Consider the following 56875-nt stretch of genomic DNA (forward strand, 5'->3'; position numbering starts at 1 on the left):
GGCGCGCAAACTCCTGGTCCGCCTCAACGCCAAAGCGCGCGATGCGCGAGCCGAATACGCTAATGCAACTTGACACGCCAGATAGTCGCTCACCCCAACCCTCTCCCCACGGGAGAGGGAGCGCGCAGCGGCTACCGCACCTCTTCACTCGAACTCGATCGCAAAATAAAAGGGCCGGATCGTCGATCCGACCCTTTGTCGTTCAATGGATGAAGACGGCTGTTACGCCGCCTTCATCAAGCCTTCCTTGCTCAGCGCCTCTTGCACCATCGGCCGCGCCGCGACGCGGGCCTTGTAGGCGGTCAGCGCGGTCAAGCCCGACAGGTCCAGCTTCATCGCTTCGGCCCAGCGCAGCACGGTGAACAGATAGCCGTCGGCGACGGTGAACTGGCTGCCCATCAGATAATCTTTGCCTTCGAGCTGGCCGTCGAGATATTTGAACTTGCCCATCAGCCGCTCCTTGAAGAACGCCTTGACCTCGTCGGGGATCGCCGGCTGGAACAGCGGGCTGAACCCTTTGTGCAGCTCGGTGGTGATGAAATTCAACCATTCCAACAGCTTGTAGCGTTCATGGCTGCCCGGCGCGGGCGCCAGATGCTTCGCCGCGGCCCGATCGGCGATCACCTGCACGATCACCGGGCCCTCGGTGATCACCTCGCCGCTGTCCAGCATCAGCGCCGGCACCTGGCCCTTGGGGTTGACCGCCAGGAAATCTTCGCCGCTCTCCAGCTTCTTGGCCCGCACGTCGACCTTGACCAGATCGTAGGGCAATCCAGCTTCCAGCAGCGCGATATGCGGCGACAACGAGCAGGCGCCCGGCGAATAATACAGCTTCATAGCGAAATTTCCTTTGTGACGAGGTCGGCATGGGCCAGACGGCGCGATTAAATGCGCCTGCATGGGATAGTCAAGTTGATGCAACTGCATTTATTGCGGTACAGTGCGGGGATGCTATGGACCATGCGATGAAACGTAAGCCATCGACCGAGGCGACCGCCGCCTGGATCCGCCTGATGCGGATCCAGAGCCGGGTGCTGGACGCCGTCGAGCAGGAGTTGAAGAAGGCCGGCTTCCCGCCGCTGGCCTGGTACGACGCGCTGGTCGAATTGTCGCGCGCGCCGTCCGGCGAATTGCGCCCGGTCGAATTGGAAAAGCAGATGTTGATCCCGCAATATTCCACCTCGCGGCTGATCGACCGGCTGGTCGACGAGGGGCTCGCGGCGCGGCGCGAATGCAAGATCGACAAACGCGGCCAGTTCGTCGAAATCACCGAGGCCGGGCGCGAGCTGCAGAAGCGGATGGGCAGCGCCTATTCCAACGCGATCGAAAAGCACGTCGGCTCGAAACTGTCGGATGCCGACGCCGCCCGGCTGTGCGCGCTGCTTGACCGGCTCGGCTGCTCCTGCGATGCGGTACAGGCTGCCGGCAAAGACGCCGCAGCCGCACGATGATAGACTTGCAACCCTCCGCTACGGGCGATCGCGCCCGGCTCTGCCCCCGACCCCGCGCACAATCCATCGCTGCGCCTTGCTTCCGGAATTTCCATGGCGCGTGACCAGATCGATATGACGCCGTTGCAATCGCGCGACGAGCTTGTGGCGTGGCTGGAGGCCGGCATCAAGCCGCCGTCCGACTTCCGCATCGGCACCGAGCACGAAAAGACCCCGTTCACGCTGCAGGGCCACCATCCCGTGCCTTACGAAGGGGCACGCGGCATCGGTGCCTTGCTGCAAGGCATGCAGCTGCTGCTCGGCTGGGAGCCGATCATGGAGCGCGGTAACATCATAGGGCTCTACGACGTCACCGGCGGCGGCGCGATTTCGCTGGAGCCGGGCGGCCAGTTCGAACTGAGCGGCGCGCCGGTGGAAACCATCCACCAGACCCATTCCGAATTGATGGCGCATCTGGCGCAGGTCCGCGAAGTGGCGACGCCGCTCGGCATCGGCTTCTTGGGCCTCGGCATGACGCCGTCGTGGGCGCGCGGCGAGATTCCGGTGATGCCGAAGGGCCGCTACGGCATCATGACCAACTACATGCCGAAGGTCGGCCAATACGGCCTCGACATGATGTATCGCACCTGCACGGTGCAGACCAATCTCGACTTCTCGTCGGAAGCCGACATGGTGAAGAAGCTGCGGGTCTCGGTGGCGCTGCAGCCGGTGGCGACCGCGCTGTTCGCCAATTCGCCGTTCACCGAAGGCAAGCCGAACGGCTATCTGTCGTTCCGCTCCGAGATCTGGCGCGACACCGACAACGCCCGCTCCGGCATGATTCCCTGGGCGTTCGAGGACGGCATGGGCTTCGAGCGCTGGGTCGACTACGCACTCGACGTGCCGATGTACTTCATCAAGCGCGGCGACACCTACATCGACGTCGCCGGCTCCTCGTTCCGTGACTTTTTCGATGGCCGCAACGCGTTGTTTCCCAACGAGCGGCCGACGCTGTCGGACTGGGCCAACCACCTGTCGACGATCTTCCCCGAGGTGCGGCTGAAGCGCTATCTGGAGATGCGCGGCGCCGACGGCGTGCCATGGGGCCGGCTGCCGGCGCTGCCGGCGTTCTGGGTCGGCCTGTTGTACGACGACGAGAGCCTCGACGCCGCCTGGGAGATCGCCAAGGCGTGGACCGCGGCCGAGCGGCAGGCGCTGCGCGACGACGTCCCCAAGCTCGGCTTCAAGGCCAAGATCCGCGACCGCTACATGTTCGAGATCGCCAAGGAGTGCATGGCGCTGGCACATGCCGGATTGCGTCGCCGCGCCCGGATCGACCACGACGGCCGCGACGAAACCCGGTATTTGGAGCCGCTCGACCGCATTCTCGACAGCGGCAAGACCCCGGCTGAAGAGATGCTCGACAAGTTCCACGGCCCCTGGAACGGCTCGGTGGAACCCACCTACGACGCCTACGCGTTCTGATCGTCCGTTCATCAACGGTACAGAAAAGCCCCGCTAGCAACGCTGCGGCCGCTGCCGCCGTTCATCGCCGGTACAGGTCGCGCGCGGTCAAATCTCGCGGTCGGCGCGGGGCGATCCCCCGCGCGATTCTCGGGGCATTCTAAATTGCAACGGCAAGGACCGCTGGCGTCCGGCGCGCGGTTCGATCAGACCTCGCTGAGGAGGCGATGCGACAATGCACGCGGACTTCGGCATCGGTATCTCGCAACGCGCGGCGCTCGGCCTGATCGGTGCCGCGCTGCTGCTGGCGTTGGCGTCGATGCCGCAGCCGGCGCTGGCGCAGGCCAATTTCGACCGCCCCGGCGGCGACTATTCGCGCTCGGCGATCGCCAGCGGCGACCCTGCGGATTGCGCCATCGTCTGCGAACGCGACCGCCGCTGCCGCTCCTGGAGCTTCGCCTATCCCACCGCGCCCGAGGCCGGCGCGTTGTGCTGGCTGAAGAACAGCGTGCCGCCGCGGGTCGAAAGCGGCTGCTGCGTCTCCGGGGTGCGCGGCGCGGGCGTCTTGGAGCCGCGCAATTCGGCGATGGAATCGGCGATCGACCGCTACGGCGGCGACTACAAGAATTTCGACCTGAAGCGCGGCGAAGACGACGAGGCCTGCAAAAAGGCCTGCGCCGACGACAACAATTGCCGGGCCTGGACCTATGCGCGGCCGGGCTATGTCGGCCGCGACGCGCGCTGCTTTCTGAAGAAAGATATCAAACCGCCGCGGCGCAAGCCCGGCTTCATCTCCGGCGTGGTGCGCTAGCGCGTCTGGCGTCGGCCGCGCGGTGACACGCGCAATTACTTGCGCAGCTGCACCACGTTGCCGGCAGCGCCGCCGCTGCCCAGCGCGCGGCTGATCTTGCGCAGCAATTCGGCGTCGCGGAACGGCTTCTGCACGATGGCCTCCTCGCCGATGTTCTGCAGTGCTGCGAGATCGGCATAGCCGGTGATGAAGATCGTCGGCATGCCGGGCCGCCGCAGCTGCGCCTCGCGCGCCACCTCGGCGCCGGTCATGCCGGGCATCGCGAAATCGATCACCATCAGATCGAACGGCGCCGGGTCGCGCTCCAGAATATCCAGCGCGGCGCCGCCGCTGCCGGCCTCGACCACCACGCAGCCGACCTCGCGCAGCATCGCGGCGGTGACCTCGCGCACCGCGCTGTCGTCGTCGACCAGCAGCAGCCGGCGCATCGCGCCGCGCAGCGGCGGCGGCTCCTGCGCCTCGACGTGGCGGCCGCCGACGTTGCGGGCGGCGCGCGGCAGAAACACTTTGACGGTGGAGCCTTCGCCGAGCTTGGTGTCGATCCGCACCCCGCCGCCGGACTGCTTGGCAAAGCCGAACACCTGGGCGAGGCCGAGCCCGGAGCCCTTGCCGACCGGCTTGGTGGTGAAGAACGGCTCGAATGCCTTGGCCAGCACCTCCGGCGTCATCCCGGTGCCGGTGTCGGCCACCGCGATCATCACATATTCGCCGGCGCCGGGCATTTCCGGCCGATTCGGCGCGCCGAGCCGGACGTTGGCGGTTTCCACCGTCAGCGAACCGCCGACCTCCATGGCGTCGCGGGCGTTGATCGCCAGATTGAGGATCACCAGTTCGATCTGGGTCGGGTCGACCAGCGCCGGCCACAGATCCGGCTGCAGCACGGTTTCCAGCCGCACCGCGCCGCCCATCGAGCTCTGCAAGAGCTCGCGCATCTTCGCCACGGTTTCGTTGAGATCGACCGCGCGGGTCTCCAGCCGCTGCCGCCGCGAGAATGCCAAGAGCTGCGCGGTCAGCGTCGCGCCGCGCTCGGCCGCGGTGCGGATGTTGGCGAGCCTGGTGTGCGCCTTGCCGTCGACGCCGGCGCGCTCCAGCGTCTTTTCCAGGAAGCCGAGATTGCCGAGCACCACGGTGAGCAGGTTGTTGAAGTCGTGCGCCACGCCGGAGGTGAGCTGGCCGACCGCCTCCAGCCGCTGCATCTGCCGCAGCGTCGCCTCGACGCGCTCGCGCTCCTCGATCTGGGCGACCAGCTGCCGGTTCGCCGCGGCGAGCTCGGCGGTGCGCTCCTCGACGCGGGCTTCCAGCGTCTCGGTGATCCGCCGCAGCTCGGCGTCGCCGGCGACGCGTTGGGTGACGTCGGAGCCCTGCACGAAGATGCCGGCGACCTCGCCGGCGCTGTCGCGCACCGGCTGATAGACGAAATCGACGAAGCGGTCCTCGACGCCGCCGCCCACCTCGCGCTGCAGGCTGACCTTCAGCGCGTTGCCGACGAACGGCCGGCCGGAGCGGTAGCAGTCGTCCATGACTTCGAGGAAGCCCTGACCCTCGAGCTCGGGCAGCGCCTCCAGCGGCGCCCGGCCGAGCACCTCGCGATGACCGATCAATTGCAGAAAGGCATGATTGGCGAGGGTGAAGACGTGCTGCGGACCTTCCAGCATCGCCATGAACCCCGGCGCCTGTTCGAACAGGCTGAGCAGCCGGTCCTGCTCGGCGGCGACGCGTTGGTCGGCCTGCACCCGCTTGGTGGTTTCCACCACCACGGCGATCACGCCGGCGGGCCGGCCGTTCTCGTCGAGCACCGGCGAATAGTCGAGATTCATCCACACCGGCTCGGGAACGCCGTTGCGATACAGCGTCAATTTCTGATCGCGATAGGCGAGGCTGCGGCCGCCGAGCACGATGCGCATGACGTTGTCGTTGAAATCGGCAACCTCGGGCCAGCCCTCGCGGACCTTGCTGCCGAGCAGCGCCGGATGCCGGGCGCCGGCGAATTCCGAATAGGCGTCGTTGTAGATCATGAAGCCGTCGGGGCCCCACAGCATCACGATCGGCACCGCGGAATGCACCACCACACCGACCACGGTCTTCAGCGACTGCGGCCAGGACGCGATCGGTCCGAGCGAGGTGGATTGCCAATCGAAGTCCGCAATCAGCGCGCCGGTCTCGCCCCCGCCGCGCAGAAATGCAGTATCCGAAGACGCCATACTGTGTGATGCCTCGATCGGCCGCTCAGAGAACAGGTTCGCGCTGCCCGGAAGGACAAATGACGCATCGGCCAAGGCAGCGCCCACCGCCGGAAGAGCCAATGCGGGGCACAAACGCCCGCAGATCGGCTTCGTTCCCACCGAGCAGACGATTTTTGCTTTCTTCCGTCAGCGCCATCCCCAGCCGCGTTCGCGATACAGATTCGCGCGATGCCGATACAGAAAAGGCGCGCCGGTTGCCCGGCGCGCCCTCTCCTCGAACTCGCTGGTTCCCGGCGCCGAGAGCGCCTGAGCCAGGTCAAACCTCGACCTTAGCGGGCGGCCTCAGCGAGGTGACAGCGCTTGGAATGAGACACTGGATCACCTCCTTTCGTTGGTTGCAGATGACCCAACATAGGCACGATCAGCCGCGCTGTGAAGCCCACCGCCGCGCCCGGAACGAGTCCGGCTTCCGACGGTTGATCCACAGCCACAAGGGAGAAGAACATGATCACGGAAGCAGATGAAACCGTCAGCCTGATCGGCAGCGACAAGGTGCAGGGAACCGCGGTGTACGGTCCCGACGGCGAGAAGATCGGCGCGATCGAACGGGTGATGATCGAGAAGCGCTCCGGCAAGGTGTCCTACGCGGTGCTGTCGTTCGGCGGCTTCCTCGGCATCGGCGACGACTACTACCCGCTGCCCTGGCCGTCGTTGAAGTACAATACCGAACTCGGCGGCTACCAGACCATGGTGACCGACGACCAGATCAAGGGCGCGCCGAAATACGCCCGCACCTCGGATTGGGATTGGCGCGACGAGCAAGGCACCCGCAAGATCGACGATTACTACGGCGTGGCGATGGCCTGACGTCACCCCGCCGACGAACCGTAACGCCTGTCATTGCGAGCCGAGGGCGGCGCGCAGCGCCGCCCGACAAGCGAAGCAATCCAGGGCTGCACGCGGAGCCCCTGGATTGCTTTGTCGCAAGAGCTCCTGGCAATGGCGAGTTACGCGCTTCTTGCCAACGCGCCGTCGATCATCGCCACCGCGTTGGGCAGGCCGTAGACCGCGACGAAGGAGCCGAACCGCGGCCCCTTCTCCTGGCCGAGCAGCACCTGGTACAGCATGTTGAACCAGTCCAGCGACACGCCGGGCTTGCCGTCCTTCGCCGCCTTCTTGTGGTCGAGGAACGGCTCGCGGCGGCCGATCTCATAGACCACGTCCTGGATCGCCTCGGCGGTGGCCTCGGCCGGCAATTGCGACAGCGCGTCGCGCAGATCCTGCAAGGCGGCGCGTTCGGCCTCGGTCGGCTCGCGGAAGGTCTTGGTCGGCGCCACGAAGTCGCGATAGTAGTTGATGGCGTAGCCGACCATTGCATCCAATTTCGGATGCGTCTGCGGGGTGACGCCCGGCCGATAGCGGCCGATGAAGCCCCACAAGGTCGCGGCGTTCTCCGCGTTCGACGACGACACCAGCGTCAGCAACAACTGGAACGTCACCGGCATGTCGGACTTCGGCGGATGACCGGCGTGGATGTGCCACACCGGATTGCTGAGCTGCTGCTTGGCGTCCTGCCGGGCGTAGCCGTCGAGGAACTGCTGGTAGTCGTCGACGTTGCGCGGGATGACGTCGAAATACAGCCGCTTCGCCGCCTTCGGTTCGCGATACATGAACAGCGACAGCGATTCCGGCGAGGCGTAGCGCAGCCATTCGTCGATGGTCAGCCCGTTGCCCTTCGACTTGGAGATCTTCTGGCCCTTGTCGTCCAAGAACAGCTCGTAGTTGAAGCCTTCCGGCGGCTTGCCGCCGATCGCCTGGCAGATCTTGCCGGACAGCTTGACCGAGTCGATCAGATCCTTGCCGGCCATTTCATAATCAATGCCGAGCGCGGTCCAGCGCATCGCCCAATCCGGCTTCCACTGCAGCTTGCAGTGCCCGCCGGTGACCGGCAGCGTCACCCGCTCCTGGGTTTCCGGATCATCGTAGCTGATGGTGCCGGCCTTGGCGTCGTGCGCGACGATCGGCACCTGCAGCACCACGCCGCTGCGCGGGCAGATCGGCAGGAACGGCGAGTAGCTCGCCGCGCGCTCCTCGCGCAACGACGGCAGCATGATCGCCATCACCTTGTCGAGCCGTTCCAGCACCTTGAGCAGCGTCGCGTCGAACCGGCCGGACTTGTAGTAGTCGGTGGCCGAGGCGAATTCGTAGTCGAAGCCGAAGGTGTCGAGAAACACCCGCAGCCGGGCGTTGTTATGCGCGCCGAACGACTCGTGGGTGCCGAACGGGTCCGGAACGCGGGTCAGCGACTTGCCGAGATGCTGCGTCAACATCTCCTTGTTCGGCACGTTGTCGGGCACCTTGCGCAGGCCGTCCATGTCGTCGGAGAACGCGATCAGCCGGGTCTTGATCTTGTCCTCGGTCAGCACGCGGAAGGCGTGGCGCACCATGGTGGTGCGCGCGACTTCACCGAAGGTGCCGATATGCGGCAGGCCGGACGGGCCGTAGCCGGTTTCGAACAGCACTTCGTCTTTCGGCGCCTTGGTCAGCCGCGCGACGAGCGCTTTGGCCTGCTCGAACGGCCAGGCGTTGGATTGTTCGGCGAGCGTGCGCAGGTCGCTCGGGCTAACAGGCAGATCGATCGTGGACATCAAGAACTCCGGGCGCCGATGCGCGCGTGGTGATTAGAACGGGCTGACGGAAAAATAGCGCAGCCAGAGGTCGGTGTAGCGGCCTTTTTCCCAGACCCGGAACAGCGCCCAGTTCAGGGCCTGGCGCAACAGGTCGTTGCCCTTGCGGACCGCGATGCCGACGCCCTCGCCGAAATAGCGGCTCTCGACGAACGGGCCGCCAGAGAATGCGCAGCAATCCGCCGAATCGGTGCCGTTGATCCAGAACGCCAAAGAGATCGCGTCGCCGAAGATGTAGTCGACCTCGCCGCGGCGCAACGCGGCGCGCAGCGCGTCGTCGTTCGGATAGGGCACCAGCTCGGCGTCGGTGAACATCACCTTGAGATAGGCTTCGTGCGCGGAGCCTGCGATCGCGCCGACCTTCTTGCCCTCGAGCGATTCCGGCCGCAGCTCGGGCTTTGCGGCATCCTTGCGCGTCACGAAGCGCGCTGGCGCCCGGTAATACGGATCGGTGAAATCGACCCGGGCGCGCATCTGCGGCGTCACCGCCAGCGAGGCGATGATGGCGTCGCCGCGGTTGCTGGCGACCGCGTCGAGCAGGGTCTCGAAGCGGCGCATCTGCACCGTGCAGGTGACCTTGATCTCCTCGCACAAGGCGCGCGCCAGATCGACGTTGAAGCCGGCCGGATTGCCGTCGGCGCCGGTGAAGTTGAAAGGCGGGTAATCGGTCTCGGTGAGAAAGCGGATCACGGTGAGCCGCGACAGGTCCGGCCGCTCCGGCCGCCGCCGAGGATCCCAGAACCCCGGCACCGCCTTCGGCGCCGGCTCGGTGACGCCCTTGGCGGGCGCCTGCGCGCAAGCGGGCGCGAGCGGCAGCGCCAACATCGATCCCAGCAGCGCCGCCGCAACCAGGGTTGCACGACCGCCGCAGAGCAATCTGTCGTTGATGAACAAAACAATCCGTGGTTGCATTGAGGACGTCCGCGCCGGTCGGGTCTTATAGACCATCCGGCGGCAGACGCGAGTGCAGTTTGCGTAGCAGGACCGGGCATGGCGTTCACCGACCATGGACGCCGTCGTGCGGAGTGGCGATCGACGCGAAAGCGTCGGGTGCCACCGCCGCGTCGAGCGATTCTCGGCAGCGCGGCGCGCTGGCACGACCTGCAGGCTGCGCCCACCGAAACCCCGGACTGGTTGTCGGACGATCCCGGCATCGAGCTCGCCTGCCTGCACGACGCAATCGACCCGCGGCTGCTGCGCGCGGCGGCGCGGCGCGCCACCGAGCTCGGCATCGGCGCCGACCAGGTGCTGATCCAATGGGGCGTGATCGACGAAGCGGCCTATCTGCGGCGGCTATCGGCGCACACCGGACTCGGGATCGAGAGCTTCGCGGCGATCGACCGCGGCGCGGCGCCGCTCGCCGATCACCAGATCCTTCACGCCGCGGTCTCAGGGATCGTGCCGCTGCGTCGCGACGGCCGGCTGATCTGGGCGCTGGCGCCGCGGCAAAAGGCGGCGCGGGCGCTGTGCCAGCTGGCCGCCGATCAGCCCGAGATCAGGCAGCACGCGCGGCTGGCGTCGGCCGACTCGTTGCAGCGCTTTCTGATGCAACAGGGCGGCGGGGCGCTGGCCGACGCCGCGGCGCAGGGATTGCGGCATCGGCATCCAGAACTCTCGGCAGCACCGCGCGCCGCGGCGGCCGCGCTCTGGCTGCAGCGCGCACGGCGCGGCGGCGGCGTGCTGGCGCTGTCGGTGCTGCCGCCGCTGCTCGCCAGCGACGCCTGGGGGCTGATCCTGGCGCTGTGGTTTCTGGGCTTCGTCGCGCTGCGGCTGATCGGCAGCCTGTGGCCGCGGCGCTGGTTTGCTCGCCGCACGCGGCGGCCCGACGACGAGCTGCCGGTCTACAGCGTGGTGGCGGCGCTGTACCGCGAGGCCGCCTTGGTGGCGCCGCTGCTGCGCGCGATCCACGCGCTGGATTACCCGCGCGAAAAGCTCGACGTCATCCTGGTGATCGAACCCGACGATCGAGAGACGCGCGCGGCGATCGCCCGGCTCGGCCCGTTGCCGCATCTGCGGACATTGATTGCGCCGGCGCGGCCGCCGCAGACCAAGCCGAAGGCGCTGAATTACGCGCTGCCGTTCGTCCGCGGCAGCTTCGTCGCGGTGTTCGACGCCGAGGATCGGCCGGCCCCGGACCAGTTGCGCGCGGCGCTCGACGCCTTCTCGCGCGGCGGCGCCAGGGTCGGCTGCACCCAGGCGCGGCTGTGCATCGACAATCTCTCCAACAGCTGGCTGTCACGGATGTTCGCCGCGGAATATGCCGGCCATTTCGACGTCTTCCTGCCCGGCATGGCCGATCTCGGGCTGCCGCTGCCGCTCGGCGGCTCGTCGAACCATTTCCGCACCGCGGTGCTGCGCGAGGTCGGCGGCTGGGATCCCTACAACGTCACCGAGGACGCCGATCTCGGCTTCCGGCTGGCGCGGTTCGGCTATCGCTCGACCACCTTCGACTCGACCACCTATGAGGAAGCGCCGATTGCGTTCAAGGCCTGGCTGCGGCAGCGCTCGCGCTGGATGAAGGGCTGGATCCAGACCTGGTGCGTGCATATGCGCCGGCCATGGCGGCTATGGCGCGAAGCCGGCCCCGGCGGCTTCTTCGCGCTCAACATGCTGGTCGGCGGCAGCGTCTTGACCGCGCTGGCGCATCCGATGCTGCTCTACGGGGTGGCCAGCGATCTGATCTCGGCGCTGCAGGGCTCGCCGTCCTGGCTGGCGAGCGACGCGGCGACGCTGCACGGCCTCACCATCGCGGCCGGCTACGGCTCGACGGTGGCGATCGGCCTGTTGGGCCTGGCGCGGCGCGGCCGGCTCGACCGCGGCTGGATCCTAGCGCTGACGCCGCTGTATTGGCTCTGCCTGTCGATCGCCGCCTGGCGCGCGCTCGGCCAGTTCGTGTGGAATCCGTATCACTGGGAAAAGACCGATCACGGCCTCGCCGAGCGCCCCGGCTCGGCGCCGGTGCCGCGCTGGGTCGAGCGCTGGCGGCAGATGGAGGGGCACGACCCTACTCGGCGCACGCGGCCCTCTGACTTTGTGCAATAGCTTCACAGCGGTGGTTGAGTTTGTGCAACTATTGCACTATTCTTGGGGTGAAGTCCGATGGTCGGCCTGAAAGCTACGCTCAGTAACTGCAGGATCTACATCTACCCTGGCGACCACAACCCACCGCATTTCCATCTTCGGGGGCCGAATTCCCGAGCGCTGGTGGATCTGGTCACCCTGGAGGTGATCGCGGGCCAAGCGTCCAGATCCGACCTGGCGGAGGTCAGAGCATGGGCTGCCCGGGCCGAGAACCTGGCGCTCTTGGTGTCAGAGTGGAGACGGCTGAATGAGCGCGACTGACATGGTGGATAGCGGCACCGTCCTGCCTCGCATCGCGATCGCCGAACCGCGGGGCCTGCGGTTTCTGAGAGTGGTCTGGTCGGAGGGCAGCCGAGCCGGCCGGGAAGACGTCATCGATCTCAGCCCGGCGCTGTTCGGCTACAAGGTTTACAAGCCGCTGCGCGACGATGCGACGTTGTTCGCCACCGCACGCCTGATCGAAGATGGCGACGTCGTCGCGTGGGACGGGGACGAATTGGAAATGTCCGCCGATCTGCTGTTGGCGCTCGCCGACGAAACCATGACGGCGGCGGAGTTTCGAGCCTTCCTCGATCGGCACCAACTGACGCAGGAGGCTGCGGGCGTGTTGCTCGGCCGAAGCCGCCGACAGATTGCCAACTACACGGCCGCCGGACCGATCCCTCGCATCGTCGCGCTGGCCTGCTATGGATTCGAGGCGCGAAAGCGCGCGCCGCAAGGCTCTCCGACCACGTCAGGGAAAGGGCGCGCGACAATACCCAGCATCTGAGCCGAGGCGATCAGGAGGCTGCACAGAGCGCTTGCCCCTTCGCCCGTCAAAGATACCGCTTCAGATCCGCCGCCGCCTCGTCCGGCTTGCGCTTCAGGTTGAACGGGGCGACGAATTTGCCGTCGCGGTCCATCAGATAGATCAGCGCGGTGTGATCCATGGTGTAGTCGCCGTCTTTCAGCGGCACCTTGCGGGCATAGACCCGGAAGCCGGAGATCACCTTGGCGACCGCGGCGGCGTCGCCGGTCAGCCCCTTGAGGTGCGGATCGAAGCTGGCGAGATACTCCTTCATCGCCGCCTGGGTGTCGCGCTCGGGATCGACCGAGACGAAATAGGCGTTGACGCGGTCGGCGTCCTTGCCCATCGCGCGCAGCACTTCGGAGATTTCGAACAGCGAGGTCGGGCAGACGTCCGGACAATGCGTGAAGCCGAAGAAGATCAGCGTCGGCTTGCCCTTCAGGCTCTGCTCGGTGACGGTCTGGCCGGTCTGGTCGGTGAGCTGGAACGGACCGCCGACGGTCGAGGGCGCGGTGACGGTGCGCAAGCCGCCGGCCAGCCACAGCACCACCACCAATCCGACCACGAGACTGCCGGCAAAGGCGCCGATGATGACGAGCGGGCGGGTTTTGGCGGACATGAGTTCATTCCTTACGCCGACGAGGCCGCCGGCATGCCGGCGCACTGCGTCGCGCCGCGGGGTTCGGCGCTTGCCGCACCAGATAAAGCCCGCGGCGCCGGCCGGCAAGCGCCGGCCGCCACGATGCCGTGATGAGAAGAAGCCGGCTCAGTGCGACGCGGAGGCGCGGGCGTCGAGATAGCAGGGGCGGTACATCCCCATCAGCTGCCGGCCGTGCAGGAAGATCATCCGCGGGGTCAGCCCGCCGCGCTGCGCGATCCAGCGCCGGACCTGGCTCGGATACATCGAATACAGCATCTGGGTGGCTTCCTGGTTGGTCACCGCCCGGCCGTTGGAGCCGAGGTCCCAGGCGGCGTGGAAGCCGAGCGTGGCGCGCGAGGTGACGCAGATCTTGTCGTGCGGCACCGCGCCCAGCACGATGGTGCAGGCCGAGGCGCACAGCCCGTCGATGATCACGGTCTCGCCGGAACTGCGCAGGTCCTGGTACTTGTCGACATAGGTTCCGATACGGCCGCCGCGGTCCTCGGCGATTCGCACCACCGCGTGGCTGGAGCCGACGCCTGCGAGCAATAACAAGGCCGCAAGTATCCCGGTTGCCAATCTCATGACCTGCCCCAGTCCAACCCGATCGTCGATGATCGTGTGTGATGCGTAGATCCACAGCGTGTTTCGAGATCGGCTTTTTGTCCAGATCGGCGTGATCGTTCCAATGCGATTCAAATCGAGTGTTGCCGCGGGGATGCACCTGGCGCCGCGCGTCCCAAACTGAGACAAGGTCCCGGTGCTCAGCCTTCGATCGCGGCACGCCGCGCCTCGGTCAGCCCGACCGGCCGGACGGCGACGCAGGCGGCGGCGCCAACGCCCTTCCACCCGCCCGCCGCATGGGCTAAGGGCGGGCTCACCCCTGTCCCAAGCTCCGCCGTCCAAGGCTCCGCGCGCATGATTCGACTCGACAACATTTCCAAGCAGAACGGTCATCAGATCGTTTTCATCGAAGCCTCCGCGGCGCTGCTGAAGGGCGAGAAGGTCGGCCTGGTGGGCCCCAACGGCGCCGGCAAGACCACGCTGTTCCGGCTGATCACCGGCCAGGAGCTGCCCGACGAGGGCCAGGTCGCGGTCGATCGCGGCGTCACCATCGGCTATTTCAGCCAGGACGTCGGCGAGATGGCCGGCCGCAGCGCGGTCGCCGAGGTGATGGACGGCGCGGGGCCGGTCAGCGAGGTCGCGGCCGAACTGGCCGAACTTGAGCACGCGCTGGCCGACCCCGACCGCGCAGACGAGATGGAACAGATCCTGGAGCGCTACGGCGAGGTGCAGCACCGCTTCGAGGAACTCGACGGCTACGCGCTGGAAGGCCGCGCCCGCGAGGTGCTGGCCGGGCTGTCGTTCAGCCAGGAGATGATGGAGGGCGACGTCGGCAAACTGTCCGGCGGCTGGAAGATGCGCGTGGCGCTGGCGCGCATCCTTCTGATGCGGCCCGACGCCATGCTGCTCGACGAACCGTCGAACCATCTCGATCTCGAAAGCCTGATCTGGCTGGAGCAGTTCCTCAAAGGCTACGAGGGCGCGCTGTTGATGACCTCGCACGACCGCGAATTCATGAACCGCATCGTCACCAAGGTGGTTGAGATCGACGGCGGCTCGCTGACCTCGTACTCGGGCAACTACGAATTCTACGAGGCGCAGCGCGCGCTCAGCGAGAAGCAGCAGCAGGCGCAGTTCGAGCGCCAGCAGGCGATGCTGGCGAAGGAAATCAAATTCATCGAGCGCTTCAAGGCGCGCGCTTCGCACGCCGCGCAAGTGCAGAGCCGGGTCAAGAAGCTCGACAAGATCGAACGCGTCGAGCCGCCGAAGCGGCGGCAGACCGTGGCGTTCGACTTTCTCCCGGCGCCGCGCTCCGGCGAGGACGTGGTGACCTTGAAGAAAGTGCAGAAGGGTTACGGCAGCCGCGTGATCTATGACGGGCTGGATTTTCAGGTCCGCCGCCGCGAGCGTTGGGCGGTGATGGGCATCAACGGCGCCGGCAAATCGACGCTGCTGAAGCTGGTGGCCGGCGCCACTGAGCCCGACGACGGCGCGGTGGCGCTCGGCGGCAGCGTCAAGATGGGCTACTTCGCGCAGCACGCGATGGACCTGATCGACGGCGAGGACACCATCTTCGAATCGCTGGAGCACTGGTTTCCGCAGGCCGGCCAAGGCTCGCTGCGGGCGCTGGCCGGCTGCTTCGGCTTTTCCGGCGACGACGTCGAGAAGCGCTGTCGGGTGTTGTCGGGCGGCGAGAAGGCCCGGCTGGTGATGGCGAAGATGCTGTTCGATCCGCCGAATTTCCTGGTGCTCGACGAGCCGACCAACCATCTCGACATCGCCACCAAGGAGATGCTGATCACGGCGCTCGCGCAATACGAAGGCACCATGCTGTTCGTGTCGCATGACCGGCATTTTCTCGCCGCGCTGTCCAACCGCGTGCTGGAGTTGACGCCGGAGGGCATCCACCAATACGGCGGCGGCTACACCGACTACGTCGCCCGCACCGGCCACGAGGCGCCGGGGCTGCACAGCTGAGCGGGCGAGCATTTCTGGCGTCATTGCGAGCCGAGGTCGGCGCGCAGCGCCGCCCGAACAGCGAAGCAATCCAGGGGCCGCACGTGGAGCCCTGGATTGCTTCGTCGCAAGAGCTCCTCGCAATGACGCGTTGAATGCCCGATTTCATTGATCGCTTTTTGAGTCAGGCTCTCAGGATGACGGCGGTGAGTGAGAGAGCAGGTAGCGAACGAGGTCGCTTCCCTCCCCCGCAAGCGGGAGAGCGAGCACGCTGCTTGCTCGCCCTGTTGATCACCTCACCGCCGCCCGACACCACGCCGTTTTATGCGTAGTTCACAACGCGCCGTTAATGATCTTCATCAAGGTAAACAACTGTCTTGCGTTGACGATGCCGCGGCGCGTGCCGATGATACGCCGATCGTAACTCAGAGGCGTTCAGCAATGATCATGTCCCGCGTATCTGCCGCTCTGCTCGTCTCCGCCGTGGCCGCGGTGGCGCTTCCCTCCGCGGCCTCCGCCGGCTGCTACAATTGTTACGCGCCGCCGCCCTGCGTCACCTGCTATCAGCAGCGGGTCGAGCCGCCGCAGTACCGCACTGTGGAAGAGACCGTGGTGGTGGCGCCCGGCGGCGTGGTGGCGCATCGCGTACCGGCGCAGTATCGCACCGTGATGGTGCCGCAGACCGTGATGGTGGCGCCGGAAGCCGTGCAGTATGAGCGGATCCCGCCGCAATACGGCGTCCGCCAGCGCGTCGAGATGGTGGCGCCCGCGCGCAGCTACTACGTGCCGGTGGCGCCGCGCTGCGGCTCTTGCGGCTACTGACGCGGGCGACCTCGCATCGGACGAGGGCGGGCGGCTTGCGCCGCGGTGAGCGTTATTGACCGCATGCCGCGGCGGCGTGATCCATGCGAAGCAACCGCGGCGGGTGCGACAATGCACCGCCGCAAAAGCCGCGGAACCTTGCCGCGGGCGCGGGATTGAACTCGATCGGCGAATAGCCCGAGGAGTAGCAAATGTCCACGTTCACCCGTTCCATGCCCGCTCGCGCCCTGGTGCTCGGCACCGTGGCGGCGATCGCGATCACGACTTTCGTGCCGGCCCCGGCGCAGGCCGCCAGCTCTCGCGCGCCGCAGCCGGCTTCCGCCAGCGCGACCCCGCAGCAGGCCAGCAACACAGACGTCAGCGCTGCCCGCAAGAAGCAGCGTCAGGTCCGCCGCCACTATCGCAACAACAATGGCGGCGCGGCCGCAGCAGCGGCGTTCGCCGGCATCATCGGGACGATCGGCGCGGTCGCGGCGCAAAACCGCCGCAACGATTACTATTATGACAGCGGCCCGGGTTATTACCGGGGCGGCCCCGGCTATTATGGCGGCGGACCGGCCTATTACGGCGGCGGCCCCGGTTATTACGGCGGCTCCGGCTATTACGGCTACTGAGCGCTTCTCAGCGTACGAGATGCGGTCGCACCGGCTTCGGCCGGTGCGAGTGATTGTTAATATGATTGCCATCGGTTTCGGTTAACGTCTTGGCATGACTGATTCGCTGGACCGGCTGTATCGGGCGGTGATCGCCGCCAAGGATCTCGACCCTGCGACGTCGCGGACGGCGCGGCTGTTCAAGCGCGGTCCCGCCAAGATGGCCAAGAAGCTCGCCGAGGAGGCGATCGAGGTCGTGATCGACGCGGTCAACGGCAATCGCGAGGCGGTGGTCCGCGAGAGCGCCGACCTGTTGTACAATCTCACCGTACTGTGGGCGTCCGCCGGCGTTCGGCCCGACGACGTCTGGGCCGAGATGCAGCGTCGCGAGGCCATGCTCGGGATCGCCGAGAAGCTGCCCAAAACCAACCTCAAGCGCAGCATCAAGGTCAGCGGCACGCCGGTGGGGCCCGCCGCCCTGCTCCCGGGCCGGCGGCCAATCGTCGCAATCGACGGCGGGGCGTTGCGAAAGCAACGCTGACGCGCGGCCGCCGACCCGGCTTGCCATGGACAAAGCCGGGCTTTGGTGGTTCATCGCCGCCATGCTGAGACGAATCTACGACTGGTGCATCGACGCCGCCCACAAGCCCTACGCCCTGTGGGTGATGGGCATGGTGTCGTTCGCCGAGAGCTCGTTCTTCCCGGTTCCCCCGGACGTGATGCTGATCCCGATGTCGCTGGCGCGGCCGGAGCGCGCCTGGCTGTATGCCGCGCTGTGCACCGTGACCTCGGTGCTCGGCGGCGTGGTGGGTTACGCGATCGGCTCGCTGCTGTACGATTCGGTCGGGCATTATGTGATTCAGTTCTACGGCTACGGCGACAAGGTCGAGGCATTCCGCGCCGGCTACGCCGAATGGGGCGCCTGGATCATCCTGCTGAAGGGGCTCACCCCGATTCCCTACAAGCTGGTCACCATCACCGCCGGCTTTGCCGACTTCAATTTCTGGCAGTTCATCGGTCTGTCGGTGATCGCACGCGGCGGCCGGTTCTTCGTGGTGGCGATCCTGCTCAACCGCTACGGGGTGTGGATCCGCGAGACCATCGAGAAGCGGCTCGGGCTGTGGGTCGGCATCGGCGTCGCCGTGCTGGTGCTCGGCTTCGTCGTGGCATTCCGGCTGTTCTAAAAGCGCCCGGGCTGGTCGTCGCGCCGAGATCCGAGCCCAACCGCGACATGATGTCCGTCCGCATTGGACCCGCGGACCGCGCCTTCAGGCTGTTGCCCTTCGCATCGACGCGATAGCTTGCGACGATGATTGATTCCTTCGTGGGCCGCCTGCCGTGATGCGTTCGCCCATCGTGTTCGCCGTTCTCGCCGTGGCCGCGACCGAGGTGTCGCAACCGGCATCGGCGCAGAGCGCCAATCCGCCGTCGTTCACCGGCCAGGCCGCTCCGGCCCCTGTGGCGCCGAACGCCCCGCCGCCGGCCGCGCGCCCGGACAATCCCGGCCTGCTCAACGAGATCGGCAAGCTGTGGGACAAGCCGTCGACGCTGCTGCCGAGCTTCATCAGTCCCGACAATACTTCAGTACCACCGACGCCCGCAGCACCGGATTCCGCGGGCACGCCGCCCGGGCCGCCCGACGCGATGCCGCCGCCGCCGAATGCAGCGGTGCCGGTGACGCCGACGCCGAGCCGGGCCGCACCCGCCGCTCCTACCGCGGCACCGGCGCCACCCGCCGCTGCCGCTTTGACCCCGTCGATGGTGAGCGGACGCACCACCTGCCCCGGCGGCGCGAACGGCGCGCCGGACTGCAAGGCCGCCGCCGACGCCTTGTGTCAAACCAAAGGCTACAAGCAGGGCAAGAGTCTCGCCACCGACTCCGCCGAAAGCTGCTCGGCGAAAACCCTGATCCCGGGCCGGCAGCGCAAGCCTGAAGATTGCCACATCAATTACATCGTCACCCGGGCGTTCTGCCAATAGCCGCCGAGCGGGCCGCAGCCGGTTTTTCGCGGCCGCAGCGCTTGCGCGGCGGCGCAGCAATTGCTTTTCTGGTTCCCAACGGCGTCCTCGCGCGCCGTTCAACGAAGCCAACAAAATGGGGAACGCCTGAATGTCGATGCCTGCCTTGTTCAAGGGGCGCCTGTCGATCCCAGTGATCGCTGCGCCGCTGTTCATTATCTCCGTGCCCGAGCTGGTGATCGCGCAGTGCAAGGCGGGCGTGGTCGGCTCGTTCCCCGCGCTCAACGCGCGGCCGGCGGCGCTGCTCGACGAATGGCTGGCGCAGATTCAGGAAGAGCTTGCCGCTTACGACAGAGCGCATCCGGAACGGCCGTCGGCGCCGTTCGCGGTCAACCAGATCGTGCACAAATCCAACAACCGGCTGGAGCAGGATCTGGCGGTCTGCGAGAAGCACAAGGTGCCGATGATCATCACTTCGCTCGGCGCCCGCGAGGAGTTGAACCAGGCGGCGCACCGCTGGGGCGGCATCGTGTTTCACGACGTCATCAATCAGAAATTCGCCCACAAGGCAGTCGAGAAAGGCGCCGACGGTCTGATCCTGGTCTCGGCCGGCGCCGGCGGCCACGCCGGCGAATTGTCGCCGTTCGCCTTCGTCGCCGAGACAAGGCAATGGTTCGACGGCCCGATCGCGCTGTCCGGCGCCATTGCCAATGGCCGCGCCGTCAAGGCAGCGCGGATGCTCGGCGCCGATTTCGGCTATATCGGCTCGGCCTTCATCGCCACCCACGAGGCCAATGCGGTGCCGCGCTACAAGGAGATGATCACCACCTCGGGCGCCGAGGACATCGTGTATTCCAACCTGTTCACCGGCGTGCACGGCAACTACTTGAAGCCCTCGATCCTCGCCGCCGGCATGGACCCCGATCATCTTCCGCAATCCGATCCCTCGCAGATGAGCTTCGGCACCGACGAATCCGGCGAGCGCAACAAGCCGAAGGCCTGGAAGGAAATCTGGGGCTCCGGCCAGGGCATCGGATCGATCACCGGCATTGTCGCGGTCGCCGAACTGGTGGCGCGGTTGAAGAGCGAATACGACGACGCGCGCGATCCGTCGCTGTGAGCCCTGCGTCATCATCAGCCCGTGTCCCGGACGCGGTGCGGCGCCTCGCGCCGCGCCGTGAGCCGGGACCGTCTCAAGCGCGGCCTTCGTAACGGCCCCGGATCTGCAGCGCACCACGCCGCAAGGGCGGCGTCGTGCGCAGCGTCCGGGGCACACGAACTGATAGGATCATCACGTCATGGACGCCATCTATCGCATCGACGGCAACACCATCATCACCAGCGGCCGCGCCGCGGGGCCCTGGCATCCGACCATGCAGCATGGCTCGCCGCCCTCCGCGCTGGTGGCGTATCTCGCCGAGTACATCCCGACGCGCGAGCCGATGCAGATCGTGCGGCTGACGATCGACCTGATGCGGCCGGTGCCGGTGGCGCCGCTGAGCTATGAGACCGAAGTGCTGCGCGAGGGCCGCAAGATCCAGCTCTGCGCGGTGCGGCTATTGGCCGAGGGCGTGGTGGTGGTCAGCGCCACGGTGCTGAAGATGATCGTCGCGCCGCCGGCGCTGCCGGACGATATCGAACATCCGCCGATCGACGTGCCGCCGCCCGAACAGGGCCGGCCGATCGACATGCGCCACGACAACAACCCGTTCATCGGCTGCGTTTCGGTGCGCGAAGTGCACGGCGGCTTTCTGTCGCTCGGGCCCGGCGCGATCTGGTACCGGCTCGACCGGCCGATGATCGAGGGTCAGCCGACCTCGCAGGTGATGCGCGCGGCGATCGCCGCCGATTTCAGCAACGCCACCTCGGCGGTGCTCGACTTCAAGGACTGGACCTTCATCAACGCCGATCTCAGCATCAATCTCGCCAGGCCGCCGGTCGGCGAATGGATCCTGCTCAATTCGGAGATGTGGCTCGGCCCCGACGGCGCCGGCATCGCCGCCTCCAAGCTCGGCGACGTCAACGGCTATTTCGGCCGCGCGGTGCAGAGCCTGGTGATCGAGCGGCGCTAACTTGCGCGCTCCGCGCGGGTAGTTAATCAGCTGTTAACCACGTTGTCCCAACAATGGGTCTCCGCCGCGACGCGGAGCCCTTCGGTCCATCGCGTCCGGCCTGCGCATTGTGGGCTTCGCCATGTTGTCTGAAAAAACCCCAGCCTCGCTCGATGAGATCCGCACCCGCGTGTACTACGCGCTGCAGCGCCATCCGCTGTGCCGCAACGTGCAGTTCGAGGTCGTGCACACGCCGAGAAGCCGCAAGGGCGGCAACTGGACCATCAACATGCACGCGGTCGAACCCGACGCGCTGTGGGAAGCCTCTGATATCGTCGCCGACATCCAGGACGCCTATCAGCTCGCCGGGGTGCCGGAGCGCGCCCGGGGCGCGGAGCTGCTGCTCGGGCGCTGATCAGCAAAATCGGGACCGTTGGAACCTCACCGCGCGCAGCGAAACGCCAGGCGTTTCGGCGGTCCGGCGCGCTTGCATTGCTGGGCATTAACCACGCCCTCGAATCCGTCCCCGGCCAGCATGGTTAAGCCTTATTTAATCTGCATTTGTGAGGAACAAGCGTGACGGTCGGCAATCGCGAATGGAGTTTCCATTGACGCGTACAATTAGCTTTCTGGCGCTGGGCTGCTGTCTTGTAGCGAGCGCCGCCGCGATCAGCATTTTGGCCAGCGACGGAGTTCCCGTGCTGCGTGGCGAACTGGCGGAGGCTGTGCTGCCGACGCCGGTCGCCAACCGCGAAACCAAGGCGGACAAGCTGCCGGTGACGCGGGTGTCGCTGCCGGTCGGCGAAGCCGTTGCAGCGCCCGCCGGCGAACCGCAGCGGGCCAGCGAGCAGTCCGCCGCCGAGCCGTTGCGCCAGGCCTTTGCGGCCGACAGCCCGGTCGATCTCGGGCCGTCCTCGATCACCTCGTCGGTCACGGTTCCGGCGTTGCCGCCGAAGCCGAAGGTGGCCGCCAAGCCGCCGGTGCAGAAGAGCTACGCGCTGCTCAGCGACGCGCAGATCGCGGCGATCAAGGGCCGGCTCAATTTGTCGTCCTCGCAGGAATATTATTGGCCCTCGGTCGAGGACGCGCTACGCGCCGTCGCCCGCAAGCTGCACGCCATGCGGCAAGCTAATCCCAGCGGCGGCAGCCCGAGCATCGATCCCGACAGCCAGGAAGTCCAGCAGCTGAAGTCGGCGGCGATGCCGCTGTTGTTCCAGTTGCGCGAGGACCAGAAGCAGGAAGTCCGCTCGCTGGCCCGGATCATCGGACTCCATCAGGTCGCCGCGCAGATCTGACGCGGCTGCCCCTCGCGTGACGGTGTCCTGAGCCCGCTGGTATGCCGGCGAACCCGGCCCTCGTAAAAAACCTAGCCTCCCCCCAAACTTTTTGCCGCTTCGCAGCGACAAAGAATGGGCAGCGCGTTCGCGCGCGGGGAAATGGGCTGAGGTCATCATGGCGGGCGGGGCAACGTCGGCATTCCAGAAGGATCTTCTGTTCGCGTTCGGCGGCGGCGACCCGCGGATCACCATCGCCGTGCTGGACGGCGCGGTGGATCGAACCCACGAGTGTTTTCGCGGCGCGCGGCTGATTCCGCTGCACATCGGCCCGCGATCGCAGGGCCTCGACGGCGATACCACCGCGTCCGGCTCGCACGTCGCCAGCGTGATTTTCGGCCAGCCCTGCAGTTCGGTGGAAGGCGTGGCGCCGCTGTGCCGCGGCCTGATCGTGCCGATCTTTGCCGACGACGACCGCGACTGCTCGCAGCGCGAATTGGCACGCGCGATCTTTCTCGCGGTCGACCAGGGCGCCCATGTGATCCATGTCAGCGGCGGCCGGTTCGCGCCAAGCGGGCGGCTCGACCCGGTGCTGGCCGAGGCGATCGAGATGTGCGATCGCCGCAACGTGCTGATCGTCACCGCCGGCGGCAATGCGGGCTGTGACGAACTGGTGGAACTGGCCGACGCGGCGCCGGTGCTGGCGGTGCTGACTTTGGAGTATTACCGCCGGCGGCTGCGCCTGCCCGGCCCGATCGCCACCAAGGCGCTGGTGATCCCCGGGTCCAATATCGTCGGCGCGGCCTGCGAGGGCGACGTGGTACGGCGAAGCTGCGCCAACGCCGCCGCCGCGCTGGTCAGCGGCCTGGTCGGGCTGTTGCTCAGTCGCCAGGTCGAGCGCGGCGCGGCCCCCGATCCGCACGGCGTTCGCGGCACCCTGTTGAAGAGCGCCGGCAGCCGCCCCCCCTACGGCCCGCCGCAACGCTGCCGGCTGCTGGGCGAACGCGCGCAGGTGCAAGCCGTGGTCGACCGCATGGGGCTCGGCATCGATCGCGCCGCGATCCCGTTTCCGTTCAACCTGTCGACGTCGCTGTCGGGCTGACGTCATCCCAGAGTGTTTGAGCGTTTTCGGTTAGGATCGAGGCATCCGACCAATTCGGGCGTCATTCCGGGGCGTGAGGCCGCAGGCCGAGCGAACCCGGAATCTTGCTGCAAGCAAGGCGCCGAACCGCGTCGCGAGATTCCGGGTTCGCTCGCAGCTTCGCTGCTCGCGTCCCGGAATGACAACTGCCAAGCGCATCGATCTCACGCGAAAAGCCTCTCAGCGCCCGCGCAGCCCAGGCGACGAGGCATGCATGCCGGCGTTGCGGCCGGGGGCCAGCGCGACGCCCTTGACCTGAGCGATCACGTCGAGGCCTTCGGCGAGTTGCAGGTGATCCCAGGAGCGCCGCGTCACCCGCGCCAGCAGCTTGGCGCCGGCACCGTCTTCGCCGAGCGCCAACACCACCAGGATTTCGCTGGCGCCGAGCGCGGTGCGCGACACGATGCGGGCCGGCAGCACGTTGAGGATGCTGGTGTTGTGCGGATGCTCGCGGGCGAGGCTGACGTCGCCGGCGGCGATACGCAGCCGGCGGCGCTCGCCGCTCGCGGCGGGCGGCGACGGCACCAGCAGCCGGCCGCCGTCGATCCGCAGCGTCAGCAGGCTGTAGCTCGGGTCATAGCTCTCGACCGTGCCTTCGAAATTCACCGCGGCGTCGCGGCTGGCGGCGAGCGGCAGCGAAGGATCGCTCTGCAGCGTGGTGAGTGGACCCGCGGCGAGCACCTTGCCGGCGCGCATCAGAACCAGATGATCGGCGAGCCGTTCGATCTCCGCCATGTCGTGGCTGACATAGATCACCGGCAGCGACAGCCGCGCGTGCAGCCGCTCCAGGAACGGCAGGATCTCGTCCTTGGTCAGCCGGTCGAGCGCCGACAACGGCTCGTCCATCAGCAGCAGTTTCGGCTGCGACAACAGCGCCCGGCCGATTGCGACGCGCTGCCGTTCGCCGCCGGACAGATGCCGCGGCGATCGCTCCAGCAGCGCGGCAAGGCCGAGCAGTTCGACGACCTCGTCGAATTCGATGCTGCTACGCGCATGCGCGGCATCGCGCGGCGCGCCGTACAATAGATTGGCCTGCACCGAGAGGTGGGCAAACAGGCTGGCTTCCTGGAACACGTAGCCGATCGGCCGCTGGTGCGGCCTTCGAAACAGCGGGCCGTCCTGCCAGACGTCGCCGTCGATCGAGAACGTGCTGCCGGGCAACTGCTGCAGCCCGGCGATACAGCGCAGCACGGTGGACTTGCCGCAGCCGGAGGGGCCGAATAGCCCGGTGATGCCGGTGGCCGGCACGGTGAAGGACGCGTCGAGCGTGAAGCGGCCGAGCACGCCGCGGAATTCGGCGTGGATGTTGCGCGACACGTCTCTCATCGGTTGATCCGCGCGGTGCGCTTTTCCAATAGCATCATGGTGAGGATCACCACGAAGGCGAACGCCGCCATGCCGGCAGCGAGAATATTGGCTTCGCGCCATTGCGAGGTTTCGACGAAATCGAAGATCGCCACCGACAGCACCTTGGTCTTGCCGGGGATGTTGCCGCCGATCATCAGCACGATGCCGAATTCGCCGACGGTGTGGGCGAAGCCGAGCACGGCGCCGGCGAGAAAGCCCGGCCGCGCCAACGGAATCGCCACGGTCCAGAATGCGCGGGTCGGCGAGGCGCGCAAGGTGGCGGCGACTTCCAGCGGCCGATCGCCGATCGCGTCGAAGGCGTTGCGGATCGGCTGCACCACGAACGGCATCGAATAGATCACCGAGCCGAACACCAGGCCCTCGAAGGTGAAGGCCAGCGTGCGCCCGCCCCACAGCCCGGCCAGCGCGCCGCCCGGACCGTCGGGTCCCAGCACTACGAGGAGATAGAAGCCCAGCACGGTCGGCGGCAGCACCAGCGGCAGCGCCACCACCGCGGCGACGGCTTCCTTCCAGGAGGCCTTGGAGCGCGCCAGCCACCAGGCGATCGGCGTGCCGACGATCAAGAGGATCGCGGTGGTCAGCGCCGCGAGCTCGATGGTGAGGCGGATCGGCTGCCAGATCTCGTTGGATATCCCGCCCATGCGACGCTCAACCGATCCGGATTTGAGAAGCTACAAGTGATTTGAGCAGACGCGCAGCACTGCAATATGCACTGCGCGCCCCCTCTCCCATGGGGAGAGGGGGGGTGAGGGGGTACGGTCTATCGATAAGCCGTAACCCCTCACCCGGATCGCAAGAGCGATCCGACCTCTCCCAAAGGGAGAGGTGGACCATCCCCGTTTCGAACGCTTATCAAAAATCCAGTGTTAGCTGCTCTTGCCGACTTCGTAGCCGTATTTCTCGATGATGGCGCGGGCTTCCGGCCCCTTCAGGAACGCGATGAAGGCGGTGGCGGCTTCGTTGGAGGCGCCCTTCTTCAGCAGCACGGCGTCCTGCAGGATCGGCGCATACAGCGACTGCGGCACCATCCAGCGCGAGCCGTCCTTGTCGTTGATCACCTGCGACAGCGCGACGAAGCCGACCTCGGCGTTGCCGGTCTGCACGAACTGATAGGCCTGGGTGATGTTGGCGCCTTCGACCAGCTTCGGCTTCAGCGTGTCGTACAGCTTCAACGCCTTCATGGTCTCCACCGCCGCCGCACCATAGGGCGCCGCCACCGGATTGCAGATCGAGATCTTGGCGAACGAGGCCTGCTTCAAGGTTTCCTCGCCCTTCACCACGCCCGGCGCCTTGCTCCACAGCACCAGCTTGCCGACCGCATAGGTGAAGTTGGAGCCGGCAACGCCGAGGCCGTCGTCGACCAGCTTCTTCGGCCGCTCATTGTCGGCCGACAGGAAAACCTGGAACGGCGCGTCCTGGGTGATCTGGGTGTAGAACTGGCCGGAGGCGCCGAAGCTCAACACCGCCTCGTGGCCGGTCTTGGCCTTGAAGACCGCGGCGATTTCCTTGGCGGCGTCGGTGAAATTGGCGGCCACCGCGACATTGGTCTGCGCCGCGAAGGCGCTGGAGCCTGCGACGCAGGCGAGTGCCACGCCGAGCGCGAGCTTGAGGCTGGTGATGACTTTCAAGGCTGGTCTCCTGTCAGGTTAGTCGATGGCGATCAGCACATGGGCTGCGTCGAACAGCGCGCAGGCGGGATCGCCGGGGGAAAGCCCGAGCGCCTCGGCGCTGGAGGCGGTGATGGAGGCGGCGAGCGTCTTGTCGCCGCCGATGTCGAGCACGATTTCGGCGTTGACGCCGGAGACGTCGATGCGCCGCACATTGCCGTGCACGCAATTGCGCGCCGACACCTTGGGCGCGTCGGCGCCGGGCGCGATCAGCACGAACGGCGCCTTGATCAGCACGATGGCGTCGCGGCCGACGCACAGCCCGAGGCTGCGCAGGCTCTCGCTGGTGACCAGCGCATAAATAAGAGTGCCGTCGGCCACCGCGACGGCGACCTCGGCGCTGAGCGTATCGGCGCGGATCGCCGTGATGGTGCCGCGGAGCGCGTTGCGGGCGCTGGTCTTCATGAAGAATCCCGAAACCAGGTTGAGAGGAGAAATGCCGCTGCCGGCGAGCTCCGGCTCCAGCGCGCGCAGCACCCGCGCCATTTCGGCCTCCAGCCGGCCGAACGCCTCGATCACCCGGAGCCCGGTCGGCGTCAGCACCGCGCCGCCGCCGGCCTTGCCGCCGGTGCGGCGTTCCAAGAGCGGCTGGCCGAACAGGTTGGTCATGGCGTCGAGCGCGTCCCAGGCGGCCTTGTAGGTCAGGCCAGCGGCTTTCGCCCCCGCGGTGATGCTGCCCTCGCGGGCGACCGCCTGCAACAGCCGGATCCGCTCCCGGCCGACGCCGGAAACATCCTTGCTTTTCAGGGTAATGGCCGCTTCTATCGTCATCATCAGGCCGCGCAAGTCGTCATATAGTCAGTCTATATAACGAGTGCTGCGGCGCGGCAAATGGTCGTTTGGCCGCAGCCGGCGATCGGTGCGATCGCCTAACGGTGCTCCGCTGGCGTACCGCACTGCGGAATATTGCCCGCACGAAACTTTATTGCGTAAAACGTCGCTGAGGCTGTCATTTGATGCGCGTCAAATCGACGGTATTTGCCCCGTGCTAGGGGACGGGTTGCGGTCGGCATGAGCGCGACCGTGGCGTCGAATGGCTCATAGGTAGTCAATTCTGGATTTCGAGATCGTTTCGCCAGGCTGCTGCTGATCGCCGCGACCATGGCTGAAGCGTCGTTCGCAATTGCGAAACGACCAACGCGGCTCATTCAGGTGGCAATAAAAACAATGGACGGACGGCAATGAACGCAAAATTCCCCGGCATCTCGACAGTGATCCACGGTAACGGCGCCGTCGCCCAGGTGATGGGCCATGTCTGCGGCGGCGTGATCGGCTATCCGATCACCCCCTCGACCGAAATTTCCGAGATTTACGAGGCGTTCCGCTCCTCCGGCGGCTGCAACGTCTGGGGCAAGCACCCGTTCTTCTTCGAACCGGAAGGCGAGCATTCGGCGCAGTCCGGCGCGCTCGGCGCCTCGCTCACCGGCGGCAAGTTCGTCTCCAACGCCTCCTCCAGCCAGGGCATCCTGTACGGCCTGGAATCGCACTACGTGACGGTCGGCAAGAAGGTCGGCGGCTTCGTGCTGCAGGTCGCCGCCCGCGTGGTGTCGAAGCATTCGCTCAACGTGATGGCCGGCCATGACGACGTCTATGCGCTGCTGTCGTCGGGCTACACCATCCTGTTCGGCTCCAACCCGCAGCAGGCCGCCGATCTCGCCGCGATCTCCTATAAAGTCAGCGCCACTTCGCTGATCCCGGTCGCCAACGCGATGGACGGTTTCGCCACCTCGCACATGCTCAGCGAAGCCTTGATGCCTGAGCCGGAATTGCTGCGCGAATTCCTCGGCGACCCGGCCGGCCGCATCAAGTGCCCGACCGTGGCGCAGGAAATGCTGTTCGGCGCCAAGGGCCGGGTGTTCCAGCTGAAGCAGTACCTCGCCCGCCACAAGGCGGATTTCATCGGCTCCGATCTCGACGCGCTCACCGCGCATCTCGACGCCAATGCCTCCGCCATCGAAACCGACAACGAAGCGGCGCTGGTCGAAGCGACGCAGCAATGGGTGCCGGAAGAGCTGCAGGGTCAGTGGAAGCGGCAGTGGGTCAACGCGCCCGAAAAGGGCACCCGCCAATTGGTGCCGGCACTGGTCGATATCGACAATCCCGGCCTCACCGGCGGCGTGCAGAACCAGCCCGACTTCCAGGCCGGCGCGGTCGATCACCGCACCCATTTCGCCAACGCGGTGCCGCACTTCGTCAAACAGGCGATGGACGAATATTCGGCGCTGACCGGCCGCGAATACAAGCCGGTGATGAGCTTCATGGCCGACGACGCCGACCATGTGGTGGTCGGGCTCGGCTCGGTGACCGACGACGCCGAGGCGGTGGCGAGCTATCTGCGCAGCAAAGGCAAGAAGGTCGGCGTGGTGTCGATCAAATTGCTGCAGCCGTTCCCGGAAGGCGACCTGGTCGCAGCCCTGGCCGGCAAGAAGGCCGTCACCGTGCTGGAGCGCTCCGAAGTCACCGCGCTGACCAGCCTGGTGACGCAGGCTTTGTGCAAGGCGCGCGAGAACGCCGACGGCGTTCGCCACGCCGGGATTCCGCCGATCAAAGAGCTGCCGAAGCTCACCACCGCGATCTTCGGGCTCGGCGGCCACGATCTGCAGCCGCGCGACATGATCGCCTGCTACGCCAACATGGAGAAGAAGGACTCCGCGCCGTTCGTCTATCTCGGCACGCAGTTCTTCACCAAGGACGCGTCGCCGCGGATGACCGCGCTGCAGGATCGGCTGAAGGCGGCCTATCCGGAAACCGAATTCATGGCGCTGCAGACCGGGCAAAACCCGAACCTGCTGCCGCCGCAGGCGTTCCGCATCCGCTTCCACTCGATCGGCGGCTACGGCACCATCGCGTCGGGTAAGCTCCTCACCGACATTCTCGCCGGCGCGCTCGACATGCATTCGAAGTCGGCGCCGAAATACGGCTCGGAAAAGAGCGGCGCGCCGACCAACTACTACATCACGCTGTCGCCGGAGCCGGTGAAGATCACCAACGCCGAACTGGAAGACGTCGAGATCGTGATCTCGCCGGACCACAAGGTGTTCATCCACACCAACCCGCTGCGCGGGCTGGTCGAAGGCGGCACCTTCATCCTGCAGACCAACCTGACGGCGCTCGAAGTCTGGCGTGAACTGCCCGCCAAGGTCCGCGCCACCATCCGCGACAAAAAGATAAAATTCTACGTGATCGACGCCTTCGCGGTGGCCAAGCGCCACGCGCCGACCGCCGAACTGGAAACCCGGATGATGGGCATCGCCTTCATCGGCGCGGTGTGCGGCAACGTCGATCGCGTGGTGGCCGATGCCTCGCAAGAAGCGATGCTGACCAAGATCCGCCAGCAGATCTCCAAGAAGTTCGGCGCCAAGGGCGGCGCGGTGGTCGAAGGCAACATGGCGGTGATCCGCGAAGGTGTCGAAGCCACCCACAAGGTCGACTACGACGCGCCGGAGTTCGCCGAGAGCGCGATCGCCGCGGCGCCGAAGGCCAAGCGCGACGCCTCGCTGTCGGCCTCGATGTGCCGGGCCGCAGGGCCGGCTTCGGCCTCGGGCTTCCTCGATCCGGAATATTACGACGACGTGCTGGGGGCGCCGTTCCGCGACGGCACCATCGCGGATGCGCCGGTGCTGCCGGGCATGGGCATGTTCATGCCGGCGGGCTCCGCGGCGATGAAGGACAAGGGCCTGTTCCGCCGCAACGTGCCGCAGTTCAACCCGGACCAATGCACCGGCTGTCTGGAATGCGCGCTGGTCTGCCCGGACGCCGCGATCCCCAACACCGTGCACGACATCCACGAGCTGATTGCCACCGCGATCAAGCAGCTCGACATCGCGCCGGCGCAGCGCGACGCGCTCACCGCGCAGGTCCGCGACCTCAGCGAAGCGGTGCGCGAGATCTATCGCACCAGCAAGGAGAACACTCCGTTCCACCAGATCGTGGCGCAGGCCGCGGCCGCGCTCGATATCGACAACGCCACCTTGAAGCGAAACCTCGGCAAGCTCGCAGCTGCCCTCGAGGTCTATCCGGTGGCGCGGACCCGGCCGTATTTCGACGCCATGGAGAAGGCGCAGCCGGGCTCCGGCGGGCTGTATTCGGTGTCGGTCGATCCGTGGAAGTGCACCGGCTGCCTGGAATGCGTCGACGTCTGCGGCCCCGGCGCGCTGGTCGACCGCGAACAGGACGAGCCGCTGCTCGAGGAATTGCAGACCCGGTTCGAATTCTTCAGCCGCACCCCGAACACCCCGGCGCGCTTCGTCGACGGCGCCACCCAGACCGGCGGCGAGGCCAAGCGGCTGATCCTCGACCGCGCCAATTACTACGCCACCACCGGCGGCCACGGCGCCTGCCGCGGCTGCGGCGAGGTCACGGCGATCCGTCTGGTCACCGCGACCAACCACGCGCTGCACGACAAGCGCCGCAAGGAGCACACCCGCGAACTGGAAGCGCTGATCAATCAGCTCGCCGCCAAGCGCGACGCGGTTGCGGCCAAGGGCGACGACGCGGCCCGCGTCGAACGGCTCGACCGCACGCTGAAGACGCTGGAAAAGCGGCTCTATCTCTATGAGAGCGGCCCGACCGGCAACGGCCCGGCCGGCATGGTGATAGCCAACGCCACCGGATGTTCGAGCGTCTATGCCTCGACCTTCCCCTTCAACCCCTACACCGATCCGTGGGTCAACAGCCTGTTCCAGGATACGCCCGCGGTCGCCAAGGGCATTTTCGAAGGCCTCACCGCCACCGCCTCGGAAGATTTCGCCGCGCTCCGCGTTGCCAAACTGGAATTGCAGGATGCCTACAATCCGGCCAAGCACGACAATCAGTTCCGCTACTTCGGCTGGGCGCAGTTCTCGCCCGAAGAACGCGCGCTGCTGCCGACAGTGCTCAGCATGGGCGGCGACGGCGCCACCTACGACATCGGCTTCGGCGCGCTGTCGCGGCTGTTGTCGACCTCGACGCCGATCAAGGTGGTGGTGCTGAACACCGGCGCCTATTCCAACACCGGCGGACAGACCTCGACGGCGAGCCTCACCGGCCAGGACTCCGACCTGTCGCGGTTCGGCGTCGCCAACACCGGCAAGCAGGAATCCCGCAAGGAGCTCGGCCTGATCGCCTCGTTCCATCCCAGCGTGTTCGTGGTGCAGACCTCGACCGCGCTGCAGGGCCACTTCCTGAAGAACGTGCTGGAATATCTCAACTACAACGACTCGCCGGCGGTGCTCGACGTCTACACGCCGTGCCAGGCCGAGCACGGCATCGGCGACGCGGTCGCCAACCGCCAGGCCCGCAAGGCGGTGGAAAGTCGGATGAACCCGGTGTTCGTGCATGACCCGCGGCGCGGCTCGAACCTGCACAGCGCGTTCTCGCTCGACGGCAACCCGGAGCCCGATCAGGATTGGGCGACGCAGTCGATCGAGTATGTCGACGGCAACGGCGCCACCCAGTTGCTGAAGACCGCGGTGACGCCGGCCGACTTCGCCTTCACCGAGGTGCGCTTCAAGAAGCAGTTCAAGAAGCTCGCCGCGGACGCCGACGGCGTCGTGGTGCAGGACTATGTGGCGCTGAGCCCCGATCAGCGCGTCGGCAAGACGCCGTTCATCTTTGCCACCGACGCCGACAAGCGGCTGATCAAGCTGTCGGTCGGTGCCGCGGTGATCAAGCTCGTCGAGGAGCGGCGCAAATATTGGCGCACGCTGCAATTCCTCAGCGGCCTCGACGTCCGCCAGATCGACGACAACCACCGCGTCGAACTCGACGCGCTGCTGCGGCAATACGAGGACTCGGTGAAGGCGCGGGAGACCTCGCTGGATTCGATCGCCCGCGGCATGAGCGAACTCGCCGCATCCTCGAACGCGCCGGCCGCCTCCGGCTTCGCCGGTCTGATGGCCGGGCTGGCTCCGGTCGCCGCGACGCCTGCCACCAACGGCGCCAAGGCGCCGATCAGCAGCGGCAACGTGCCGATCACCATCTCGGACGATGATCTATCGAAGTGCACCAACTGCAAGAGCTGCTATCAGGACGTCGGCGAGGTGTTCGAGCCGACCAAGATCGTGGTCGACGGCGTCACCAAGGACGTCGCCCATGTGATCCCGGGCGTGTTCGCCAAGCTCAAGGTCACGCCTGAACTGTCGGCCAAGCTGAGCCGGGCGGCGGCGAACTGCGACGCGGAGATCATCCGATGAGCGGCATCACCGGCGCGGTCCCCAACGAGCTGCTGCGCTACGAACAGGCGCGCAGCACGCTCGAAACCACCCGCAGCGAGCTCGAAGAGCTGCAGCACAGCGAAGCGGTCAGCGTGTTCCAGAAGCAGATCGCTCTGTTGCAGAAGCGGCTGCTGAACGACCCGGCGTCGCTGCGCGAGATGTTCATCAACGACGGGACGCAGGCGATCGTCTGGGAATTCCAGCAGCCGGCGCTGGGGCTCGGTTTCACCGTGACGCTGTGGGACCTGTTGAAGCGCGGCGACGACATGAGCACGATCCTGCAGCGCTTCATCTGGGCGCTGCCGTTGAAGTTCAAGCGCAAGTTCATCAAGGCGATCGACAGCCATTTGTCGGACAGCTACCCGATGTTCCGCGGGCTGTCGGAAGGCTGGCCCGGCGAGAACTTCATTCCGCCCTATATCCGCCCGGCGGAAGAGCGGATGTTCGACTTCGACCTCGTGAACCAGGGCTATCTCGGCTACACCAGCCTTGGTTACAGCGTTCGCGAAGTCGAATTGTTCGTCTGGCTGGAAGTGCTGCGCGACAAGCAGTGCGACGACAAGCCGTGCGAAATCGGCCTGTTGATCGCCGGCAAGAGCGAGCCGAAGGGCGGCTGCCCGGTCAAGATCCACATTCCGGAAATGCTGGACCTGCTCGGCACCGGGCGGCACCGCGAGGCGCTGGAACTGATCGAAAGCTGCAACCCGCTGCCCAACGTGACGGGGCGGGTCTGTCCGCAGGAACTGCAGTGCCAGGGCGTCTGCACCCACACCAAGCGGCCGATCGAGATCGGCCAGCTCGAATGGTACCTGCCGCAGCACGACAAGCTGGTGAACCCGGACGCCAACAAGCGCTTCGAAGGCACGGTGAGCCCGTGGGCGGCGGCCACCAAGCCGCCGATCGCGGTGGTCGGCTCCGGCCCGGCCGGCCTGATCAACGCGTACTTGCTCGCCGCGGAAGGCTTCCCGGTCACGGTGTTCGAGGCGTTCCACGACCTCGGCGGCGTGCTGCGCTACGGCATTCCCGAGTTCAGATTGCCGAATTCGCTGATCGACGACGTGGTGGAAAAGATCACGCTGCTCGGCGGCCGTTTCGTGCGCAACTTCGTGGTCGGCAAGACCGCGACGCTGGAAGACCTCAAGGCTGCCGGGTTCTGGAAAGTGTTTCTCGGCACCGGCGCCGGTCTGCCGACCTTCATGAACGTGCCCGGCGAGCATCTGCTCGGCGTGATGTCGGCCAACGAGTTTCTCACCCGCGTCAACCTGATGCGCGGGCTGGATGACCGCTACGAGACGCCGTTGCCGGAAGTGAGGGGCAAAGAGGTGTTCGTGATCGGCGGCGGCAATACCGCGATGGACGCCGCGCGTACCGCGAAGCGCCTCGGCGGCAACGTCACCATCGTCTATCGCCGCACCCAGAAGGAAATGCCGGCGCGCGTCGAGGAGCTGCATCACGCGCTGGAAGAAGGCATCCACCTCGCGGTGCTGCGCGGCCCGAGCGAATTCATCGGCGACGGCAAGACCAATTTCGTCACCCACGCGGTGCTCGACGTCAACGAACTCGGCGAGCCCGATAAGAGCGGCCGGCGCAGCCCGAAGCCGACCGGACAGGTCGAGCGGATGCCGGTCGATCTCGTCATCATGGCGCTCGGCAACACCGCCAACCCGATCATGAAGGACGCCGAGCCCGAGCTGAAGACCAACAAATGGGGCACCATCGAGGTCGAGCGCGGTTCGCAGCGCACCTCGATCAGCGACGTCTATTGCGGCGGCGACGCCGCGCGCGGCGGCTCCACCGCGATCCGCGCCGCCGGCGACGGCCAGGCCGCGGCGAAGGAAATCGTCGGCGAGATTCCGTTCTCCGCCGCCGAAATCACCACCATGGTGGCCAATGCGGCGCGCTACACCGAACTCGGGCAATTGAAGCCGACCATCGTCGACAAGATCGAGCTAGCCGGCGGCATCGTCGAATTCGTGGTGCGGGCGCCGATGGTGGCGAAGGCGGCGCAGGCCGGACAATTCGTCCGGGTGCTGCCGTGGGACAAGGGCGAACTGATTCCGCTGACGCTGGCGGATTGGGATGTCGAGGCCGGCACCATCGATCTGGTGGTGCAGGGCATGGGCACCTCGTCGCTGGAGATCAACCGGATGGCGATCGGCGATGCGTTCTCAGGCATCGCGGGGCCGCTCGGCCGCGCCTCGGAGCTGCATCGCTACGAGGGCAACCAGACCGTGGTGTTCACCGCGGGCGGCGTCGGGCTGCCGCCGGTCTATCCGATCATGCGCGCGCACTTGAGGCTCGGCAATCACGTCACGCTGATCTCCGGCTTCCGCGCCAAGGACTTCCTGTTCTGGACCGGCGAGCAGGAACGGGTCGGCAAATTGCAGGCCGAATTCGGCGATCAGCTCGAGGTGATCTACACCACCAATGACGGCAGCTTCGGCGTCAAGGGCTTCGTCTCCGGACCGCTCGAGGAGATGCTGAAGGCCAATCAGCAGGGCAAGGGCCGCACGATCGCCGAAGTGATCGCGATCGGACCGCCGTTGATGATGCGGGCGATCAGCGACCTCACCAAGCCGTATGGCGTCAAGACCGTGGCGAGCCTCAACTCGATCATGGTCGACGCGACGGGGATGTGCGGCGCCTGCATGGTGCCGGTGACCATCGACGGTAAGATGGTCCGCAAGCACGCCTGCATCGACGGTCCCGAGCTCGACGCCCACATCATCGATTGGGACAAGTTCCTGCCGCGCTTCAATCAGTTCAAGGCGCAGGAACTGGATAGCAAGAAGAAGCACGGCTTCGCCTGATTCCGTTCGCCCCGGCGCGCAATCCAGCGCCGGGGCGAACTCGACCGCCTCTAACTCGCCGCGTCACTGTGCGCCGTTGTCGGCCCCGTTGCGGTGTGTAATAGTTGCGTGCATCTCGTTCGGCGGTACGAGGAAACGCGAATGTCCGGTTCGGAGTTCAGGCATTTTGACCGGGCTCTCGCTTCGATCGAGCGTTTTCGAACCACGACCACGCCGCAGGCGCTGCTCGATGCGGTTCGCGACGCCGCCGCGGCCTATGGCTACCAGTCCTTCGTGATCGCCGCGGCGCCCAAGCTGGCGCGCAACGACTTCGACAAGCTGGTGCTGCTGCGGCATTGGCCGGAAGCCTGGTTCGGGCAATATCTGCACGACAACTACCACAAGCACGATCCGATCGCCGCGCATGCGCGGCAGCAGACCCGGACGTTCTCCTGGTCCGACGCGCCGTGGGACAAGTCCGACAAGACCACCGCGACGCTGATGGACTGCGCCGCCCACGACTACGGCATGCGGCGCGGCATCTGCGTGCCGATCTTCGGCATGCGCGGCTACGAGGCCGCGATCTCGTTCGGCGGACCCGACATCGACGCCAGTCCGGCGGCGGCCTCGGCGATGGAGCTGATCGCGATCTACGCGATGAATCAGTTGATGACGATGCGCGAGGCCACCGCGCGCCAACGGACCCGGCTGTCACCGCGCGAACGCGAGGTGGTCACCTGGGCCGCGGTCGGCAAGACCGCGTGGGACACCGCGCATATTCTGGCGATCTCGACCGACACCGTGAACAAACACATGGCCTCGGCGATGCGCAAGCTCGACGCCTGCACCAAGACCCAGGCGGTGGTGGAATCGATCCGCCGCGGGGAGATCGATCTTTAGCGAGTCAATACCCAGTCGTCTGAATAGTTCGGCACCTCGCCGCCGTGCCCTGCTTCTGCTGGCAACAGCAGGAGCGCATCATGATCCGGGTGATCGACCAGGCCAATCAACTCCGCTACCGCGAAACCTTGGAACGCCAATTCCGCTTCCGTCACGAGATCTTCGTCAAGGAGCGCGGCTGGACCGCCTTCGAGCAGGACGGCCGCTACGAGGTCGATCAGTACGACAACGAGAAGACCATCTACGTGGTCGCGCTCGACGACGAGCGCGTGGTCGGCTGCTTCCGGCTGTATCCGACCCAGGCGCCGCACATGATCAGCGAGGTGTTTTCCTATCTGGTGGACGGGCCGGTGCCGCAACGCAGCGACTTGCTGGAGATGACGCGAATTTCGGTGTCGCGCGACAAGCGCGGCGGCGGCACCTATTACGAACTGCTCACCGGGCTGCAGGAATACGGCCTGCAACAGGGGCTCTCCGCGGTCACCGCGGTGATCCGCTCGTTCCGGATGTCGGTGGTGCAGGACGCCGGGTTTCGGGTGCACCCGTTGGGGCTGCCGCGCGAGGTGGAGGGCGAGACGCTGATCGCGGTGATGTTCGAGATCGGCGAAGATTCGCTCGAGCGGATCCGCCGCACCGCGGGCATCACCGGGCCGGTGCTGGAGCGCGCGGCGCAACCTGCGGAGGCGTTGCAGCGAAAGCTCGCCTAACAAACAGCACAAGTCACGGGGGTCAATGGTCATTTCTGGCCATGGCCTGCGGCGCGGGATGGCGGGATTCTGCAAGGCCGTCGTCGCGTGAGCCGCCGCGGGCCACAGCCGTCGCGCCGGCTGACCGACCATCCCGAACCGGCGCCTAATCCCAGGAGAGAGTGAGGCTGATATGCCGATCCCAGAAGAATTTGCGTGGCTGTCCGACAAGCTGGACGAATGCGTTGAACAGGCCAAAGCCTTGCAGCTCGAGCACGCGGTGCTGCTGATCCGCATGGCGGCGATGGAAGTCGCCGATCGCTCGCTCGAGCATGACGCTGAGTACGACCGGCGCGAGGTGTCCTGACCGCGGCGACGTCGCGACAACTCGCTCGACAGCCGCAGCAAAGCCGTTCGCGATACGCTCGTCGCGCCGGCAGCGGCATCGCCCGGTTTCTGCGCCTAGTCCGGCCGCTATTTCTTGTGCTTCTTGTGCTTCTGCTTCTTCTTCGGCTCGTCCTCGTCCGCCGTATCCGCCTGCGCGGCCAGTTGCGCGGCTTCCAGCTCGCGCTGCTGCTGCTCACGCAGCTCCTGTTCGCGCTGAGCCTGTTCGCGTTGCTGCTGCTCCTGCAGTTCGCGCTCGCGGGCCTGCTGCTCGCGTTGCTCTTTGAAGTTCTCCCAGGCCTCGAACACCAGTTGCAGCCACGGCATCACCTGATCGATCGACGGCAGCGCGCCGGCGGGTCCCGGCTCGCCGCGCGGTCCGGGCGCACCGGCCGGACCGGGCACTCCCTGCGGCCCCGCTTCGCCGCGCGGACCGGCCTCGCCGCGCGGACCGGGCTTGCCGTCCGGCCCCGGCTTGCCTTGTACGCCGGCTTTGCCTTGCACGCCCGGCTTGCCTTGCGGCCCTGGCGCGCCGCGTTTGCCCTGCGGACCGGCGGGACCGGCTTTGCCGCGCGGTCCTTCGGCGCCGGGGCGACCGGGATTGCCGTGCAGGCCGGGGCGGCCGGGCTCGCCGGCCGGGCCTCGCGGCCCCTGCGGGCCCGGCTTGCCGCGCGGTCCCGACGCGCCCTGTCGTTGCTGTCGCGAAGATGTTTGGTCGGCCACACCGCTCTCCAATTCAGTCCTGTCGATCGCGGAGTCTAACCAGCACGGATCGCCGCAGCAATTCGCGGAGCATCAGCTTCGCACAGATATCGCCGTCACAAGCGGCGACGCGTCACAGCGCCGACGTCTTTCGCATCTATCGCAGATTGCGTAGTCATATCATTCAACGACAATGGATCACCGCTGCCACGGCGGCGCCGCTTCACGCGCTCCCGCGCCCAGACCCGGACATTCGGTTTGCCCCAGATCATCACCGTCACGCCCAGCCCCGCCATCGACGCCTCGACCTCGGTCGGCAAGATCACCGCGTTTTCCAAGCTGCGTTGCGCACCGCTGCAGCGCCACCCCGGCGGCGGCGGCATCAACGTCGCGCGCGTCATCCACCGGCTCGGCGGCGAGGTCCGCGCGGTCTATCCCAGCGGCGGCGCCACCGGCGAATTGTTGCGCGAGCTGCTCGACCGCGAAGCCATCAACGGCATCACCGTGGCGGTAGCGGCGGAGACCCGGGAAGATTTCACGGTGTTCGAAGAGAGCACAAAGCAGCAATTCCGCTTCATGATGCCGGGCTCGCCGCTCACCGATCCCGAGTGGACGCAATTGATTCAAGCCGCATTGGTGGGGCCGCCGTCCTACATCATCGCCAGCGGCAGCGTGCCGCCGGGCGCCCCGGAGGATTTCTTCGGCCGCATCGTGCAGGCCGGCGCCGCGATCGGCGCCAGGGTCGTGGTCGACACCTCGCGGCAGCCGCTGAAGGCGGCGCTGCAGAACGGCCTGTTCCTGATCAAGCCGAGCCTCAGCGAATTCTGGAATCTGACCGGCTTGAACTGCGACGACGACGCCACGCTGATCGACGCCGCGCGCGACCTGATCGACCGCGGCCTGGTCGAGATGGTGGCGCTCAGCATGGGGCCGAACGGCGCGCTGCTGATCACCCGCGACCGCGCGCTGCGCGCCGAGGGTCTCGCGGTCGAGGCCGCCACCGTGTCGGGCGCCGGCGACAGCTTCCTGGCGGCGATGCTGTGGAGCCTGCAGCGCGACCCCGAGCTCGCCACCGCGCTGCGCTTCGGCATCGCGGCGGGCACCGCCGCGCTGGTCAATCCCGGCACCGAGCTGGCGCGGCCGCAGGACATCGCGAGCTTCCTGCCGCAGGTGCGGATTCGCGAACTCGCCGAAGTCCCGCGCATCGCGGCATCGCAGGCGCCATAAGCGAATATCGACTGCATCGCCGCTGCATAAAGAACCGTCATTCTGCCCTTGACTACAAATCGAGCAGAATTGATCTTGGTCAAGGCAGGTGTCGGCGCAGCGCTCCTATGGTCCGCGGCGCTGCGAGACAGGCAGTTGAGGTGATCGAGGCGTTCCGCAAAGCACCTCTTCCGGAATCCACACAGGGGAGAGTTGCATGAGCGACCAAGTCAAATACGTGCTCGACGAAGCGCAGATTCCAAAGGCTTGGTACAATCTGAACGCAGATTTTCCCAAGCCGATGCCGGCGGTGCTGCATCCCGGCACGCATCAGCCGATCGGTCCGTCGGACCTCGAGCCGCTGTTTCCGATGGATCTGATCCTTCAGGAAGTCTCCACCGAACGCTACATCGAAATTCCCGAGCCGGTACGCGACGTGTTCCGGATGTGGCGGCCGGCGCCGCTGATCCGTGCGCGGCGGCTGGAGAAGCTGCTCGATACCCCGGCCAAGATCTATTTCAAATATGAAGGCGTCTCGCCGGCCGGCTCGCACAAGCCGAACACCGCGGTGCCGCAGGCCTGGTACAACAAAGAAGCCGGCATCAAGCGGCTGTCGACCGAAACCGGCGCCGGGCAATGGGGCTCGTCGCTGGCGTTCGCCGGCTCGCTGTTCGGCATCGACGTCACGGTGTTCCAGGTCCGGGTGTCGTACGACCAGAAGCCGTATCGCCGCGCCTTGATGGAGACCTACGGCGCGCGCTGCGTCGCGTCGCCCTCCAACGAGACCGAAGCCGGTCGCGCCGTGCTGGCCAAGGATCCCAACAGCCCGGGCTCGCTCGGCATGGCGATTTCCGAAGCGGTCGAAATCGCCGCCAAGGATCCGGCGGTGAAGTATGCGCTCGGCTCGGTGCTCAACCATGTGATGCTGCACCAGACCATCATCGGCGAAGAGACCATCCGGCAGTTCGAACTCGCCAACGACGATCCCGACGTGGTGATCGGCTGCGCCGGCGGCGGCTCGAACTTCGCCGGGCTTTGCTTCCCCTATCTCGGCCTGCAGCTGCGCGGCGGCCGTTCGCGCCGTTTCATCGCGGTGGAGCCGGCGGCCTGCCCGACGCTGACCCGCGGCAAATACGCCTATGATTTCGGCGACACCGCGCATCTGACGCCGCTGATGAAGATGCACACGCTGGGCTCGACCTTCATGCCGCCGGGCTTCCACGCCGGCGGGCTGCGCTATCACGGCATGGGCGCGATGGTGTCGCACGCCTATGAGCTCGGGCTGATCGAGGCGCGGTCCTATCAGCAGCGCGGCTGCTTCGAGGCCGGGGTACAGTTCGCCCGTTGCGAAGGCATCGTGCCGGCGCCGGAATCCACCCACGCGGTGCGCTGCGCGATCGACGAGGCGTTGCGCTGCAAGGCCGAGGGCAAGGCCGAGACCATCGTCTTCAACCTGTCCGGCCACGGCCATTTCGACATGCAGGCCTATATCAACTTCTTCGAAGGCAAGCTGGTCGACCTCGACTACGACGAGGCCGCACTGGCGCAGTCGCTGGCCGGCCTGCCGAGCATCGCGGCGTAACACCCGCCAAGGCGCGCGTTTCCGTTGGTCGGAGACGCAGAGCCGATGGCTCTCATCCCGGGGCGCGCATGCTCGAGCGCCCCGGACTTGCAGCCGGCCCGAACCTGCGCAGCCTGGCGCAGGACATGGTCGGACCGAAGCCCGCGCCCTGCGGGCTGCGCTGCCCGCGTGGCGCCGACGCGGCGCCGATCGTCGGCGCGCCACGGCCCCCACCCCCGCTCTCCTCGAAATTTTGCCGCCTTGGTAAATCGAAGGTCTACGGCGCGCGCCCGGTCGCAGTGAACGCGGCCGGGAACGCGCGAAATCGCGGTGTTTTGCTGCCGGACCACAGACCTTCCGGCCGCGGCGCGGGGTGCGGCTCTGGGAACCGGCGCGGCCTACACCGCGTTGCTTAGCCACGACTGCGGCGATTCCCGACACGTTATTTCCCGATCTTCCGCCGCATCCATCTCCGCTCAACGATTTGCCCGCAAGCTGCAGCTAATCGCCCCGGCCACAGGCCGCTCGGATCGTCAGGCTTCCCGTCCATCAGAGGCTAAATGTCTGACTTCATCTCGTCCCAGCTCGACTTCATCTTCTTCTTTTACGGCCTCGCATTCCTGTTGCTGGGCATTGTCAGCCTGGCGATGTCGAAGGGCTTCGATCTCTACACATTGGTCGGCGTGTTCGGCATCCTGCACGGCAGCAACGAATGGCTCGACCTGATCGCCTTGATCGGCGGCGACAGCGCGGCCTTCAAGACCGCCCGGACGGTGCTGCTGGTGGCGTCGTTCATGGTTCTGCTGGAGGCCGTCCGGATGGACGTCAGGCAGCGGGTCAACCGATGTCCGGGGCCTTGGATCCACCTCGTGGTGTTGCTGCCGGTGATCCTGATCTGGTGGGAGAACGGTGGCAACGACGCCAACGCGATGGCGCGGTACTGCTTCGCGCTGACCGGCGCGATCGGGGTCACCGCGCTGATGCTGATGCGTTGCCGGCAGCTCAGCGGCGCCGAGCGGATCTGGTCCCTCCTCATCGCCCTTGGTTTCGCCTTGTATGGCATCGCGGCCGGAGTGATCGTTCCGGCGGCTTCGTTTTGGCCGGCGACCGTGATCAACCAAGCCGAATTTGCCCGCGTCAGCGGCCTGCCGATTCAGTTGATCCGCGGCGTGCTGGCCTGCTGGATCACCTTTGCGACCTGGGGCTTCTGGAAGCAGCAGGCCGCCCGCGAGGTCGCGTCGGCTCGCTATACCGAGGCGATCAAAAGCCAGGTGCGGCTGACCTTCGGCGCGGCCGTGGCAATTCTGATCGGCGGCTGGGCGCTCACCGAACATCTCGGCACGATCTACCGCGAGAACGTCGAGGTCGAGGCCAACGGCTATTTCAATCTGCTCTCCGAGCAGCTTGCGGCGCAGACGGCGGCCGCCGATCGGGTGGCCGAATTGCTCGCCGAGACCCCCAGCGTCGCGGTGTCGCTGGCAGCCGCAGCGCCGAACGCCATGGCCGAGGCGGCGTTGCGGCGGCACGTCGAGGCGGCGCTGGCGCAGCGCGGCTACATCCTGACCAGCGCCGGGACCGTGTTGGCGGCGACCGACCGATCCCAGATCGGGCGGCCGCTCGACGCCAGCATCGTGCGCCTGGACATCCCCAACCGGTCGCGCGGCGACTTCGTCGCCGATCGGTCGCCGGAAGCGATCGCCTATCTGGCGCGCTTTCCGGTTCGATCGGCCGGCGGCGAGGCGGTCGGCTCGGTGGTGCTGCAGGTCCCGATCCGCGTGATCTGGCCGCACCTCTCCGAATTGGATCGCGCCGCGATGCTGGTCGATCCGAACGGCGTGGTCGCGCTGTCGAACCGGCCTGGCCTGATCCAGCGCAAGATGTGGCCGGCCTTGGCACCGCTCGGCCGCGGCCAGGCCGCCGCGGATGCGGGCACAGCGCTGAACGGCCGGTTGGCGCACGGCGCCTGGGTCAGTCTCGACGGCGTCATCGACTATGCGCAGCGAAAGCCAATCGGCGGCAGCGGCTGGTCTTTCGTGGTGATGAGCGCGCCGCTCGGCATCGTGGCAAGCCGGCTATTGGGCATCCTGATTACCTTGCTGGTCACCGCGGTCACGCTGACCTATCTGGTCGGCCGCGGCCGCTGGGCCTACAACGAAATCCAGCTCGACAGGCGGCTCGAGCTCGAAGATCTCGCCCGCACGCTGGATCTGCGCGCCAGCACCGACGCCCTGACCGGCAGCTACAACCGTTTCAAGTTCAACGCCGAGCTGTCGGTGCAGATCGCGCGGGCGCGCCGCTACGGCGTGCCGCTGGCGCTGGTGCTGTACGATGTCGACCGCTTCAAGACCATCAACGACACCTACGGCCACCCCGCCGGCGACGAAGTGTTGCGGCGGCTGAGCGAAATCACCGAACTCAGGATCCGTTCGACGGATACCCACGCGCGCTGGGGCGGCGAGGAATTCGTCATCCTGACGCCGGACTCCACCGCTGCGATGGCGCATCTGCTGGCCGAGCTGCTGCGCGGGACGATCGAACACGCCGGATTCGGCGAGGTCGGCCAGATCACCTGCAGTTTCGGCGTCACCGAATTCGCCAAGGACGACACCGAGCAGAGCTTTCTGGCCCGCGCCGACCACGCCCTGTATCGGGCCAAGCGTCTCGGCCGCAATCGCGTCGAGGTGGCCGAGCCGACGCCGCGGCAGGCTCCCGACATCCGCGTCGTGGGGGGATAGCCGCGCGGCCACAGTTGGCGCCGCGCGGGCCTTCGCAGGATCAGCCGGCGACGGCGCGCTGGTCCTTGACCCGCACCGCCTTGCCCTGCGAGCGCGGCACTTCGCCTGGCGACTTCACCACCACCTTGCAGGTCACGCCGATCAGCGACTTGATATGATGCGTCACCTCGGCAGCCTTGCGGACGCGCCCGGCGTCGTCGAGTGAAGCGTCCGGCGTCATCTCGACCTCGACCGTCATGGTGTCGAGCGCCTTGTCGCGGGTCAGCACCAGCTGATAGTGCGGCGCGATGCCGGGGAAGCCGACCAGCACCGATTCCACCTGCGACGGATAGACGTTGACGCCGCGGATGATCAGCATGTCGTCGTCGCGTCCGGTGACGCGCATGATGCGGATATGGCTGCGGCCGCACGCGCACGGCTCGTTGCTGAGCCTTGTGATGTCGCGGGTGCGATAGCGGATCATCGGCAGCGCTTCTTTGGTGAGCGTGGTGATGACCAATTCGCCGACCGCGCCGCGCGGCAGCGGCTGCAGGGTTTCCGGATCGATGGTCTCGAACAGGAAGTGATCTTCCCAGCCATGCAACCCGTTCTGCGCGGTGCATTCGCAGGCCACGCCCGGCCCCATGATCTCGGACAGCCCATAGACGTCCATCGCCCGGATGCCGAGCCGCGCCTCGAGGTCGCGACGCATCGCATCGCTCCACGGCTCGGCGCCGAACAACCCGATCCGCAACGGCGCCTGGCGCAGGTCCGCACCCATCTGCTCGGCGACCTCGGCGATGTTGAGCGCGTAGGACGGCGTCGAGCACAGCACGTTGGCGCCGAAATCCTTCAGCAGCGAGACCTGCCGCTCGGTGCCGCCGCCCGACACCGGGACCACGGTGCAGCCCAGCCGCTCGGCGCCGTAATGCGCGCCGAGACCGCCGGTGAACAGGCCGTAGCCATAGGCATTGTGCACAATGTCGTCGGGCAGCGCGCCGGCCGACGCCATCGAGCGCGCCATCAGCTCCGACCAGGTTTCGAGATCGTGCTTGGTGTAGCCGACCACGGTCGGCTTGCCGGTGGTGCCGGACGACGCGTGGATCCGCAGCAGCTCTTCGCGCGGCACCGCGAACATGCCGAACGGGTAGTTGTCGCGCAGGTCGGTCTTCTGCGTCAGCGGAAACCGCGCGATGTCGGCGAGCGATGTCAGATCATCCGGCTTGACGCCGGCTTCATCGAACCTGGCGCGATAATGCGGCACCGCGCGATAGGCGCGATCGAGTGTCTTCTTCAGCCGCTCGAGCTGCAGCGCCGCAAGTTGCGCGCGCGGCATGGTCTCGGCGGCGCGATCGAACATGAAGACCGGCGTCTCGCGCGTCGCCGTCTGAGCTTGAGCCTGTGCCAAGTCGATCTCCTGTCGATCTTACGCTCGTTTCATGGGGCTTGCGCCCAAACTCTCAGGACGCCGCCGCCGCGACCGGCGTCGCCAGCGCGTAGCCGGCGGCCAGCGCATCCAAATTCAGATCGAGGAAAGCGCGCGGCGAACCCGTCCGCACCACCCGCTCGATCGATTGACGCTTGCAGATGCCGCTGAGCGCGATCAGCGCGCCGAGCGCCACGATGTTGGTGACGCGCTCGTTGCCCAATTCCAGCGCGGTGCGGCTGAGCGGCAGATGATGCCGCGGAGTGCTGCCGTCCGGCAGCTCCGGGCACAGCCTGGTGTCGGCGATCACCAGCGCGTCGGGCTTGATCCGCGGCCAGGACGGCTTGACCGCGAGCTTGTCGAGCAGCACCAGATAGTCGAACGCGATCGGCAAGGGATAATCGACCTCGCCATTCGCCACCACCAGGTCGGCGTTGCAGAAGCCGCCGCGCGAGGTCGGCTCGTAGGTCTGCGACTGCGCGACGTGCTTGCCTTCCGAAGCCAGCGCGTCGGCCAGCATCTTGCCGCTGAGGATCAGGCCCTGACCGCCGGTGCCGCCGAAACGCAGTTCGATCCGCGAATGAGGCATCACTTCGCTCCCTTTGCCACCACGGCAGCCGCCGCGCGCCGATGCGCCGCGCCGTATTCCGGTCGGTCGTTCTGGGTGAGAATGCCGGTCGGCAGCGAGGTCGAATGGAACGGGGTCTCGACCGTGTTGCGATAGGCGCTGGGGCGGATCTCGCTCTTCTGCCGCATGATCATCTCCGGCGACGAGCCGAGATCGTTCTTGCGGCCGAACACTTCGGTGCAATCCGACAGCACTTCGACAAAGGCGAAGCCGGGATGTTCGAGCCCGGCCTTGATCAATTCCTTGAGCTTCGGCACGTGCCGCGTCACTTCGCGGCCGACAAAGCCGGCGCCGGCCGCGGTCGCCAGCGCGCAGGCGTCGAAATTCGGCTCGTTGTTGCCGAGCGGCGTGGTCGTGGTCAGCCGCGACTCCGAGGTGGTCGGCGACACCTGGCCGCCGGTCATGCCGTAGATCTCGTTGTTGAGCATCAGGCAGGTGATTTTCAGATTGCGCCGACAGGCGTGGATCAGATGGTTGCCGCCGATCGCCAGGCAATCGCCGTCGCCACTGATCACCACGACATGCAGATCGGGCCGCGCCAGCGCCAGCCCGGTGGCGTAGGCCAGCGGCCGGCCGTGGGTGGTGTGGAAGGTGTTGGCGTCGATATAGGCCGACAACCGCCCGGCGCAGCCGATGCCCGACACCACGGCGAGCTTGTCCTTGTCGATGGCGAGATCGTGCAGCGCCCACAGCAGAGCGCGCAGCGCGATGCCGTGGCCGCAGCCCGGGCAGAGGAAATGCGGCATCATCTCCTTGCGGAGATAATCGCGGACGTCGAAATTCGCAGCGTCGGTGAACATCAGGCCTCCGAGGCGAGCGTGGTGGCGCGCGCGGCGATTTGCGCCGGCGTGATCGGCTCGCCGCTATACTGGTGCAGGCCCTCGACGCGATGGCGGCCGAGCAGCCGCTCCACCTCGAGCCGCAGCTGACCGATGTTGAGCTCCGGCACCAGCACGGCGCGGGCGCCCTTGCAGGCCTGCTGCAACGCCGCTTCCGGGAACGGCCACAGCGTGATCGGGCGGAACAGCCCGACATGCACGCCCTTGGCGCGGCAGATCTCGACCGCGCGCTTGGCGGCCCGCGCGCTGATGCCGATCGCGACGATCACCACGTCGGCGTCCTCGCAGCGGATCGCTTCCCAGGACTCGATCAGTTCGCGATGCAAATCGAGCTTGGAGTACAGCCGCGACATCGCGCGCTCGACCGCTTCCGGGTTCTGGGTCGGAAAGCCGTTCTCGCCATGGGTCAGCCCGGTGGTGTGGGTGCGATAGCCGTCGCCGGGGCGCGGCATCGCCGGGATGCCGTCGATGCCGGCGGCATAGGGCTTGTAGTCGGCGCGCGGCCCGCTCGCCCATTTGCGCTCGGCGCGGACACCGGACGGCGGCGCGAGCGCGACGGTCTCGGACGACTGCGCGATCACCTGGTCGTACAGCACGATCACCGGGGTGCGGCAGATCTCGGCGAGGTCGAAGGCGCGGATGGTCTCCTCGTAAATCTCTCGCACCGATGACGGCGCCAGCACGATCATCGGATAGTCGCCGTGGCTGCCGAACCTGGTCTGCATGATGTCGGCCTGCGACGGCCTTGTCGGCATGCCGGTGGACGGGCCACCGCGCATCACGTTGACGATGACGCAGGGGATTTCCGCGCCGGCGGCGTAGCCGATGTTTTCCTGCTTCAGCGAGAAGCCGGGACCCGAGGTCGCGGTCATCGCCTTGACGCCGCCCATCGAGGCGCCGATCACCGCGGCCATCGCCGAGATCTCGTCTTCCATCTGGATGAACACGCCGCCGGCCTGCGGCAAGCTCGTGACCAGCTTTTCGGCGATTTCCGACGACGGCGTGATCGGATAGCCGGCGAAGAACTTGCAGCCGGCGGCCACCGCGCCCTGCGCGCAGGCGCTGTTGCCGGACAACAGCTTCGCGGTCGATTTGCTCAGCGATTTGTCGTGCACGTTCATCGCGCGGTCCCTTCAGCGCCGGCCTGCGGATCGAGATGAACCCGGATCGCGAAATCCGGGCACAGCCATTCGCAGAGCCGGCAGCCGGTGCATTTCTCCGGCGCGGCCAATTCGGCGACCCGCTCGGCGTTCAATTTCAGGCAACGCTCCGGGCACAGCTTGACGCAGATGTCGCAGCTCTTGCACCAGTCGGCGTTGATCTCCAGCCGCGGCGCATAGGATGCGGCGACCGGGGCATGCACCAAGGGCACATCGGCCGCGGGCGCACGCGCCTCGGCGACCCAGGTGCGGCCGAGCCGGAACGCTTCCAGATTCACCGCGACGGTCTTCTTCGGCACGAAGTCGGCGACCGTGGTCTCCCAATCCGCGACCGGGAAATCCAGCGCATTCGACAAGGCGCCGAGCAGCACCACGTTGGCGGCGCGTTCGTTGCCGAGCTCTTCCGCCATGGTGGTGGCGTCGATCGCATAGCCTTCAGCGACGTAGCTCGCGACCTCGTCGGCGGTCTCGCGCGAATAGCGCATCGGCGCGCCGGGCGTGCGGTTGAGGCAGGCGAACGGCGGCACGATCCGTTTGGTGTCGCAGATGAAGATGCCGGTGTCGGGCTTCAGGAACGGCAACCAGCGCAGCCCCTCGGCCCATTCCAGCGCCACCAGCACGTCGGCCTCGCCCTTGGCGATGGTCGGCGACCACACCCGCTTGCCGAAGCGGACGTGACTGAACACCGAGCCGCCGCGCTTGGCCATGCCGTGCACTTCGCTCTGCTTGACCTCGAAGCCGCGCCATTGCGCCAGCGCCGCCAGCACCTTGGAGACCATGATGACGCCCTGGCCGCCGACCCCGACGATCAGCACGTTGAACGGCGGCTTGGCGGCGGACGGCGCCACCGCGGGCGCTGCGTCGATGCTGGTCTCGCTCATGGCGTCACCGGAGCGGCGATCTTGATACAGTCGATGGTGCAGACCTGGGCGCACAGCGTGCAGCCGATGCATAGCGCCGGATCGATCTTGACCCGATGCCGGCCCTCGAACCACTGATCGCTCCAGGTCAGCGCCGGGCAGCCGAGATTCATGCAGGACTGGCAGGCGGTGCACTGCCCGGTGACGATCTCCAGCGGCGGGCCTTTGATCTTTACCGGATCGAGCACGCAGGGCCGGTTGGAGATCAGCACCGCGACGCCGCGATAGGCGATCGCCTCGCGCAGCGCCTGCTGAGTCGCGGCGAGATCGTAGGAGTCGACCGTGCGAACCCATTTGACGCCGATGGCGCGGATCAGCGCCGCGTAGTCGATCTGCGGCGCCGGCTCGCCGCGCAGCGTCTTGCCGGTGCCGGGATGCTCCTGGCCGCCGGTCATCGCGGTGATGTGGTTGTCCAGCAGCATCACGGCGATGTTGGCCTGATTGTAGACCGCGTCGATCAGCGCCGGCAGGCCGGCATGCAGGAAAGTGGAGTCGCCGATGGTGGCGACGATCGGTTTGGTCTCGCCGGCCTTCGACATGCCGATGGCATTGCCGATCGAGGAGCCCATCGCCACGCAGGTGTCGAGGCCGCGCAGCGGATCGAGGCAACCCAGCGTGTAGCAGCCGATGTCGCCGGCGACGCGGGCGCCGGCGGCGCGCACCGCCAGGAAGCTCGACGTATGCGGACAGCCGGCGCACAGCACCGGCGGCCGGATCACCAGTTCCGGGGTCCAGCCGTTGGAGACCGGCTGCGGCGGCAGGAGGCCGGCCTTGACGAAACCGGCGCGCACCACTTCGGGGGAGAACTCGCCGGCGCGCGGGAACAGCGACTTGCCGGACACCGCAAAGCCGAGCGCGGCGATCTCCTTCTCGATCACCGGCTCGAGTTCTTCGACGACGAAGATCCGGTCGACCGTTTCGCAGAAATCGCGCAAAAGCTTCTCGGACAACGGCCAGGACGCGCCGAGCTTCAGCACGCTGGCCTCGGGCAGCACTTCGCGGACATACGGATAGCAGGTGCCGGCGGTGACGATGCCGAAACTGGTGTCGGCGATCTCGCAACTATTCAGCGGCGAAGTGGCAAAGTACTCCTTCAGCCGCTCTTCGCGTTCCAGCACGACGAGGTGACGCGCCCGCGCATGCGCCGGGATCATCACGTTCTTCGACGGCTTCTCGACGAAGCCGCGCGGCGGCGGCACGACCCGCTCGCCGACCGCGACCGGGCTGCGGGTATGCGACAGCCGGGTGGTGCCGCGCACGATCACCGGGGTGTCGAACTGTTCGGAAATCTCGAACGCCAGCTTGGTGTAGTCGAGCGCCTCCTGGGCGTCGGACGGCTCCAGCACCGGCACCGACGCCAGCATCGCGTAGAGCCGGCTGTCCTGCTCGTTCTGCGAAGAGTGAATGCCGGGATCGTCGCACACCGTCAGCACCAGGCCGCCGTTGACGCCGATATAGGTCGCCGTCATGAAGGCGTCGGCGGCGACGTTGAGGCCGACATGCTTCATCGAGGCGAGCGCACGGGCTCCGGTGAACGAGGCGCCGATCGCGACGTCGAGCGCGACCTTTTCATTGGTCGACCATTGCGCGTGAAGGTCTTCGACCGGATAGGTCGCGAGATTTTCCAGGATCTCGGTACTCGGCGTACCGGGATAAGCAGCGGCGACCCTGACGCCGGCCTCCCAGGCGCCGCGCGCGATCGCCTCGTTGCCGGTCAGCGGGCGAAACTCTTTGGCATCGCGCGGCAATGGCTCGGTGGATGGCCGGGGTGTGTGCATTGCGTAGCCTCCTTCAGCATACGCCGCCGCGGCGATCAGCCCAAGGAAAACACCATTCCAAATCTACCACTCAACGTAATTGAGCTATGTCAACGGCAGCTCACTCGTTAGTCAAACATTGATCAATCATGTAGCAGCGGCCGCACGCCACGCTATGATGCTAACTAGTATCACGCGCAACCGCACTCCTAGCGGCGTTCGCACATGCGAAGCTTTCGCGATTGGCGTGCGGCGCAAAATCCGCTACGGCTATCGCCATGGCCCACCCGCTCTCCCGCATCATCAATCGCTTCAAGCGAGAACCCTCCCGCACCGGCTCGCTCATCATCACGTTTTACGGCGACGCCATCCTGCCGCGCGGCGGATCGCTGTGGCTCGGCACGTTGCTGCAGTTTCTCGCATTGCTCGACACCGACGGCGGCGTGGTGCGCACCGCGGTGTCGCGGCTTGCCGCCGACGGCTGGCTCGCGCGCGACAAGGTCGGCCGCAAGAGTTTCTACAAGCTCGCAGCCAGCGGCCGCGAGCGGTTCGATCTCGCGGTGCAGCACGTTTACAATCCGCAGCCGGCGCCCTCGCAAGGCCGCTTCGAACTGCTGCTGATCGGCAACGGCGCCGACCGCGATGCCGCGCGGGCGGCCTTGAGCGAAGCCGGCTTCGGCAGCCCGCTGCCCGGCGTATGGGTGGCGCCGGCCGGCACCGCCGTGCCCGCGCTGGCTTCGGGCGCGATCCGGCTCGAGGCGTCAGCCGCCGCCGAGATGGGCGGACGGCTGATCGGCGCGAGTTGGCCGCTCGCCGAGATCGCCGCCTCGTATCGCGATTTCCTCAAGATTTTCGCGCCGCTGCAGGACTGGGTCGAGGGCGCCGAAACGCTGGCGCCGGCGGATGCGATGCTGGCGCGGATCCTGCTGATCCACCACTACCGCCGCGTCCTGCTGCGCGATCCGTTGCTCCCGGAAGCGCTGCTGCCGGCGGATTGGCCGGCGCCGCAGGCCCGGGCGTTCTGCGGGAAAATCTATCGCGCGCTGCTGCCGGCCTCCGAGCAATGGCTTGATACATATGGCGAAAGCGCCTCCGGCGCGTTGCCGCCGCCGGGCCGCGAACTGGCGCAGCGGTTCCGCTAATGGTCCTGCATTATGTTACAGGAATGACTTGCATAAGCAATTTTCTGTTATATATTGCAGGTAACAAGACCCTAGGGAGACGAGCGCCATGTACACTCAGGCCCTCAATGCGCCGCAGAGCGACGAGCGTCACCTGGAAGACGCCGACAAGTCGGCGCGGTTCGAAGCGCGCGTCGCCAACGAGCAGCGCATCGAGCCGAACGACTGGATGCCGGCGGCCTATCGCAAGACGCTGACCCGGCAGATCTCGCAGCACGCGCATTCCGAAATCGTCGGCATGCTGCCGGAAGGCAACTGGATCACCCGCGCCCCGACGCTGCGCCGCAAGGCCGCCCTGCTCGCCAAGGTGCAGGACGAATGCGGCCACGGGCTTTATCTCTACGCCGCCGCCGAGACGCTCGGCAGCTCGCGCGAGGAGCTGGTCGACCAGCTCTTGGGCGGCAAGGCGAAATACTCCTCGATCTTCAACTATCCGACGCTGACCTGGGCCGACATCGGCGCGATCGGCTGGCTGGTCGACGGTGCGGCGATCATGAACCAGATCCCGCTGTGCCGCTGCTCCTACGGCCCCTATGCGCGGGCGATGATCCGGGTGTGCAAGGAGGAATCTTTTCACCAGCGCCAGGGCTACGAGATCATGGTGACGCTGTCGCGCGGCACCGACGAACAAAAGGCGATGGCGCAGGACGCGCTGAACCGCTGGTGGTGGCCGTGCCTGATGATGTTCGGCCCGCCCGATCAGCAGAGCCAGCACGGCAATCAATCCACCCGCTGGAAGATCAAGCGCTTCAGTAACGACGAGCTGCGGCAGAAATTCGTCGATGCCACGGTGCCGCAGGCGCGCTATCTCGGGCTGACGATGCCCGACCCCGAACTGCGCTTCAACGACGCGACGCAGCATTGGGACTTTGGGGCGATCGACTGGCAGGAATTCGCCGACGTGCTGGCCGGCTTTGGGCCGTGCAACCGCGACCGCATGGCGGCGCGGCGCAAGGCCCATGACGACGGCGCCTGGGTGCGCGAGGCGGCGCAGGCCTATGCCGACAAAGAACGCGCGCGCCGCGCGGCCGACAACGCGGTTGCGGCCTAGACATCAGCAGGAGCCACGCATGAGCGAACCGAACAGTCAGCTCTGGGAAGTGTTCATCCGCAGCCGCAACGGCCTCGCGCATAAGCACGCCGGGTCGTTGCATGCCGCTGATAGCACGCTGGCGCTGCAGGCGGCGCGCGACGTCTACACCCGGCGCGGCGAAGGGCTGTCGATCTGGGTGGTGCCGTCGAACGCCATCACCGCCTCGGACCCCGCCGAAGCCGGCATGATGTTCGAACCGGCGCAGTCCAAGATCTACCGCCACCCGACGTTCTACGACGTGCCGGACGAAGTCGGGCATATGTAGGCGCCTCCTCGTCATTGCGAGCCGCCGGCTGGCGCGAAGCGCCATCCGGTGAGCGAAGCAATCCAGGGGCTGCACATGGAGCCCTGGATTGCTTCGTCGCTTCGCTCCTCGCAAAGACGCAGCTATCGCATCGCGACCGTCGCCGCGCAGAAGGACGTTGAACGACATGGCCACCGCATCGATCGCAATCGTCGAAACCCCGCTGGTCAACTACGCGCTGCGGCGCGGCGATGACGCGCTGATCCTCGGCCATCGGCTGTCCGAATGGTGCGGCCACGCGCCGATGCTGGAGGAGGACATGGCGCTGGCCAATATGGGGCTCGACCTGATCGGCCAGGCGCGCGAACTCTACAGCTACGCCGCGCAGGCCGAAGGCGCGGCCAACACCGAGGACACGCTCGCCTATCTGCGCGACGTCCGGCAATATCGCAACCTGTTGCTGGTCGAGCAGCCGAACGGCGATTTCGCCCGCACCATGCTGCGGCAGTTGTTCTACTCGGCGTTCGCCGATCCGTATTGGCGGGCGATGATGGGCTCGAGCGATCCGACGCTGGCGGCGATCGCGGCGAAGTCGGAGAAAGAGAGCGCCTACCACCTGCGCCACGCCTCCGAATGGGTGATCCGGCTCGGCGACGGCACCGAGGAAAGCCATCGCCGCGCGCAGACCGCGATCGACGAATTGTGGGCGTTCACCGGCGAATTGTTTCATGTCGACGACGGCGACGCCGCGCTGATCAAAGACGGCATCGCGATCGATCCGGAGCGCCTGCGCGGCGTCTGGAGCGAGACCATTGCGACCGTGCTCAGCCGCGCGACGCTGCAGCGGCCGAATTCGGATTGGATGCAGCAGGGCGGCCGCGCCGGCCATCACAGCGAACATCTCGGCCATCTGCTCAGCGAATTGCAGTCGTTGCAGCGCAGCTTTCCGGGCGCGACATGGTGAGCGCGGCCGTCGATCTCGACGCGTTGCGGCAACGGGCCTGGGCCGCTGCGGCGACGGTGGTCGATCCGGAGATTCCCGTCTTGACCATCGCAGACCTCGGCGTGCTGCGTGACGTCACGGTGAAAGACAGCCATGTCGAAGTCGCGATCACGCCGACCTATTCGGGCTGTCCGGCGATGAACATGATCGCGCTGGAGATCGAGCTGGCGCTGGCCCGCGAGGGCATCGCCGGCGCTAAAATCACCACCGTGCTGTCGCCGGCCTGGACCACCGACTGGATGAGCGACGACGGCCGCCGCAAGCTTAAGGACTACGGCATCGCTCCGCCGGTCTCGGGCGGCGGTCGCCGCGCGCTGTTCGGCGAGCAGCAGGTCGCCTGCCCGCAATGCGGCTCGATCGCGACGACCGTGCTGTCGGAATTCGGCTCGACCTCGTGCAAAGCGCTGTGGCGCTGCCTGGATTGCCGCGAGCCGTTCGATTACTTCAAGTGTCATTAGGCAGTGAGATGGAAATACGTCTCGCAACCCGTGCAGCTTCACCTCTCCCTTTGGGAGAGGTCGGCGCGAAGCGCCGGGTGAGGGGTTACAGTCCATCGATAGGCCGTACCCCCTCACCCCACCCCTCTCCCCATGGGAGAGGGAGCAGGCTGCCGACGCGGCAACGCCACACTCCCAGTCCATCAAAGAGGGCGGAATCGTGCTGACGTCCCACACGCCGAAATTCCATCGCCTTGCGATTGCCGAGGTGCGCCGCGAAACCCCCGACGCGGTGTCGATGAGCTTTGCGATCCCCGAGGAGCTTTCCGCGGACTACGCCTTCGCGCCGGGCCAATATCTGACGCTGCGCACCACGCTTGACGGCGAGGAACTGCGTCGCTCCTATTCGATCTGCTCGGGGCCCGACGATCGCGAGCTGCGCATCGCGGTGAAGAAGGTCAACGGCGGCGCGTTTTCGAGCTGGGCGCTCGAGCAGCTGAAAGCCGGCGACCAGATCGAGGTGATGACGCCGACCGGCCGGTTCGGCGTGGCGCATGCGCCGGATCAGGCGCGCATCCACGTCGGCTTCGCCGCCGGCTCCGGCATCACGCCCTTGATCTCGATCATCCGCGGCATCCTGGCGCGCGAACCGAACAGCCGGTTCTTCCTGTTCTACGGCAACCGCACCGCCAACGACATTCTGTTCCGCCAGGCGCTGCAGGACTTGAAAGACCGCTTCATGGCAAGGCTCGCGGTGTTTCACGTGCTCTCGCAAGAGGAGCAGGATCTGCCGATCCTGCACGGCCGGCTCGATCGCGAGCGGGTGACGCTGCTGTTGCGGTCGATGCTGCCGGCGCAGGCGATCGATCACGTCTTCATCTGCGGGCCGACCACGATGAGCGAGGAGATCGCCGCGACCTGCGCCGAGCTCGGCGTGCCGGGCGATCACGTCCATGTCGAGCGCTTCGTCGCGGGCTCCGGCGGCAAGCCGCGACCGACCCCGGTGATCGCGCCGGAAGCGCCGCCGGCGGCGATCGCAGCACTGATCATCGACGGCAAGCGCAAAGAGGTGCCGGTCGCCGAGGGCGAGGCGATCCTCGACGCCGCATTGCGCGCCGGCATGGACCTGCCCTACGCCTGCAAGGGCGGGATGTGCTCGACCTGCCGCGCCAAGGTGATCGAGGGCGAAACCCGGATGGACGTCAACTATTCGCTGGAGCCCTGGGAGCTGGACGCCGGCTTCGTGCTGACCTGCCAGGCGCATGCGGTGTCGGATCGCGTGGTGATCGATTACGACGCGGTGTGACGGGCGGGCGTGTGAGCGCCTGCCGTTTGATGGAGTCGCGTCCAGCAACGCTGGCCGTCATTCCGGGGCGCGAGGGCGTAAGCCCCGAGCGAACCCGGAATCTTGCTGCCGGGGATGGCTTATCCTCGTGGCGAGATTCCGGGTTCGCTTGCAGCTTCGCTGCGCGCGCCCCGGAATGACGGCTTCAATATTGGGCGCCACATCACTCGACTTGAACAGCTCAGCCTACGCCAGCCGGAACAGCTCGGCCCACGCGTCCCTCCTACTGCAACACGTCGTTGATCTGCAGCGACGGCTGGCTGTTGGTGAAGTGCGGGATGTCGGCGAAGATCTCGCGGCCGTGCGCCTTGCCGGCGGCCTTGAAGGCGTCGAGCGATTCGAAGGTCAACAGCGCCATCATCTGATAGTCCGGCGCGATGCCGTCCGGCTTGCCGATGCCGCGCAGCACCTGGACGTGGCGCAGGCCGTGCGCCGACCAGCGCTCCTTCAGCAGCGGAATGTGCTTCTGCAGATAATAGTCCAGGTCGAATGTCGACTCCGCTCCGGCCGGATACATCACCGTGACGAGAATCATCGCTTCCTCCGCTGTCGTTGTTGATTGTCGGGCAGCTTAGCCGCAATCGCCCGTCGACATCAATCAGCGCGCATCGCGTTCATGGTCAGGAGTTCATAGGTCGCGGCGGTGTCGCCCGCGCCGGTGGTGATCTCGACGTCCCAGCGCACCTCGCCATATTGCGCGTTGCGCGGCGATTTTTCCTTGGCGGTGAGCCGCACCTTGATGGCCTCGCCAGGCAAAACCGGCTTGATGAAGCGGAGCGAATCCAGGCCGTAATTCGCCAGCACCGGGCCGGGATCGGGATCGACGAACAGCCCGGCGGCGAACGACAACAAGAGATAGCCATGCGCGACGCGGCCGGGGAAGAACGGATGGCCCTTGGTCGCCTCCTCGTCCATGTGGGCATAGAAGGTGTCGCCGGTGAAATGCGCGAAGTGCTCGATGTCTTGCAGCGTCACCACGCGCTCCTTGGACTGAAAGCTCTGGCCGATCGCCAGATCCTCGAAATGATAGCGGAACGGGTGCCGCTCCGCCTCGATCAGCGGCGCGCCCTTCGACCAGCTCACGGTGATCGCGCTCAGCATCGCGGGCGAACCCTGCAACGCGGTGCGTTGCATGTAATGCGCGAGGCTGCGCAGGCCGCCGAGTTCCTCGCCGCCGCCGGCGCGGCCGGGGCCGCCATGCAGCAGCTGCGGCATCGGCGAGCCGTGG

Annotated in this window: 51 protein-coding genes (1 of these 51 cut by a window edge); 32 read left to right on the forward strand and 19 right to left on the reverse strand. The window is 66.7% G+C overall.

Annotation, left to right across the window (positions count from 1 at the left end; genetic code table 11):
* Positions 1–222: 222 nt before the first annotated feature.
* On the reverse strand, positions 223–837 hold the full coding sequence (gene gstA / locus HNR60_RS19900; protein WP_184261288.1) for a glutathione transferase GstA: 615 nt from the start codon (positions 835–837) through the stop codon (positions 223–225).
* A 128-nt stretch (positions 838–965) separates the two neighbouring features.
* Here gstA and HNR60_RS19905 point away from each other — a divergent pair, with 128 nt between their 5' ends.
* The 3 genes from HNR60_RS19905 (at position 966) to HNR60_RS19915 (ending at position 3705) form a co-directional block, all read left to right on the forward strand.
* The gene (locus HNR60_RS19905; protein ID WP_184261290.1) at positions 966–1451 is read left to right on the forward strand and encodes a MarR family winged helix-turn-helix transcriptional regulator; all 486 of its coding nucleotides are present in this window, start codon (positions 966–968) and stop codon (positions 1449–1451) included.
* 93 nt (positions 1452–1544) lie between these two features.
* A complete protein-coding gene (locus HNR60_RS19910) occupies positions 1545–2915 on the forward strand; it encodes a glutamate--cysteine ligase (protein WP_184261292.1) in 1371 nt (456 codons plus the stop codon).
* Positions 2916–3129: 214 nt separating this feature from the next.
* Positions 3130–3705: a PAN domain-containing protein gene (locus HNR60_RS19915; protein WP_430695005.1), complete on the forward strand. Its 576-nt coding sequence runs from the start codon at positions 3130–3132 to the stop codon at positions 3703–3705.
* A 35-nt stretch (positions 3706–3740) separates the two neighbouring features.
* On the opposite strand, the gene HNR60_RS19920 is transcribed toward HNR60_RS19915, so the two are convergent.
* Positions 3741–5906 (reverse strand): PAS domain-containing protein, encoded by a 2166-nt coding sequence (locus HNR60_RS19920; RefSeq protein ID WP_184261294.1) that lies wholly within the window; start codon positions 5904–5906, stop codon positions 3741–3743.
* 486 nt (positions 5907–6392) lie between these two features.
* Here HNR60_RS19920 and HNR60_RS19925 point away from each other — a divergent pair, with 486 nt between their 5' ends.
* Positions 6393–6755, forward strand: coding sequence for a PRC-barrel domain-containing protein (locus HNR60_RS19925; protein ID WP_184261296.1), 363 nt, complete (start codon positions 6393–6395; stop codon positions 6753–6755).
* A 140-nt stretch (positions 6756–6895) separates the two neighbouring features.
* Here HNR60_RS19925 and HNR60_RS19930 read toward each other — a convergent pair whose 3' ends face one another.
* Together HNR60_RS19930 and HNR60_RS19935 are read right to left on the reverse strand one after the other, a co-directional pair.
* On the reverse strand, positions 6896–8536 hold the full coding sequence (locus HNR60_RS19930) for a lysine--tRNA ligase (protein ID WP_184261298.1): 1641 nt from the start codon (positions 8534–8536) through the stop codon (positions 6896–6898).
* A gap of 33 nt (positions 8537–8569) precedes the next feature.
* Complete coding sequence (locus HNR60_RS19935; RefSeq protein WP_184261300.1) at positions 8570–9487, reverse strand: ABC transporter substrate-binding protein; 918 nt, start codon at positions 9485–9487, stop codon at positions 8570–8572.
* 138 nt (positions 9488–9625) lie between these two features.
* On the opposite strand from HNR60_RS19935, the gene HNR60_RS19940 reads away from it, so the two are divergent.
* The 3 genes from HNR60_RS19940 to HNR60_RS19950 are packed head-to-tail and all read left to right on the forward strand — an operon-like array spanning position 9626 to position 12425.
* Positions 9626–11617 (forward strand): glycosyltransferase family 2 protein, encoded by a 1992-nt coding sequence (locus HNR60_RS19940; protein WP_347339362.1) that lies wholly within the window; start codon positions 9626–9628, stop codon positions 11615–11617.
* Positions 11618–11674: 57 nt separating this feature from the next.
* Positions 11675–11917 carry a DUF4160 domain-containing protein gene (locus HNR60_RS19945; protein WP_210313695.1) on the forward strand — a complete coding sequence of 81 codons (243 nt, stop codon included), beginning with the start codon at positions 11675–11677 and terminating at the stop codon, positions 11915–11917.
* Complete coding sequence (locus HNR60_RS19950) at positions 11904–12425, forward strand: hypothetical protein (protein ID WP_184261305.1); 522 nt, start codon at positions 11904–11906, stop codon at positions 12423–12425. Before HNR60_RS19945 ends, HNR60_RS19950 begins: the two co-directional genes overlap by 14 nt.
* A gap of 46 nt (positions 12426–12471) precedes the next feature.
* On the opposite strand, the gene HNR60_RS19955 is transcribed toward HNR60_RS19950, so the two are convergent.
* Positions 12472–13062 carry an SCO family protein gene (locus HNR60_RS19955; RefSeq protein WP_184261307.1) on the reverse strand — a complete coding sequence of 197 codons (591 nt, stop codon included), beginning with the start codon at positions 13060–13062 and terminating at the stop codon, positions 12472–12474.
* Between the two features lie 147 nt (positions 13063–13209).
* Complete coding sequence (locus HNR60_RS19960) at positions 13210–13668, reverse strand: hypothetical protein (protein ID WP_184261309.1); 459 nt, start codon at positions 13666–13668, stop codon at positions 13210–13212.
* 333 nt (positions 13669–14001) lie between these two features.
* On the opposite strand from HNR60_RS19960, the gene HNR60_RS19965 reads away from it, so the two are divergent.
* The 11 genes from HNR60_RS19965 to HNR60_RS20015 all read left to right on the forward strand — a co-directional run bounded on the left by HNR60_RS19965 (position 14002) and on the right by HNR60_RS20015 (position 23404).
* Positions 14002–15624 carry an ABC-F family ATP-binding cassette domain-containing protein gene (locus HNR60_RS19965; protein WP_184261311.1) on the forward strand — a complete coding sequence of 541 codons (1623 nt, stop codon included), beginning with the start codon at positions 14002–14004 and terminating at the stop codon, positions 15622–15624.
* A 426-nt stretch (positions 15625–16050) separates the two neighbouring features.
* Entirely contained in the window at positions 16051–16425 is a 375-nt protein-coding gene (locus HNR60_RS19970) for a hypothetical protein (RefSeq protein WP_184261313.1), read from the forward strand.
* 191 nt (positions 16426–16616) lie between these two features.
* Positions 16617–17039: a hypothetical protein gene (locus HNR60_RS19975; RefSeq protein ID WP_184261315.1), complete on the forward strand. Its 423-nt coding sequence runs from the start codon at positions 16617–16619 to the stop codon at positions 17037–17039.
* Between the two features lie 94 nt (positions 17040–17133).
* A complete protein-coding gene (hisE, locus tag HNR60_RS19980) occupies positions 17134–17559 on the forward strand; it encodes a phosphoribosyl-ATP diphosphatase (RefSeq protein ID WP_184261318.1) in 426 nt (141 codons plus the stop codon).
* A gap of 61 nt (positions 17560–17620) precedes the next feature.
* A complete protein-coding gene (locus HNR60_RS19985; RefSeq protein ID WP_184261400.1) occupies positions 17621–18202 on the forward strand; it encodes a YqaA family protein in 582 nt (193 codons plus the stop codon).
* Positions 18203–18359: 157 nt separating this feature from the next.
* The gene (locus HNR60_RS19990) at positions 18360–18998 is read left to right on the forward strand and encodes a hypothetical protein (protein WP_184261402.1); all 639 of its coding nucleotides are present in this window, start codon (positions 18360–18362) and stop codon (positions 18996–18998) included.
* A 130-nt stretch (positions 18999–19128) separates the two neighbouring features.
* Complete coding sequence (locus tag HNR60_RS19995) at positions 19129–20097, forward strand: NAD(P)H-dependent flavin oxidoreductase (protein WP_184261320.1); 969 nt, start codon at positions 19129–19131, stop codon at positions 20095–20097.
* A 178-nt stretch (positions 20098–20275) separates the two neighbouring features.
* Positions 20276–21049 (forward strand): thioesterase family protein, encoded by a 774-nt coding sequence (locus tag HNR60_RS20000; protein WP_184261322.1) that lies wholly within the window; start codon positions 20276–20278, stop codon positions 21047–21049.
* Positions 21050–21170: 121 nt separating this feature from the next.
* Complete coding sequence (locus HNR60_RS20005) at positions 21171–21443, forward strand: hypothetical protein (RefSeq protein ID WP_210313696.1); 273 nt, start codon at positions 21171–21173, stop codon at positions 21441–21443.
* A gap of 193 nt (positions 21444–21636) precedes the next feature.
* Complete coding sequence (locus tag HNR60_RS20010) at positions 21637–22323, forward strand: hypothetical protein (protein ID WP_184261327.1); 687 nt, start codon at positions 21637–21639, stop codon at positions 22321–22323.
* Positions 22324–22480: 157 nt separating this feature from the next.
* Complete coding sequence (locus HNR60_RS20015; protein WP_184261330.1) at positions 22481–23404, forward strand: S8 family serine peptidase; 924 nt, start codon at positions 22481–22483, stop codon at positions 23402–23404.
* Between the two features lie 219 nt (positions 23405–23623).
* On the opposite strand, the gene modC is transcribed toward HNR60_RS20015, so the two are convergent.
* The 4 genes from modC to HNR60_RS20035 all read right to left on the reverse strand — a co-directional run bounded on the left by modC (position 23624) and on the right by HNR60_RS20035 (position 27249).
* A complete protein-coding gene (gene modC, locus HNR60_RS20020) occupies positions 23624–24769 on the reverse strand; it encodes a molybdenum ABC transporter ATP-binding protein (RefSeq protein WP_184261332.1) in 1146 nt (381 codons plus the stop codon).
* A complete protein-coding gene (gene modB / locus HNR60_RS20025; RefSeq protein WP_184261343.1) occupies positions 24766–25452 on the reverse strand; it encodes a molybdate ABC transporter permease subunit in 687 nt (228 codons plus the stop codon). The genes modC and modB overlap by 4 nt, the downstream gene beginning before the upstream one ends.
* Before the next feature lie 225 nt (positions 25453–25677).
* Positions 25678–26439 carry a molybdate ABC transporter substrate-binding protein gene (gene modA / locus HNR60_RS20030; protein ID WP_184261345.1) on the reverse strand — a complete coding sequence of 254 codons (762 nt, stop codon included), beginning with the start codon at positions 26437–26439 and terminating at the stop codon, positions 25678–25680.
* A gap of 18 nt (positions 26440–26457) precedes the next feature.
* Positions 26458–27249, reverse strand: a complete 792-nt coding sequence (locus HNR60_RS20035; protein WP_184261404.1) for a TOBE domain-containing protein — start codon at positions 27247–27249, stop codon at positions 26458–26460.
* A gap of 410 nt (positions 27250–27659) precedes the next feature.
* Between HNR60_RS20035 and HNR60_RS20040 the strand changes: the two genes are divergently transcribed.
* The 5 genes from HNR60_RS20040 to HNR60_RS20060 all read left to right on the forward strand — a co-directional run bounded on the left by HNR60_RS20040 (position 27660) and on the right by HNR60_RS20060 (position 37414).
* Positions 27660–32651, forward strand: coding sequence for a 2-oxoacid:acceptor oxidoreductase family protein (locus tag HNR60_RS20040; RefSeq protein WP_184261347.1), 4992 nt, complete (start codon positions 27660–27662; stop codon positions 32649–32651).
* Positions 32648–35482, forward strand: coding sequence for a sulfide/dihydroorotate dehydrogenase-like FAD/NAD-binding protein (locus HNR60_RS20045; RefSeq protein ID WP_184261349.1), 2835 nt, complete (start codon positions 32648–32650; stop codon positions 35480–35482). The genes HNR60_RS20040 and HNR60_RS20045 overlap by 4 nt, the downstream gene beginning before the upstream one ends.
* Positions 35483–35623: 141 nt before the next feature.
* On the forward strand, positions 35624–36361 hold the full coding sequence (locus HNR60_RS20050; protein ID WP_184261351.1) for a helix-turn-helix transcriptional regulator: 738 nt from the start codon (positions 35624–35626) through the stop codon (positions 36359–36361).
* An 80-nt stretch (positions 36362–36441) separates the two neighbouring features.
* Entirely contained in the window at positions 36442–37068 is a 627-nt protein-coding gene (locus HNR60_RS20055; RefSeq protein WP_184261353.1) for an acyl-homoserine-lactone synthase, read from the forward strand.
* 172 nt (positions 37069–37240) lie between these two features.
* Positions 37241–37414, forward strand: coding sequence for a hypothetical protein (locus tag HNR60_RS20060; RefSeq protein WP_184261355.1), 174 nt, complete (start codon positions 37241–37243; stop codon positions 37412–37414).
* 107 nt (positions 37415–37521) lie between these two features.
* On the opposite strand, the gene HNR60_RS20065 is transcribed toward HNR60_RS20060, so the two are convergent.
* Entirely contained in the window at positions 37522–38154 is a 633-nt protein-coding gene (locus tag HNR60_RS20065; RefSeq protein WP_184261357.1) for a collagen-like domain-containing protein, read from the reverse strand.
* A gap of 237 nt (positions 38155–38391) precedes the next feature.
* Between HNR60_RS20065 and HNR60_RS20070 the strand changes: the two genes are divergently transcribed.
* The 3 genes from HNR60_RS20070 (at position 38392) to HNR60_RS24255 (ending at position 43635) form a co-directional block, all read left to right on the forward strand.
* Complete coding sequence (locus HNR60_RS20070) at positions 38392–39360, forward strand: 1-phosphofructokinase (protein ID WP_184261359.1); 969 nt, start codon at positions 38392–38394, stop codon at positions 39358–39360.
* A gap of 196 nt (positions 39361–39556) precedes the next feature.
* Positions 39557–40921: a TrpB-like pyridoxal phosphate-dependent enzyme gene (locus tag HNR60_RS20075; RefSeq protein ID WP_184261361.1), complete on the forward strand. Its 1365-nt coding sequence runs from the start codon at positions 39557–39559 to the stop codon at positions 40919–40921.
* Positions 40922–41460: 539 nt separating this feature from the next.
* Entirely contained in the window at positions 41461–43635 is a 2175-nt protein-coding gene (locus HNR60_RS24255) for a GGDEF domain-containing protein (protein ID WP_246433030.1), read from the forward strand.
* Between the two features lie 40 nt (positions 43636–43675).
* Here HNR60_RS24255 and HNR60_RS20085 read toward each other — a convergent pair whose 3' ends face one another.
* The 6 genes from HNR60_RS20085 to iorA form a co-directional block, all read right to left on the reverse strand.
* Positions 43676–44974: a phenylacetate--CoA ligase family protein gene (locus HNR60_RS20085; RefSeq protein ID WP_184261408.1), complete on the reverse strand. Its 1299-nt coding sequence runs from the start codon at positions 44972–44974 to the stop codon at positions 43676–43678.
* A gap of 100 nt (positions 44975–45074) precedes the next feature.
* Positions 45075–45629 carry a 2-oxoacid:acceptor oxidoreductase family protein gene (locus HNR60_RS20090; RefSeq protein ID WP_184261363.1) on the reverse strand — a complete coding sequence of 185 codons (555 nt, stop codon included), beginning with the start codon at positions 45627–45629 and terminating at the stop codon, positions 45075–45077.
* Entirely contained in the window at positions 45629–46468 is an 840-nt protein-coding gene (locus tag HNR60_RS20095) for a 2-oxoacid:ferredoxin oxidoreductase subunit beta (RefSeq protein ID WP_184261364.1), read from the reverse strand. The genes HNR60_RS20090 and HNR60_RS20095 overlap by 1 nt, the downstream gene beginning before the upstream one ends.
* Positions 46468–47628: a 2-oxoacid:acceptor oxidoreductase subunit alpha gene (locus HNR60_RS20100; protein ID WP_184261366.1), complete on the reverse strand. Its 1161-nt coding sequence runs from the start codon at positions 47626–47628 to the stop codon at positions 46468–46470. Before HNR60_RS20100 ends, HNR60_RS20095 begins: the two co-directional genes overlap by 1 nt.
* On the reverse strand, positions 47625–48548 hold the full coding sequence (locus HNR60_RS20105) for a 2-oxoacid:acceptor oxidoreductase family protein (protein WP_184261368.1): 924 nt from the start codon (positions 48546–48548) through the stop codon (positions 47625–47627). The genes HNR60_RS20100 and HNR60_RS20105 overlap by 4 nt, the downstream gene beginning before the upstream one ends.
* Positions 48545–50365, reverse strand: a complete 1821-nt coding sequence (iorA, locus tag HNR60_RS20110; RefSeq protein ID WP_184261370.1) for an indolepyruvate ferredoxin oxidoreductase subunit alpha — start codon at positions 50363–50365, stop codon at positions 48545–48547. Before iorA ends, HNR60_RS20105 begins: the two co-directional genes overlap by 4 nt.
* A 257-nt stretch (positions 50366–50622) precedes the next feature.
* On the opposite strand from iorA, the gene paaX reads away from it, so the two are divergent.
* The 6 genes from paaX (at position 50623) to paaE (ending at position 55608) form a co-directional block, all read left to right on the forward strand.
* Entirely contained in the window at positions 50623–51486 is an 864-nt protein-coding gene (gene paaX / locus HNR60_RS20115) for a phenylacetic acid degradation operon negative regulatory protein PaaX (RefSeq protein WP_184261372.1), read from the forward strand.
* An 88-nt stretch (positions 51487–51574) separates the two neighbouring features.
* A complete protein-coding gene (gene paaA, locus HNR60_RS20120) occupies positions 51575–52576 on the forward strand; it encodes a 1,2-phenylacetyl-CoA epoxidase subunit PaaA (protein WP_184261374.1) in 1002 nt (333 codons plus the stop codon).
* Positions 52577–52595: 19 nt separating this feature from the next.
* Positions 52596–52883, forward strand: coding sequence for a 1,2-phenylacetyl-CoA epoxidase subunit PaaB (gene paaB, locus HNR60_RS20125; RefSeq protein WP_184261376.1), 288 nt, complete (start codon positions 52596–52598; stop codon positions 52881–52883).
* Between the two features lie 166 nt (positions 52884–53049).
* Positions 53050–53826 carry a 1,2-phenylacetyl-CoA epoxidase subunit PaaC gene (paaC, locus tag HNR60_RS20130; RefSeq protein WP_184261378.1) on the forward strand — a complete coding sequence of 259 codons (777 nt, stop codon included), beginning with the start codon at positions 53050–53052 and terminating at the stop codon, positions 53824–53826.
* A complete protein-coding gene (gene paaD, locus HNR60_RS20135) occupies positions 53820–54323 on the forward strand; it encodes a 1,2-phenylacetyl-CoA epoxidase subunit PaaD (RefSeq protein ID WP_184261380.1) in 504 nt (167 codons plus the stop codon). Before paaC ends, paaD begins: the two co-directional genes overlap by 7 nt.
* Before the next feature lie 196 nt (positions 54324–54519).
* Positions 54520–55608 (forward strand): 1,2-phenylacetyl-CoA epoxidase subunit PaaE, encoded by a 1089-nt coding sequence (gene paaE, locus HNR60_RS20140; protein WP_430695008.1) that lies wholly within the window; start codon positions 54520–54522, stop codon positions 55606–55608.
* Positions 55609–55870: 262 nt separating this feature from the next.
* On the opposite strand, the gene HNR60_RS20145 is transcribed toward paaE, so the two are convergent.
* Together HNR60_RS20145 and paaZ are read right to left on the reverse strand one after the other, a co-directional pair.
* The gene (locus tag HNR60_RS20145; protein WP_184261382.1) at positions 55871–56182 is read right to left on the reverse strand and encodes an EthD family reductase; all 312 of its coding nucleotides are present in this window, start codon (positions 56180–56182) and stop codon (positions 55871–55873) included.
* 59 nt (positions 56183–56241) lie between these two features.
* Positions 56242–56875: the 3' end of a phenylacetic acid degradation bifunctional protein PaaZ gene (gene paaZ, locus HNR60_RS20150; RefSeq protein ID WP_184261384.1), read on the reverse strand. It continues 1394 nt past the right edge of the window; the window shows 634 of its 2028 coding nt (coding positions 1395–2028); the start codon falls outside the window, past its right edge — the gene reads right to left on this strand; the stop codon is at positions 56242–56244.

The sequence above is a fragment of the Rhodopseudomonas rhenobacensis genome, from assembly GCF_014203125.1.
Lineage (GTDB): Bacteria > Pseudomonadota > Alphaproteobacteria > Rhizobiales > Xanthobacteraceae > Rhodopseudomonas_A > Rhodopseudomonas_A rhenobacensis.

What these genes read in the sequence shown, in the direction of transcription:
- gstA (WP_184261288.1), bottom strand. Translation starts at nt 837, where the DNA reads ATGAAGCTGTATTATTCGCCGGGCGCCTGCTCGTTGTCGCCGCATATC.
- HNR60_RS19905 (WP_184261290.1), top strand. Translation starts at nt 966, where the DNA reads ATGAAACGTAAGCCATCGACCGAGGCGACCGCCGCCTGGATCCGCCTG.
- HNR60_RS19910 (WP_184261292.1), top strand. Translation starts at nt 1,545, where the DNA reads ATGGCGCGTGACCAGATCGATATGACGCCGTTGCAATCGCGCGACGAG.
- HNR60_RS19915 (WP_430695005.1), top strand. Translation starts at nt 3,130, where the DNA reads ATGCACGCGGACTTCGGCATCGGTATCTCGCAACGCGCGGCGCTCGGC.
- HNR60_RS19920 (WP_184261294.1), bottom strand. Translation starts at nt 5,906, where the DNA reads ATGGCGTCTTCGGATACTGCATTTCTGCGCGGCGGGGGCGAGACCGGC.
- HNR60_RS19925 (WP_184261296.1), top strand. Translation starts at nt 6,393, where the DNA reads ATGATCACGGAAGCAGATGAAACCGTCAGCCTGATCGGCAGCGACAAG.
- HNR60_RS19930 (WP_184261298.1), bottom strand. Translation starts at nt 8,536, where the DNA reads ATGTCCACGATCGATCTGCCTGTTAGCCCGAGCGACCTGCGCACGCTC.
- HNR60_RS19935 (WP_184261300.1), bottom strand. Translation starts at nt 9,487, where the DNA reads ATGCAACCACGGATTGTTTTGTTCATCAACGACAGATTGCTCTGCGGC.
- HNR60_RS19945 (WP_210313695.1), top strand. Translation starts at nt 11,675, where the DNA reads ATGGTCGGCCTGAAAGCTACGCTCAGTAACTGCAGGATCTACATCTAC.
- HNR60_RS19950 (WP_184261305.1), top strand. Translation starts at nt 11,904, where the DNA reads ATGAGCGCGACTGACATGGTGGATAGCGGCACCGTCCTGCCTCGCATC.
- HNR60_RS19955 (WP_184261307.1), bottom strand. Translation starts at nt 13,062, where the DNA reads ATGTCCGCCAAAACCCGCCCGCTCGTCATCATCGGCGCCTTTGCCGGC.
- HNR60_RS19960 (WP_184261309.1), bottom strand. Translation starts at nt 13,668, where the DNA reads ATGAGATTGGCAACCGGGATACTTGCGGCCTTGTTATTGCTCGCAGGC.
- HNR60_RS19965 (WP_184261311.1), top strand. Translation starts at nt 14,002, where the DNA reads ATGATTCGACTCGACAACATTTCCAAGCAGAACGGTCATCAGATCGTT.
- HNR60_RS19970 (WP_184261313.1), top strand. Translation starts at nt 16,051, where the DNA reads ATGTCCCGCGTATCTGCCGCTCTGCTCGTCTCCGCCGTGGCCGCGGTG.
- HNR60_RS19975 (WP_184261315.1), top strand. Translation starts at nt 16,617, where the DNA reads ATGTCCACGTTCACCCGTTCCATGCCCGCTCGCGCCCTGGTGCTCGGC.
- hisE (WP_184261318.1), top strand. Translation starts at nt 17,134, where the DNA reads ATGACTGATTCGCTGGACCGGCTGTATCGGGCGGTGATCGCCGCCAAG.
- HNR60_RS19985 (WP_184261400.1), top strand. Translation starts at nt 17,621, where the DNA reads ATGCTGAGACGAATCTACGACTGGTGCATCGACGCCGCCCACAAGCCC.
- HNR60_RS19990 (WP_184261402.1), top strand. Translation starts at nt 18,360, where the DNA reads ATGCGTTCGCCCATCGTGTTCGCCGTTCTCGCCGTGGCCGCGACCGAG.
- HNR60_RS19995 (WP_184261320.1), top strand. Translation starts at nt 19,129, where the DNA reads ATGTCGATGCCTGCCTTGTTCAAGGGGCGCCTGTCGATCCCAGTGATC.
- HNR60_RS20000 (WP_184261322.1), top strand. Translation starts at nt 20,276, where the DNA reads ATGGACGCCATCTATCGCATCGACGGCAACACCATCATCACCAGCGGC.
- HNR60_RS20005 (WP_210313696.1), top strand. Translation starts at nt 21,171, where the DNA reads ATGTTGTCTGAAAAAACCCCAGCCTCGCTCGATGAGATCCGCACCCGC.
- HNR60_RS20015 (WP_184261330.1), top strand. Translation starts at nt 22,481, where the DNA reads ATGGCGGGCGGGGCAACGTCGGCATTCCAGAAGGATCTTCTGTTCGCG.
- modC (WP_184261332.1), bottom strand. Translation starts at nt 24,769, where the DNA reads ATGAGAGACGTGTCGCGCAACATCCACGCCGAATTCCGCGGCGTGCTC.
- modB (WP_184261343.1), bottom strand. Translation starts at nt 25,452, where the DNA reads ATGGGCGGGATATCCAACGAGATCTGGCAGCCGATCCGCCTCACCATC.
- HNR60_RS20035 (WP_184261404.1), bottom strand. Translation starts at nt 27,249, where the DNA reads ATGACGATAGAAGCGGCCATTACCCTGAAAAGCAAGGATGTTTCCGGC.
- HNR60_RS20040 (WP_184261347.1), top strand. Translation starts at nt 27,660, where the DNA reads ATGAACGCAAAATTCCCCGGCATCTCGACAGTGATCCACGGTAACGGC.
- HNR60_RS20045 (WP_184261349.1), top strand. Translation starts at nt 32,648, where the DNA reads ATGAGCGGCATCACCGGCGCGGTCCCCAACGAGCTGCTGCGCTACGAA.
- HNR60_RS20050 (WP_184261351.1), top strand. Translation starts at nt 35,624, where the DNA reads ATGTCCGGTTCGGAGTTCAGGCATTTTGACCGGGCTCTCGCTTCGATC.
- HNR60_RS20055 (WP_184261353.1), top strand. Translation starts at nt 36,442, where the DNA reads ATGATCCGGGTGATCGACCAGGCCAATCAACTCCGCTACCGCGAAACC.
- HNR60_RS20060 (WP_184261355.1), top strand. Translation starts at nt 37,241, where the DNA reads ATGCCGATCCCAGAAGAATTTGCGTGGCTGTCCGACAAGCTGGACGAA.
- HNR60_RS20075 (WP_184261361.1), top strand. Translation starts at nt 39,557, where the DNA reads ATGAGCGACCAAGTCAAATACGTGCTCGACGAAGCGCAGATTCCAAAG.
- HNR60_RS24255 (WP_246433030.1), top strand. Translation starts at nt 41,461, where the DNA reads ATGTCTGACTTCATCTCGTCCCAGCTCGACTTCATCTTCTTCTTTTAC.
- HNR60_RS20085 (WP_184261408.1), bottom strand. Translation starts at nt 44,974, where the DNA reads ATGTTCGATCGCGCCGCCGAGACCATGCCGCGCGCGCAACTTGCGGCG.
- HNR60_RS20090 (WP_184261363.1), bottom strand. Translation starts at nt 45,629, where the DNA reads ATGCCTCATTCGCGGATCGAACTGCGTTTCGGCGGCACCGGCGGTCAG.
- HNR60_RS20095 (WP_184261364.1), bottom strand. Translation starts at nt 46,468, where the DNA reads ATGTTCACCGACGCTGCGAATTTCGACGTCCGCGATTATCTCCGCAAG.
- HNR60_RS20100 (WP_184261366.1), bottom strand. Translation starts at nt 47,628, where the DNA reads ATGAACGTGCACGACAAATCGCTGAGCAAATCGACCGCGAAGCTGTTG.
- HNR60_RS20105 (WP_184261368.1), bottom strand. Translation starts at nt 48,548, where the DNA reads ATGAGCGAGACCAGCATCGACGCAGCGCCCGCGGTGGCGCCGTCCGCC.
- iorA (WP_184261370.1), bottom strand. Translation starts at nt 50,365, where the DNA reads ATGCACACACCCCGGCCATCCACCGAGCCATTGCCGCGCGATGCCAAA.
- paaX (WP_184261372.1), top strand. Translation starts at nt 50,623, where the DNA reads ATGGCCCACCCGCTCTCCCGCATCATCAATCGCTTCAAGCGAGAACCC.
- paaA (WP_184261374.1), top strand. Translation starts at nt 51,575, where the DNA reads ATGTACACTCAGGCCCTCAATGCGCCGCAGAGCGACGAGCGTCACCTG.
- paaB (WP_184261376.1), top strand. Translation starts at nt 52,596, where the DNA reads ATGAGCGAACCGAACAGTCAGCTCTGGGAAGTGTTCATCCGCAGCCGC.
- paaC (WP_184261378.1), top strand. Translation starts at nt 53,050, where the DNA reads ATGGCCACCGCATCGATCGCAATCGTCGAAACCCCGCTGGTCAACTAC.
- paaD (WP_184261380.1), top strand. Translation starts at nt 53,820, where the DNA reads ATGGTGAGCGCGGCCGTCGATCTCGACGCGTTGCGGCAACGGGCCTGG.
- HNR60_RS20145 (WP_184261382.1), bottom strand. Translation starts at nt 56,182, where the DNA reads ATGATTCTCGTCACGGTGATGTATCCGGCCGGAGCGGAGTCGACATTC.